The organism is Mycobacterium sp. NGS69 (genome assembly GCF_059812165.1).
The window spans coordinates 1-55807 of sequence record NZ_JCALCD010000012.1; the positions used below are offsets into that span (position 1 = coordinate 1).

The window sequence follows — 55807 nt, forward strand, 5'->3', positions numbered from 1 at the left end:
AGGGGAACGCGAGAAGAAGGCGAGGGGCTACCAGCGCACCAGCGAGAAGGGGTAGGTGTTCACCCCGCCAGGCGACCCGCCGCAACCGGTGGCGAACGTCGACTCCACCTGGCCCTGCAACGTCACCGCATCCCACGAGTACACGTCATGCGAGGGAAGGAACTGCACCACGCAGCGCACGCCGTCGGGGACATCGACGGCCAACGTGTAGCGGCCGTCGGACAGAAAAGCATTCCCGTCGTAGGGCGCCGCCTGCCCGTTGGGTTGCGGAACCGCCGAAACATGAACGCATCCCGCTTGGCCGTCGACGCACTGCCGAACCGACCACATCCAGATGTGGCCGGGATCGCGGTTGGTGTCCACCTTGTAGTTGCCCAGCGTCATGCCCGCGTGGGCGCTCGGCGCCAGCGCCAACGCGGCGACGGCGAACACGACGCTTACCGTGAGTCTCTTCACCGTTCAGCTCCTTGGCGTCCACGCGACCGGCAACCTCTTGATGCCGTGGATGAATTGCGACAGCAGCATCGAGGGTTCTTCGACCGCGACGATGTCGGGGATCTCGCGGCGCAATTCGTCGAACGCGACCCTGATCTCGCGGCGGGCCAGGTTGGCGCCCAGGCAGAAATGGGCGCCGCCGCCGCCGAAACCGAGATGCGGGTTGGGGTCGCGCGCCACGTCGAACATCCACGGGTTGGCGAACTTTGACTCGTCGCGGTTGGCCGAGTTGTACCACAGCGCGGCCTTGTCGCCGGCCCTCATCGTCACGCCGCTCAGCTCGATGTCGCGGGTCAGGGTGCGCCGCATGTAGACCACCGGCGAGGCCCACCGCACGATCTCCTCGACCGCGGTGGCCGCCAGGCCGTCGTAGTCGGCCCACCACTTGTCCCGTTCGTCGGGGTAGCGCGACAGCGCCAGCACCCCGTGGCTGATCGCGTTGCGCGTCGTCTCGTTGCCCGCGACCACCAGCAGGATGAAGAACGACGCGATCTCCTGCGACGTGAGCCGCTCGCCGTCGACCTCGGCCTCCACCAGGCTCGTGGTCAGGTCGTCGTGATGGTTGACGCGGCGATCCTCGGCCAGCGCGGTGGCGTAGGCGCCGATGTCCATCGAAACCTGGGTGAATTCCTCGAAATCGGTCGACAGGTCGGGGTCGCCGAACCCGAGAATGACGTTGGTCCAATGGAATACGCGCTGATGGTCCTCCTCGGGGATGCCCATCATGTCGCAGATGATCTGCAACGGCAGGGGACCGGCGAGCTCGCTCACCAGATCGGCCTCGCCGTTGGGATGATTGGCGATCAGCCCCGCCACCAGTCGGTGCGCCCGCTCGCGCACCGACGCCTCGATGCGCGCCACCACCTTCGGGGTGAACGCCCGGCTGACGATCGAGCGCAGTCGCTGGTGTCGCGGGTCGTCCGTCACGATCATCGAGCCGAAATACTCGGCGAGCTCCGGCATCTGGTCGCCGATCGTGATGCCGCCCGCGGAGCTGAAGACGTCCGGATGACGGCTGGCGTAGTGCACGTCGTCGTGCTTGGTCAGCGCCCAATACCCGTTGCCGGCCTCGAACCCCTCGTACTCGACGGCGGGCCAAAACGAGAGCGGCGCCTCGCGGCGCAGGGTCGCGAAGGCGCCGTCGCGGTAGTCGTCGTCGAACCCCCAGAACTCGAGCGACTCGAGGTGAATGTCGGCCAGCGGAATCTCGGGCGGCGGCGCCCCATTTGCGCGAGTCGCGATACCTGTCCTAAGTGGCACGGCCGGCCGTTATCAGTGCGTACACACGGTTCGGGCCGGCGTCCCCGTCGTCGCCGTCGCGTCGCTGACCACGTTGCCGTCGAGCTTGATCTTGCACGAGATGGGGCCCGGCCCCTGGGCGCTGAGCGCGAACACCTCGCCGCCGAATCCGGTGAACTGGGTCGACCAGGGCAGTTTGACGTTCACCGCGTGCTGCTGGCCGTTGTCGGATTGGTAGGAGATGTATTCGGCGACGGCCGGGCCGCTCACCTCGTAGATGACCCTGGGGTTCTCGGGGATCGCGCTCGCTACGCCGCACCCGTTTGCGAGCGCGACGCCGATCGCCAACAGGACCGCGGGCCCGCGCAGATGACTGATCATGGTTTCCCATCGTGTCACCACAAACATCGCCTGGTCTATAGGGTGAACCGGGGGCTGATGCTCAGGAAGGTGTGTATGTCGGGACACGACCCAAAGCGCGTGGTGGTCTGGGGCACCGGATTCGTCGGCAGCATGGTGATCGCCGAGATCGTCAAGCATCCACTGTTCGAGTTGGTGGGCGTCGGGGTCAGCAACCCCAACAAGATCGGCCGCGACGTCGGCGACATCTGCGGGCTGCCCGAACCGGTGGGCATCATCGCCACCGACGACGTCGACGCGCTGATCGCGCTGCGGCCCGACGCGCTGGTGCACTACGGCCCGACGGCGATGCACGCCGACGCCAACATCGCGCTGATCACCCGGTTTCTGCGGGCCGGCATCGACGTCTGCTCGACCGCGATGACGCCGTGGGTCTGGCCGACCATGCACCTGAACCCGCCGAACTGGATCGAGCCCATCACCGAGGCGTGTGAGCTGGGCGGATCGTCGTGCTTCACCACCGGCATCGACCCGGGTTTCGCCAACGACCTGTTCCCCATGACCCTGATGGGCGTCTGCTCGGAGGTGCGCCGCGTGCGCGCGTCGGAGCTGCTGGACTACACCAACTACGAGGGCGACTACGAGGTCGAGATGGGCATCGGCCGCGAGCCCGAATACAGCCCGATGCTGGAAAACTCCAGCGTGCTGATCTTCGCGTGGGGCGCCACCGTGCCGATGATCGCGCACGCGGCGGGCATCATGCTCGACGAGATCACCACCACGTGGGACAAGTGGGTGACGCCCACCGAGCGCACCACGGTCAAGGGCGTCATCAAGCCCGGGCACGTCGCCGCCGTCCGGTTCACCATCAACGGGATCTACAAGGGCGAGACGCGCATCCAGCTCGAGCACGTCAACCGGATCGGCAACGACGCCGCGCCCGACTGGCCGTCGGGCCACGACAACGACGTCTACCGGGTCGACATCGAGGGGACGCCGAGCATCTTCCAGGAGACCGCGTTCCGGTTCACCGACGGCTCGGGCCGCGACCCGGCCACGGCCGGGTGCCTGGCCACCGGCATGCGGGCGCTCAACGCCGTGCCGGCGGTCAACGACCTGCGCCCGGGCTGGGTCACCCCGCTCGACCTCCCGCTGATCGCGGGCGCGGGCTCGATTCGCTGAGGGCACAGCGACGGCTGTGTCGTTATACAGCTCACGCATAGCATGCGCTGAGACTGGCTATAGCTTGTGGCGGCACGATGGGGGTGCTGCTGAACGTGGGGATTGGTGGATAGATGGTCGATACAGCTAGGCCCGCGCTGGGCCTGTCGATTGGGTCCACCAACCTGGCGGCCGTGACCGCGGACCAGGCGATCATCCGCAAGCCGGTCCTCACGCTGTATCGCCAACGCCCGCCCGAGGTCGGCGTGCCCTCGGAAAACCCCAGGCTCGACGAGCCCGGCCTGATCATCACCGGCTTCGTGGACCGGATCGGGGACCCGGTGGGAATCGTGGCCGCCGACGGGTCCGTGCACCGCAGCGACGCGTTGATCGCCGACGCGATGCGCTCGCTGGCCTACGCCGCGACCGGCGGGCGCCCGCTGCCCGAAAGCATCGCGGTGACCTATCCATCCCATTGGCCCGAAAAGACAGTGGAGACCACGGGGGCCGCGCTGAGTCGAGTGGTCGAATGGTCGGATCCCGGCCGACCGCTGGTGCTGGTGCCCGATGCCGCGGCGACGCTGTTCGCCGTGCGGGCGGATCCGGGCATACCGGCGCGCGGCACCGTGGCCGTGTGCGATTTCGGCGGCAGCGGCACCAGCATCACGCTGATGGACGCCGCCGGCGATTACCAGGCCCTGGCCCCGACCGTGCGGCACCGCGACTTCTCCGGCGACATGATCGACCAGGCGTTGCTGACCGCCGTCATGGCCAATATGGCGAACACGGGGTCATTCGACCCGTCCGGCACCTCGGCCATCGGCGCGCTGGGCCGGCTGCGGGCCGGGTGCCGCGTCGCCAAGGAGCAACTGTCGTCGAAGACGGTGACCACCCTGCCCGACAGCGCCATCCGACTCACCAGGATCGAACTCGAGGAGGCGATCCGCGGAGCGCTGACCAATTTCGTGGCGGCGCTGGACGAGACCTTGCGACGCAACAAGATTCGCGACCTCGTCGCGGTGGTCTCGGTGGGCGGCGGAGCGAACATCCCGGCGGTCACCACGACGCTGTCGGGACATTTCCGCGTCCCGGTCATCACGACGCCGCGCCCCCAACTGGCCGCGGCCACCGGGGCCGCCCTGCGGGCCGCGCAGCCCCCGGGGCACAACATCGCGACCGCGCTGAGCCCGGCCGCGCCGGCAACGGCGACCGCGATGGCGCCGCTGGCGCCGCCGCCTCCCCGGGTCTGGCCGACTCATGGCGCCGGCGGGACCGCGACGGCCCAGGCGCCCGCGCCGGTGATGATGCCCGCGGTGGCCTGGTCGCAGGCCGCCGGCCAGTCGCCGGTCCCGCCCGCCGGAGTCGGCGGCACGTCGGCCCGCCCGGCGCTGCAGTTCGAGGAGGCCGAGGGGCCACCCGCGGAGCGCAAGAACTCGATCATTCCCTGGCGCCGGCTGCCGCTGGTGGCGGTGATCGGCGCATTGATCGCTATCGCGCTGGTGGGCACCGCACTCGCGATCGGGCTGGGCTCCGGCGACAAGCCGGCGACGACGCCTGGCGGCAAAACGACTCCGGCGGCCCCGGCGCCGCCCCCGGCGACCCAGTCGCCGCCCCCGCCTTCGGGCGTCGACACCAACCCGCCCGCGGCGCCCCCGGCCGCGACGAACGCACCGCCGCCCGCCCAAGAACCCACCGAGGCACCGGCTCCGCCGGCCGCCCCGCCCGCGGCGGCCCCACCGCCCGAGCCGGCGGCCCCACCGCCCGCCCCGGCCCCACCTGCTGCGCCGCCGGTTCCGCCGATCCCGCAAATCCCGCAAATCCCCGCGATCCCGCCGATCCCGCGGATCCCGGGGATCAACGCGCCGATCCCCGGGTTCCCGGAAATCCCGACGCTACTCGGCGAACTCGCCTCGCACGGTCGCTGAATCAGCTTCCGGTTGGACGCTTTTCGCCCTTGTTCTCCTGGGCCGCGGCCTTCTTCAGCTCCTCGTTGAGGGCCTTGTCCTTTTCGACTTGTTCCTGGTAGGCCTCGGGGTCCTTGCCTTCGTCCTGCTGGTCCGACGGGGCGCCCTCGGGCGACTCGGATTTCGGGTTGCCGTCCTCGTCCAGCCAATCGTTGACCGCGGTGCCCGTCACCATCGCGGCGGAACCCGGCAGCACCAGGGTGGGGCGGTCCTCGTAGGCCGTCATCATCTCGGCGGCCTTTTCCTTGTGCTCCTCGTTCGGCTCCGGCTTCTCGGTTTGCTGCCGGTCGCCTTCATTGCCCGACTCCTGGTCGGTGGCCCGCTGGTCTTCTTCCTGGCCAGTCTCTTTGTCGTCCTGCACGCTCATGCACGTACCCCCTTGGAGTCGCAGCGACTATCCCCGGGGGTTACCCGCTGCGGCGGCGTGCCGAAACTCTCGTCACTGCGATCGGCCGCGCTTGACCAGCACCACCGTGGCGATCGGAATCCGCATGGCCTGCGGCGCGCTTGACAGACGTCCAGCAACGGCGCTCTCCAGCTGTTCGACGAAAGCGACCGCGCGCGGGTCGCCGGAGCCGCCGTTCAGCCCGCCCACCAGGGCCGGGAAGAGCGCGGCCCGCGCGAAGGCCGCCCATTGCGCGCCGAAAGCGTTTGCGTCGTCGTCAATTTGGAGGCGGGCCCAGAATCGGTCCTCGGCGTTGAACATCTCGAGATGCTCGATGGTCAGGCCCTCAAACCGCCCGCTCGGCGCGAACGGGGCGCGAAAGTCCTTCTCGCTGCGGGCGAATGTGGGGATGGCCATGCGGCGCCGCTCGTCCTCGTCGAGCAGGCCGTCGCGCGCCTGATCGGCCAGCGCCGCGACGATGGCGTCGAGCAGCGGCCGGAAGCCGGACGTGCCGTCGTCGTCGACGCCCGATGTCATCACCACCAGCCGCCCCTCGGGAACCAACTCGCGGCCCCGGAACGCGACGAAGTCGTTCCAGTCGACCGCGGCCTGATTCGCGTAGGCGGCGCGGGCCGCGTCGTCACTGCTGTAGCCCACGTGCACGTGATCGTGCAGCTCGCAGGGGATTCGGCTCACCCACTGGGTCGCCCACGACGTCCAGCCGAGGTTGACCGTGTTCGACGGCAGGATCTGGCCGTAGAACGACCGCCCGATCGCCGAGGCGAAACTCGTTGTGTCCGTGTGCAAATAGCTGTCCGGGTCGTCGGACAGGGTCCGAAACAGCGCGGTGAAGTCGTTGTCCGGCACGTCGGTGTGCGCCACCAGGATCGCGTGGTCGTGGCGGGTGCGCCGGCGCAGCGTCGCGATGCCGGCCGACATCGGCTTGAGCGAATTGTGCCCGTTGGCGGTGCCGTAGTCGGCGATGACGATCGGCTGGGGCGGCGCGGGGATCGGCACCTGCTCGGCGGCGCGTTCGAACAGCGCGATGCCCTGGGCCAGGCCGGCGGCCTGCAGCCGGGATGACTGGGTGTAGGTCGCGCTGTCCGTCGGCTCTGGCCGGACCACGATGCTCGACTCGGGCATTCGCCGTTCCGGCCGCATGCATCAACGATAGTCAGTTCGGCCCGGGATAGCTGACTCCGGTGAGCTGCTCGGACAGCTCCCACAGGCGCCGGCAGTCGTCCTCGTTGCGGGCGAGCTTGGGCACCCTGGCCAGAGCGACCCCGCCGCCGGCCAGCTCCTGGAACCCGCGGGGCCCGTAGAACGCGCCCCCCTCGGCGTGCGGCGCGGCGGCCGCGTACAGCGCCGGCAGGATCCCCGCGTCGATCTCCTGCCACAAGAACGGGGTGAAACGCCAGGACGCCTTGTACAGCCGCTCCATCAGCGCGGGCCGTTCGCGGCCGTGCGAGGGCCCGGCGATCTGCAGGTTGGTTTTCGTGAGGCCGGGGTGCGCGGCGTTGGACACGATGCCCCAGCCGCCCGCGCGGCTGCGCCGGTCGAGCTCGAGCGCGAACATCAGCACCGCCAGCTTCGACTGGCCGTAGGCCGACATGGCGGCGTAGGACTTCTCGAACTGCGGGTCGTCGAAGTGGATCTTGCCGCTCTGGCGGGCCGCGAGGCTGCTCAGCGAGACGACGCGGGCGCCCTTGGCGGCACGCAGCAGCGGCAGCAGGTGGCCGGTCAGCGCGAAATGCCCGAGATGGTTGCTGCCGAACTGCAATTCGAAGCCGTCGGCGGTGGTGTCGCGCTCCGGCGGCGTCATGACGCCGGCGTTGTTGATCAGGATGTCGATGGGGCGGCCCTCGGCGTTGAGCTGTTCGCCCAGGGCGGCGACCGACGCCAGGGACGACAGGTCGAGGGCCTTGATGGTCAGCTTGGCGTCGGGAACCGTGGCGCGGATTTCCTCGATCGCCTTTTCCCCTTTGGCGCGGTTGCGGATCGCCATCACGACGTCGGCGCCGGCCGCCGACAGGCGCCGGGCGAGCCCGAAGCCCAGGCCGCTGTTGGCCCCGGTGACGATTGCCAGCCTGCCCGACAGGTCGGGAACCGTGGCGACGAGATCGTTGGCCATGCGTATCACTCCTTGGTCGGTGTCAGCCCCGTCCTAGTCTGCTCTTTGTGTCGCGGTCAGCGAACCCCTGCGGCAATCTGGTCGCCGCGTTGGTGCTCGGCGCGCTGCCCGCGCTCGCCTTCCCCGCGCCGACGTGGTGGTGGCTGGCCTGGGTCGGCCTGGTTCCGCTGCTGTTGCTGGTGCGGGCGGCGCCGTCGGGATGGGCGGGCGCGGTGCGGGCCTGGTGCGGTGTCGCCGGGTTTGTGCTGGCCACCCAGTACTGGCTGGTGACGAGCATCGGCCCGGTGCTGCCGCTGCTGGCCTTCGGGGTGGGTGCGCTGTGGCTGCCGTGGGGGTGGCTGGCGCATCGGTTATTGTCGCCGCCCGTCGGCGCCGGGCGAACGGTCGCGGCCGTGGTGGTGCTGCCCAGCGCGTGGGTGTTGGCCGAAGTCGTGCGGTCCTGGCCGCCGCTCGGCGGTTCGTGGGCGCCACTCGGCGCGTCGCAGGCCGCGCAGCCCGTGGCGCTGGCGTCGGCGTCGTTGGGCGGGGTGTGGCTGCCGAGTTTCCTTGTGGCGGCGTGCAATACGGCTGTGGTGGGCGTGCTGGTGCACCGGGGCGCTTTGGGCCGTGTGCTGGCGCTGGGCTGCGCGGCGGCATGCGTCTCGCTCGGCCCTTTGTGGTATCTGCTGGGCCCCGCGCCGGCCGGCGGTGCGACCGCGCGCGTGGCGCTGGTGCAGCCCGGCGACATCGCCGACTCCGGCTCTCGCGAGGCGGCGAGCGAGGCGCTCACCGCGAGCCTCGCCGGCGCGCGGCTCGATCTGGTCGTCTGGGGTGAAAGCAGCGTGGGATCCGATCTCGGCGGCCATCCGGAGGTGCTGGCCCGGCTCACCGACCTGTCGCGGCGGGTGGGCGCCGACCTGCTGGTCAACGTCGACGCGCCCGCGCCGGGCGGCGGGATCTACAAGTCGGCCGTGCTCGTCGGGGAGCGTGGAGTGTTGGGCAGCTACCGCAAGACCCGGCTGGTGCCGTTCGGCGAATACGTCCCGCTGCGACCGCTTTTCGGCTGGATCACCCGGCACAGCCGGGCCGCCGCCGAGGACCGGCAGCGCGGGAGCGGCACCGTGGTGCTGCGCGCGGGCGACCTGCCGATCGGGCCGCTCGTCAGCTACGAGACCCTGTTCTCCGACTTGGCCCTGCGGGAGGCGCGACTGGGTGCCGGGCTGCTGGTGTATCAGAGCTCCACGTCGTCGTTCCAGGGCAGTTGGGCGCAGCCGCAGCTGGCCGCTCAGCCCGCGGTGCGCGCCGTCGAGGCGGGCCGGCCGGCGGTGCACGTCGGGTTGTCGGGCGACAGCTCGGCCTTCGACGCGCGAGGCCACCGCCTGGCCTGGTGCCCGTCGGGATTCCGGGGTGTGACCGTCGTCGCGGTGCCGTTGGGGTCGACCGTCACGCCCTACCAACGGCTGGGGGACTGGGTGCCGGTGCTGGCGTTGGTGATCCTCGTCGGCTTTGCGGCTTTTCGCTCGCATCGCCTGGCCCGCGGTGCCACACTGCCTGGATGACCAGCAGACGGCTCGCGAAGGCCTCGCTGTCCGCCGCCGTCGCGCTGATGGTCGTGTCGGTGGGCGGCTTCATCGTCGCGCTGGTGCTCAACGCGTTCTTTCTGGACAAGTACAACGCCTACGGCGAGGTGCCGATCCCGGGATCGAAAAGCCTGTACCTGCCCGCCGGCGAGGTCACCGTCAGCCTGCACACCGTCGTCGTCGGCAGCCCCAACGGCGGCCTGCCGGTACCGCCGCTCGGGGTCACGATCGCGCCGCCCGAGGGGGTGGCGCAACCGGCGGTCAACGAAAACATCGGCAGCACAACGACGGTCAACAACGACGCGCACGTGCGGGTGTGGGTGGCCCAGATTCCCGTCGCCGGCACCTACAACATCACGACCGACGGCCAGGTCAACGGATACATCAACCCGCGACTGGCCTTCGGCCACAAAAGTTCCTACGGCTTTCTAGTGTGGTTGTTCGTCGGCCTGTTCGTGGTGGGACTGGTCGATTCGATTCTGTCGGGCATGTGGCTGTCCCGCACCCGGCGCAAGGCGGTGGTGGCGGCCAACCCGTTCTACCAACCGCCGGCGCCCGTGTCCGTGCCGATAGAACCCGGCGACGAGGGGGTCCGCCTCGAGCGGCTCAAAACGTTGGCGGCGCTGCGGGATTCCGGCGCGTTGACGCCCGAGGAGTTCGAGGCCGAAAAGCGCCGGATCCTCGACGGGCACTGATGGGCCCGAACCCTAGGATGCGCGGCCCAACCGCGATACGATCCGCCCTAAGAGTTTGGCCGTGGGGTTGGAGAGGTGGCTCGTGTCAGATGTGACCGCGACGCCGCAGGTGATGGCGGCCGCGGCCGGGGACTTGGCCTCGGTGGGGTCGACGATCAACGCGGCCAATTCGACCGCAGCAGCCGGGACCGCGGGAGTGGAAGCTCCGGGTGGCGACGCGGTGTCGGCGTTCGTATCGGCGCTGTTTTCCGCGCACTCGAAGGCCTACCAGGCCGTCGGCGCCCAAGCGGCTTATTACCACGACCAGTTTGTGCAGGTCCTGCGCGCGAGCGCGGGAGCGTATGCCAGAGCCGAGGCCCTCAACGCGTCGCCGCTGCAGAAGGTGCAGGAATTCATCGGCGCGGCCAGCCAGAGTCCCGCCGGCCATCTGATCGGCAACACCGCCCACGGGGCGATCGATGCCGCGCAACACGGCGGAACCGGCGGCCCGGTGGTCGGCGGTGGCACCACCGCGCCCGTCGGCGGCACCCACGCGGGCGGCGGGGCCGCCGGAAACGGTCAGTCGGCGGCGGCCGGTGGCCCAGCGGGCGGCACTGCCGGGGGCGGCGGCGCCGTCACCGGTGATGGCGGCGGGCCCAGTGGCGGCGGTGGATCATCAGCCGCGGTCGCTGATCCGGGTGGCGCTGGGGTCGTCAGCGTCGGCGGAGCCACTGCCGCGGCGGCTGCCCCGGCCGCTTGGGCACCGGCGGGGCCGGCCGCGCCATTCGTGCCGGGCGTCGCGGCGGCGCCGGCGGCGCCCGCCGCCATGGCCCCCGCCTACCCGGTTTCGCCGATGTTCGCGGGGCTGGGCGCGGAGGGTGTCAGCGGCCACGCCGCGGCCGTCGGTGGCCTGGGTGAACCGGTGGCACCGGCGGCCTCCGCCGCGGCGCCACCGCCGGCCGCCCCGGCCATACCGACGGCACCCAAGGCGCTACATCAGGGCGGCCCGTCGCACCCCGGCGACCACCCGAGCGACTCGGACCGCGACAAACCGGCAATGCCCATTCCCGTACCGCCGCTTCGGCTACCGAGGCTGCGGGGGTTGCGCGGAAAGCTGCGGTTGGGGCTTCGGGACAGGGAAGAGTGGCGCAACGAACTTCGCGAGGCCGCGATCAGCAAGCCGTGGGGGCGCGAGGAGCTTCTGGGCGCCCTCGGCCTTCGCCCGCCCGGGAACTAATGACTCGCTGAACCGCCAGGCACTGCGGTGGCTCGCAGCAGTCCGCGTAGCCGTGGCGCGTCGGCGCTGTACGCGTAGGCGCCGAGCCAGGCGGTGAGCTTGGCCGTGAGCTCGGAAGGCATCGACGCACGCCGCTGTGCCATAGTTTGCAGCGCCGTGTCGATCGCGGCGTAGCACTCGCCCGAACCGATCGCGGCGTAAAACCGATTGCGGTCGCGGTCGGTGAGTAGAGGGCCGACCGCATCAGCCAGTTCCCACGCCAGGTCGCATTCGGCCCTATCGTCCACGCCCTCAATCTTCGTCGGCCCGAGCCGTTTCGGCGACTCAGAGCGTGACGAAGTCGGCCATCATGGCCATGTCCTCGTGCTCGAGGTTGTGGCAATGCACGAGGTACGTTCCGCGGTAGTCGGTGAATTGGACGGCGACCTCCACCGCCCCGGACGGCGCGACATCGACGGTGTCCTTCCATCCGCGGTCGTAGCGGCCGGGAGCCCTGTTGTTGCGCGAGAGCACCTGGAAGTGGTTGAGATGTAAATGGATCGGGTGCCGGATGTCTGTGATGAAGCGCCAGATTTCGACATCACCCAGGCGCGGCGTGGCCAGCGGAACCCCCGGCTTGTACGGCTTGTTGTTGATGGTCCAGATGCCGGCGCGGCCCTGTCCGAACAGGAAGGTGCGGGTGGCCACGGCGCGACCGGGCTCCAGCGAGGCGTAACTTTCGCTGAGTTTCTCGGGAATCGTCGTTTCGTCCGATCGGTCGGTGCCGACGATGTCGAAGCGCATGATCTCCGAGGCGGACTGTGTCCCAAGCGCATTGGTGAGCCGCACCCGGGTTCCCGCCGGGTAGCGGGAGAAGTCGACGACGAGGTCGAACCGTTCGGCCGGGGCGAGGTCGACCGCGTCGTGGTTGATCGGTGCGGCCAGCAGGCCGCCGTCGCTTCCTATTTGAGTGAACGCGGACCCGCCCGGCGGCGGCGGGTCGAGCTGCAGCCGGTACCGGCGCGCGTTGGAGGCGTTCAGCACCCGGAATCGGTACCGTGCGGGGTCGGTTTCGAGCACCGGCCAGGGCGCCCCGTTGACCAAGACGACGTCGCCGAGCACACCGTTCATGTAGGGGAGGGCGACGTCGCCGTCCTCTGTGGTCGGGTACTGGAACGAGCCGTCGGCGCCAAACGACCGGTCGGTGATCATCAGCGGTATGTCGCGGTGCCCTTTCGGTAGTGGCAGCGCGTCCTCTTCGTCGTCGCGCACGATGTGGAAACCGGCGAGCCCGCGCCAGACGGCCTGGCCGGTGTAGCCCATGCGGTGATCGTGATACCAGAGGGTGGCCGCGCGTTGCTGCATCGGGTAGACGTATTCACGCTGTCCGACAACGGAATCGCGCGACGTGTTGTGCATGCCCGGGTGGCCGGCCGCGGCGTGCGCCGCGTGCGGCTCGATGAGGTCGAGCGGGTACCCGTCGCTGTCCGGCGGGGTGTGACCGCCATGCAGGTGCACCGCGACCGGAACGGGCAGCGCATTGTGATGGCGGATCGCGGTTCGCCGGCCCGACCGCGACTCGATTGTGGGTCCGGGAAACGTGCCGCCGTACGTCCACGCTTGCGTGGTCAGTCCGGGCAGTATCGCCAAGTCGGCGACCCGCTGGGTGATGGTGTAATAGTCCGTCGCGCCATCGGTTTCGTCGGGGGCGAGCCGAGCCGGTATGGGCAGCGGCACCCGAAAACGTGGCGGCAGCGGCGCGCCGCTCGCCAGCAGCGCGCCCGGCTCGGCGGGCCCCAGCGCTGATTGCGCGGCCGGCAACGCGGCGCCCACGACGCCCACACCCGCGGTGAGCAGGCCCGCGCGCAGCACGGCGCGGCGGTTCATCGCGTCGCCCCGAGGTCCGCGACGCCATGCCGCGCCGGCAGGGGCATACGCCAGATCATCGTCACCAGTTGGACGATCCCGGCGACCAACAGCACACCAAGCGGGATGTGCAGGGCGGTGAGGCGCAGTTCGCCGGTCGCGAACTCGGCGACGAGCAGCAGGGTCTGCACGAGGCCCGCAAAGAAGGGGCCGCGACGGTGGGTGCTGCGCCAGACCCACGCCAGGATCAGGATCTGCACCGCGGAGGTGACGGTGATCGCTCGGGCGCCGAGCGCGTGCAGCCGCAGCGCGTCGTATTGGCCGCCGAGGAAGTTGCCCGCCAAAATCGCCTGCGTGAGCGCCCAGGCGACCATCAACGCGGTGCTGAACCGCGCCAGCAGCAATGGTGCACGCGCGGCCCGCATGTTCACAAGACCCCCGGGTGGGCGGCGATCGCGGACGTCAGGGCGACGCAGTTGAGCGCGAGCAGGAACGCGCCGAACATCATCTGGCCGGTGATGTCGTGGGCAAGCACGTGGGTGTAGACCGCGCAGACGAAGAAGATGACCAGTCCCGCCGCCGCCGCGATCCCGATGGCCGGAACCCACAGGCCGACAACGAGTCCCACGGTGCCCAGCGTCTTCAACGTGCCGATGGGAAACCTCAACCACGAGACCGGCACGCCCGCGCTTGCCATCCCCGGAAGAATCGGCGCGAAGTGAACCAGCGCCGCGACGCCGGAAAATCCATCGAAGGCGATCGCGGTGAGCGTTATGACGAGATATGCGGTGTGCACGTCGCTCTCCTATCGGAGCAATTAATCACGAATGATGATCATCATCATATGTGACAATAATGCGCGACGCCAGACCCCTTGAGGTCCGAGTGGTGGGGCGCCCGGTGATCAGGCCAAGTGCGGGTGGATTCCCGGGATGAGCCCCGCCCCGGCGGCGACCCGCTGCAAAAGTCCCCGCAGCGTGGCCCGCTCCTTGGCGGACAGCGGCGCGGCGATCTCGTCTTCGAGCTCACGGCCCTGGTCGTCCAGGGCCGGCAGCAGGCGGCGGGCCTTGGCGGTGAGCGTCACGGCCACCGCGCGTCTGTCGTCGGGATGGGTCAACCGTTTGGCCAGCCCGCGTTGCTCGAGGCCGTCGATGACCATGACCATGGCATTGCGGTGAATGCCGAGGCGCTCGGAAAGCTCGCGCTGCGACTGCCCGTCGGAACTGGCCAACGCCACCAGCACCGCATACGTGCGCGGGTCGGCTCCGATCGGCGCCAGCCGGCGCTGGAAATCGCTGCTGACATGGGCGCCCAGCTGCGAGAGCAGAAATGGGATCCGTTCGTCGAGTTCGGTGATGCCGGAGCCCTGTTCAGTCATTGGCCAAGGCTAACATCGGCCAGGATTGTCACGGGTCAGGATAATCAATACGCCACGCCGAGCGGCTGCCGGATCGTCCGTGCCGATCCCAGAGCGTCGAGCATGGCGTGCGCAACGTCCGCCCTCGAGATGGCCGAGCCGCGGGCCACGTTGGCGCCCACCACCGTGCGGTAATTGCCGGTGAGGGGTTGGTCCACGAGCCGGGGCGGACGCACGACGGTCCAGTCGGTTTCGCTTTGCTGCAGGAGGGATTCCGTCTCGGCGAGGTCGGCATAGACGTTTCCCAGGACGGTTTTCAGCACAGGGAGCAACACCCAGCGCGTCGTCAGGCGCTCGCCCTCGGCCGTCGGGCCCACCGGCAGCGCGCTGACGGCGACGAATCGCTTTGTCGAGCAGGCGTTCATCGCCGCCAGGATCGCGCGGGTGCTGCTGCTCACGACGGGGCCGTCTTTTCGTCCACGCGGGCCGAGGGCCGACAGCACGGCGTCGCTGCCGCGGATCGCGGGGACGAGGGTACCCGGATCGTCCAGCGCGGTGACGGTGACGACGTCCAGCGCTGGATCTGTCATGCCGAGCCGGCCGGCATCCCGTACGACGGCGGTCACGCCGTAACCGCGTCCCAGCCCTTGCTTTACGACCTCGCGGCCGACGCCGCCCGTCGCCCCGAACACCGTGATCTTCATGCTTCGTCTCCTCGTTGCCGACGCAAGATTATCACTAATCGTGACAATATACGAGTATGACGAAATTGACCGGTTTGATGTAAGACGCTGGACCTAGTGGCCGCGCGCCACCCACTCCTCGTAGTGCACGATCTCGTCGCCGATGGTGGTGCTGTCGCCGTGACCGGTGTGTACGACGGTGTCGCCGGGCAGCGTGCCGAGGCGCTCGGAGATGGACTGCAGGATCGTCGGGAAATCGGAGTACGAGCGGCCGGTCGCGCCGGGACCGCCGGAGAACAGGGTGTCGCCGCTGAACACGACGCCCAGGTCATGCGAATACCAACACACGGATCCGGGGGAGTGGCCCGGGGTGTGCAGCGCCCGCAGCTCCGTCCCTCCCACGCTCAGCGTCAGGCCGTCGGAAATGGAGCGGAAGTCTTTGTCCGGGTGCGTCATTCGCCACAGCACCTCGTCGGCCGGATGTAGCAGCACCGGTGCGTCGAGCGTCTCGCCGAGTTCCGGCGCGACCGTCACGTGGTCGTTGTGGCCGTGCGTGCACACCACCGCGACGACGTGGCGGCCACCCACGGCCTCGACGATCGGCGCCGCGTCGTGCGCGGCATCGAACACCACGACATTGGAATTGTCGCCGATCAGCCAGATGTTGTTGTCGACTTCCCAACTGCCGCCGTCCAATTCGAACGTGCCGTGGGTCACCACCCGATCGATGCTCACCATCAGAGCACCACCACCGAACGCAACACCTTGCCGCCATGCATCTTGTGGAACGCTTCCTCGACGCCGTCGAGCCCGATGCGCTCGGAGACGAACTTGTCCAGCGGCAGCCGGCCCTGCAGGTACAGGTCGATCAGGGTGGGGAAGTCGCGCTCGGGCAGGCAGTCGCCGTACCACGACGACTTCAGCGACCCGCCGTGGCTGAAGAAGTCCACCAGCGGCATGTCCAGGCGCATGTCCGGCGTCGGAACACCAACCAGCACAACGGTTCCCGCGAGATCGCGGGCGTAGAAGGCCTGCTGCCAGGTTTCGGGCCGGCCCACGGCGTCGATCGCCACGTTGACGCCGAAGCCGTCGGTCAGATCCTGGATCGTCTTCACCACGTCGAATTCGCGGGCGTTGATCGTGTGGGTGGCGCCGAACTTGCGGGCCAGGTCCAGTTTCGTGTTGTCGGTGTCGACGGCGATGATCCGCCGGGCCCCGACCAGCGCGGCCCCCGCGATGGCGGCGTCGCCCACACCGCCGCAACCGATCACGGCGACGGTGTCGTCACGCGTCACCGCCCCGGTGTTGATGGCGGCGCCGATCCCGGCCATTACGCCGCAGCCCAGCAGGCCGGCGACCGCGGGGTCGGCCTGCGGGTCGACCTTGGTGCACTGGCCGGAATGCACCAGCGTCTTGTCGGCGAACGCTCCGATGCCCAGCGCCGGCGTCAGTTCCGTGCCGTCGGTCAGCGTCATCCTCTGTTCGGCGTTGAACGTGTCGAAGCAATACTGCGGCCGGCCGCGCTTGCAGGCCCGGCACTGCCCGCACACGGCGCGCCAGTTCAGGATCACGAAGTCGCCCGGCTCGACGGCCGTCACGCCCGGCCCGACCGCCTCGACGCGCCCGGCGGCTTCGTGGCCCAACAGGAACGGGTACTCGTCGTTGATGCCGCCCTCGCGGTAGGTCAGGTCTGTGTGGCAGACCCCGCAGGCGATGACGTCGACCACCGCCTCGCCGGGTCCGGGGTCGGGGACGACGATGTTGACCAGCTCGACGGGTTCGCCCTTCTTGCGTGAAATGACTCCGCGCACTGTCTGACTCATGGCACCAACCTACTGACGGGGGTAATGCCTCGCGCAATTGGCCGCCCGCCCAGTGAAAAGACCCGGTGTAGCGTCGCTGGATGTGACAGCACCAGAGAAGATCTCCGAAACCACAGAGGAATTCGCAGGGCGAATGGTCGCCGCCATCGACGGCGCGAGCCTGACCCTCCTGCTGAGCATCGGGCACCAGACCGGCCTGCTGGACACGCTGGCCGGGATGCCGCCAGCCACCAGCGCACAGATCGCCGAGGCCGCCGGCCTCAACGAACGCTATGTGCGGGAGTGGCTGGCCGGCATGGTCACCGGGCACGTCGTCGAGTACGACCCGGCCACCGCCACCTACACGTTGCCCGCGCATCGGGCGGCCGCCCTCACGCGTGCCGCCGGCCCGCACAACCTTGCCCTGGTAGCCCTGTTCATCCCGCACCTCGGCGAGGTGGAGCAGAAGATCGTCGACTGCTTCCGCGCGGGCGGCGGGCTGGCGTACAGCGAATTCCCGCGCTTCCACGCGCTGATGGCCGAGCAGAGCGCCGCGGTGTTCGACATCGCGCTCGTCGACGTCGTGCTGCCGTTGGTCGACGGCCTGCCCGATCGCCTGCGCTCCGGGGCCGACGTGGCCGACTTCGGCTGCGGCAGCGGACACGCGATCAACGTGATGGCACAGGCGTTCCCGGCGAGCCGGTTCACCGGCATCGACTTCTCCGACGAGGCGATCGCGAACGGCGTCGCCGAGGCGGCTCGCCTCGGCCTGACCAACGCGACTTTCGAGGCGCACAATCTGACCGACCTGGACAAGCAAGACGCCTACGACGTGATCACCACGTTCGACGCCATCCACGACCAGGCGCAGCCGGCGCGGGTGCTCGAGAACATCTACCGCGCGCTGCGGCCCGGCGGGGTTTTCCTGATGGCCGACATCAAGGCGTCGAGCCGGCTCGAGGAGAACGTCGACATCCCGATGAGCACCTACCTCTACACCGTGTCGCTGATGCACTGCATGACGGTGTCGCTGGCGCTGGACGGCGTCGGGCTGGGCACCGCGTGGGGGACGCAGCTGGCCACCTCGATGCTCGCCGACGCCGGATTCGACGACGTCCGGGTGACCGAGGTCGAGGGCGATCCGATCAACAACTACTACATCGCCAGGAAGTGATGTCGGCCCTCGAGCGCATCGCCGACTGGCCGGTGGCGGCCGCGGCCGCCGCGGTCGTCGGGCCCGCCGGAGTGCTGGCCAGCTACGGCGACGCCGGGCGGGTCTTCGAGCTGGCCTCGGTGACCAAGCCGCTGGTGGCCCGGGCCGCGCAGATCGCCGTCGAGGAGGGGGTCGTCGAGCTGGACACCCCGGCCGGCCCGCCCGGCTCCACGGTCCGGCACCTGCTGGCGCACGCGTCGGGCCTGGCGATGCACAACGATCGGGTGCTGGCCAAGCCGGGCACCCGCCGGATGTATTCAAATCAGGGCTTCACCGTGCTGGCCCAAACCCTGGAGGCGGAGTCGGGGATCGAATTCGGCCGCTACCTCGCCGAGGCGGTATGCGAACCGCTCGGCATGGCGACGACCCGGCTGAACGGCGGCGCCGCGGCCGCTGGGTTCGGCGCGACATCCACGGTCGCCGACCTGGCCACCTTCGCCGGCGAGCTGCTGCGCCCGGCCACGGTGTCGGCGGAGCTGCACGCCGAGGCCACGAGCGTGCAATTTCCCGGCCTGGACGGCGTCCTGCCCGGTTACGGGGTGCAGCGGCCCAACGACTGGGGCCTGGGTTTCGAGATCCGGGACGCCAAATCGCCGCACTGGACGGGGTCGCGTAACTCGGCGCGGACGTACGGACATTTCGGCCAGTCAGGCGGGTTTATCTGGGCGGATCCGGAGGCGGACCTGGCACTGGTGGTGCTCACGGACCGCGATTTCGGCGACTGGGCGCTCGAGCCGTGGCCTGCGCTTTCAGACGCAGTGATATTTGACCACTCCGCACACTAGCGCAACAGGGGCATCAGAGGGCACAATAGACACGCAGGACACAAAAATTTACATGCATCCCGCTTGCACGGGTCCACCAGGTCGTTGGGGAAGACGTCCCTCGTGGAACCGAAGGAGCAGGAGATGCGTGCGTCGAATCAATTTGCCGACGTGACGACTGGCGTGGTGTACGTCCACGCCTCGCCCGCGGCGGTGTGCCCGCATGTCGAGTGGGCGTTGTCGTCGACCCTGCAGTCCAAGGCCAACCTGGTCTGGACGCCGCAGCCGGCGATGCCCGGGCAGCTGCGCGCGGTCACCAACTGGGTCGGGCCGGTGGGCACCGGCGCCCGGTTGGCCAATGCCCTGCGCTCCTGGTCGGTGCTGCGGTTCGAGGTCACCGAGGACCCGAGCCCGGGGGTCGACGGCCAGCGGTTCAGCCACACCCCGCAGCTCGGTCTGTGGAGCGGGTCGATGAGCGCCAACGGCGACGTCATGGTCGGGGAGATGCGGCTGCGGTCGATGATGGCCCAGGGCGCCGACTATCTGGCCGCCGAGCTGGATTCCGTGCTGGGGACGGCGTGGGACGAGGCGCTCGAGGTGTATCGCGACGGTGGCGACGCCGGGGAAGTGACCTGGCTCAGCCGGGGCGTCGGGTAGGCCGCAGGATCCGCGCCGCGGCGGGAACCGCGGAAATCTCGGCGGGCAGCGCGCAGGCGAAGTCGCCGTCGGCGTAGACGTTGATGCCGGGGCACTCGACGTGGATCGTCTTGGCGCGCGCGGTGGTGACCTCGTCGAGGTCGACGTGCGTGCCCTTCATGACGGTGGGGAACAGGCGGACCAACTTCGTGCGCGACGCCGAATGCGCCATGGTGATGTCGAGCAGGCCGTCGGTGGGGTCGGCGTTGGGACAGATCAACAGGCCGCCGCCGTAGCTGCGGGTATTGCCGAAGGCCGCCAGCGTGATGTCCGCGTCGATCTCCTGCGTGCCGTCGAGCACCATGCGGAACGGCAAGAGCCGCAGCTGCGACAGCTCGGCCAGCATCGCGATGTAGTAGCGCAACCGCCCGTGCGGCCAGGTCATCCGGTTGGCGCGGTCGGTCACCAGGGAGTCGAAGCCGGTGGCCGCGACGGTGCCGAACCACTTCTCGGTGTCGTCCCATTGGATCCGGCCGAGGTCGATGGTTTCGGTCCAGCCGTCGGCGACGACGTCCGCGGCGGCCTCGGGATCCTTGGTGGGAATGCGGAATTCGCGGGCGTGGTCGTTGCCGGTGCCAGCCGGGATGATGCCCAGCGGAACGTCGGTGCCGGCCAGCACCTGCAGCGCGTTGGAGACGACGCCGTCGCCGCCGGTGACCATGACCGCGTCGGTTCCCCGTTCGATTTCGGTGGCGACGAGGTGGCGCGCGTCCTCGGCGTCGTCGCCGATGATCTCGGTGACCTGCACGCCGCGCTCGTGCAGCCGGGCGATCGCGACCTGCGCGGCGCGGATCGCGGCGCCGTGACCGGAGACGGGGTTGGTCAGCGCGGTCACTTTGCCGATCTCGCGCTTGGCGTTCACGGAATCAGCTTGCCGGGGTTGAGGATTCCCGCCGGGTCGAGCGTCGCCTTGACCGCGCGCAGGACCTGCACGCCCAGCTCGCCGACCTCGTCGCGCATCCAGGGCCGGTGGTCGGCGCCGACCGAATGATGGTGGGTGATTGTTCCGCCGGCGGCGACGATCGCGTCCGAGGCGGCCTTCTTGGCGGCCCACCACTGCTCGATCGGGTTGCCGCGCTGCCCGGCGACGACGGTGAAGTAGAGCGAAGCGCCGGTGGGGTAGACGTGCGAGATGTGGCACATCACCAGCGCGGGTGTGCCGGATTCGGCCAGCGCGCTGGTAAGCGCGTCGGTGACAGCGGCTTTCAGCCTCGGAACGTTCGACCAGTCGGTGGCGGTCTCGAGGGTCTCGCACAGCGCGCCGGCGGACAGCAGCGAGTCGCGCAGGTACGGCGCGGCGAACCGCCCGCGCTCCCAGGCCTGCGCCGGCGCTTCGCCCAGTGACGTGCCGCCCGTCGTCGCCAACAGTGCGCTGGTCTCGGCGTGCCGGCTCTCGACATGCTCCTTGGTGCCCTCGAACACGGTGATGCCCAGGCAGCCGCCGGTGATCTGGCTTTCGCCGATGGCCTCGGTGGTGGCGAGGTTGACCCCGGTCTCGATCTCGTCGGAGAGCCGAATGACGGTGGGGCCGGTGGCATCCTGGGTGACGGCGCGCAGGGCCGCGGCCCCGGTTTCGAAATCGGGGAACGACCACGCCTCGTAGCGCACGGCCTCGGGGATTCGGTGCACGCGCAGGCGCACCTGGGTGATGACGCCGAACGCCCCCTCGGAGCCGAGCAGCAGCTGGCGCAGGTCGGGGCCCGCGGCCGATTCCGGTGCGCGGCCCAGGTCCATCGTGCCCACGGGCGTGACCATCCGCAGGCCGCGAACCATGTCGTTGAACCGGCCGTAGCCGGCCGAGTCCTGACCGGAGGACCGTGTCGCGGCGAATCCGCCGATGGTGGCGTACTCGAAGCTCTGCGGGAAGTGCCCGAGCGAAAACCCGTGTTCGCCGAGCAGGCGTTCGGCGTCCGGCCCGGTGACCCCGGCCCCGAAAACGGCCTGGCCGGACACCTCGTCGAGATCGATGAGCCGGTCGAGGCGGCGCAGGTCGAGCGACACCACGGCGCCGAATTCGCCGCGGCCGGGGTCGAGACCGCCGACCACGCTGGTGCCGCCGCCGAACGGGATCACGGCGATGCGATGCTCGGAGCAATAGCGCAGGACCGCGCCGACCGCGTCGTCGTCTGCAGGGAGCAACACGGCGTCGGGGGCGTCCTGAACCCCGGTGTCCTTTCGGCGCAGCAGGTCGAGCGTGGACTTGCCGCCCGCCCGCAGCAGCCGATCGCGGCCATCGGTGCGGCAGTACTCGGCGCCCACGATGCCGGCCAGCGCCTCTTTGTGGGCGGGCGACAGGGCCGAGGGGCGCAGCTTCACCTGGTCGGCATCGATGTCGGGTAGGTCCGAATCCTGCAGTCCCACAGCCTGTTTCAGCAGCGAGCGAATGCCCTCGGAGAGCGGCTTGGCAGCGGCGGGATCCCCCCACGCGTTCCATTTCATCGGCGGGAGGAGTTGCTCGGCGTGCGTCATGCGTTACAGTATTACACATGCTGTCAACCAGTAACGCTCCGCCGGATACCCGCGACCGGATCCTGTCGGCGGCGGCCAGCTGCGTCGTGGACTTCGGGGTGGACCGGGTCACCTTGGCGGAGATCGCCCGGCGGGCCGGTGTCAGCCGGCCCACCGTGTACCGCCGCTGGCCGGACACCAAGTCGATAGTCGCGGCGCTGCTGACCCAGCGCATCGTCGGCGTGATGCGCGACGCGCCGCTACAGGGCGACGACCGGGAATCGCTGGTGCGACAGATCGTTACGGTCGCCGATCTGCTGCGTCACGACGAGCTGGTGATGTCGGTGATGCATTCGGAGCTGGCGCCGATCTACATCACCGAGCGCCTCGGGGCCAGCCAGCAGATGCTGATCGACGCCCTGGCCGAGCGGCTGCGCGCGGCCCAGCGCCACGGCAGCGTCCGTGCCGGCGATCCGCTACAGATGGCCACGATGGTGTTGCTCATCGCGCAGTCGACCATCCAGTCGGAACGCATCGTCCGCCCGATCCTCGATGCCGACGCGCTGGCCGCCGAGCTCGCGTACTCGCTGAATGGATACCTGTCGTGACGGCCTTGAACGCGGCGCGGCGAGCCGCTGATCTGACTGCACTCGCCGATGGGGCGCCGCTGGACATCGTCGTGATCGGTGGCGGCATCACCGGCGTGGGGATCGCCCTGGACGCCGCGTCGCGGGGGCTGCGGGTGGCGCTGGTGGAAAAACACGACCTGGCGTTCGGCACCAGCCGGTGGAGTTCCAAGCTGGTCCACGGCGGTCTGCGCTACCTGGCGACCGGCAACGTCGGCATCGCCCGGCGCAGCGCCATCGAGCGCGGAATCCTGATGACGCGCAACGCCCCTCATCTCGTCCACGCGATGCCGCAGCTGGTGCCGTTGTTGCCCTCGCTGAGTCACACCAAGCGCGCGTTGGTGCGCGCCGGGTTCCTGGCCGGCGATGGGCTGCGGGCGCTGGCGGGCACGCCTTCGTCGGTGCTGCCCCGGTCGCGGCGGATTTCGGCGGGGCGCGCCGTGGAGATGGCGCCCACGGTCCGGCGCGACGGCCTCGACGGCGGCTTGCTGGCCTACGACGGGCAGTTGATCGACGACGCCCGGCTGGTCACGGCGGTCGCGCGGACCGCGGCGCAACACGGCGCGCGCATCCTGACCTACGTCGCGGCCTCGGAGGCGTCCGGCACCTCGGTGCGGCTGACCGATCAGCGGACGGGGCAGTCGTTCGACGTGTCGGCCCGCGCGGTCATCAACGCGGCCGGGGTGTGGGCGGCCGAGATCGACGATTCGCTGCGGCTGCGGCCCAGCCGCGGGACGCACCTCGTCTTCGACGCTGGGGTGTTCGGGAATCCGACTGCGGCCCTTACGGTTCCGATTCCCGGTGAGCTCAACCGCTTCGTGTTCGCGATGCCCGAGCAGCTGGGCCGGGTCTATCTGGGCCTCACCGACGAAGACGCGCCCGGCCCGATTCCCGACGTGCCGGAGCCGTCGGCCGAAGAGATCACGTTCCTGCTGGACACGGTGAACACGGCGTTGGGCATGGCGCTCGGCACGGCCGACGTGATCGGCGCCTACGCCGGGCTGCGCCCGCTCATCGACACTGGCGAGGGCCGCACCGCCGATGTGTCGCGCGAGCACGCCGTCCTCGAGGCGCCGTCCGGCGTCATCAGCATCATCGGCGGCAAGCTGACCGAATACCGGCACATGGCCGAGGATGTCCTGGACTTCGCCGTCGGCCGGCGGGGGCTGAGCGCGGGCGGCTGCCGGACCCGTGACCTGCCGCTGATCGGGGCGCCGGGCAATCCCGGGTCGGGCGATCGGCTTTGCGCCGGATTGCCCGCGTCGCTGGTGGCGCGGTACGGCGCGGAGGCGCCCCACGTCATCGCGAGCGCGAGCTGCGATCGACCGACCGACCCCGTCGCGGAGGGCATCGACGTGACCCGGGCGGAGTTCGAGTACGCCGTCACTCACGAGGGCGCGCTGGGCGTCGGCGACATCCTGGACCGGCGGACCCGGATCGGGCTGGTGGCGCGCGATCGCGAGCGGGCGGCGGGCGTGGCCGAGGAATTCGTAGCGCGCGTCGGCTGAGGATATCATTGAACGGAACTAGCCCGTATCGTTAGGAACGTTATGAAGCCCGAAAGCGGCCAGGCCAGCGCGTCGAGCCGGACCCGGAGCCCGGGACGCCTGGATCGATCGCTGGACGCGGCCATCCTCGACGCGACCCTGGCCGGTGTCGCCGACGTCGGCTATGACCGGTTGAGCATGGACGACGTCGCGTCGCGCGCCGGCGTCGGGAAGGCGGCGATCTATCGTCGCTGGCCGTCGAAGGAGGTGGTGGTCGCCGATGCGATCGCGCATTGGCGGCGGCGGCTGGGACCCATCGAACCGCCCGACACCGGCAGCCTTCGTGGTGACATAGACGCGCTGGCTGCGGCCACTCCTGACCTGAATGACGCTGATACACATATGATTCGCGTGGTTGTCGGGGTGGCGACGGCGGCAATGCACAACCCCGTCCTGGCGGCCGCCCTGGACGACCTGGTGTTGTCGACCCCGCGACAGGTGGTCCGCGCGGTGCTCGACCACGCGGTGGCTCGCGGGGAAATTCCGGCCGGCCGCGACCTGAGCCTGATCCCCGACGTCGCGCTGGGCCTCAACGTGCTGCGGGTGATTACCGGACGGCCGATCGACCGGGTCTATGTCCGGCGCATGCTCGAAGACGTGATCTTGCCGATGGCCGGGGGGCCGGCGCCGTAGTTGTTGCGCATTCCGCCGCGCCGTGCCACATTGGGTCTAGACGGAACTAATCCGTTCCGTCTAGATGGGAGACGAACGATGAACGTCACGCATGTCCCGGTGCTGATCGTCGGCGCGGGAGCCGCCGGGCTGGCCACCTCCGCACTGCTCGCAAAACACGGTGTTCGCTCGCTGGTGGTCGAAAGGCGCGGTGAGGTGTTCATCTACCCGAAAGCGCGCAACCTGAGCTTCCGCACCCTGGAGATCCTGCGTGGCCTCGGATTGGCCGACGAGGTCCACGCGATCGCCCACGGCGTTTCCGACATGCTGACCAAGCCGACGCTCAACAGCGCCGAACAGCGTCAGGCGCTCGACGTCAACGCGATCTTCGCGCCGTTCAAGGATCTGAGCCCGGAGCCCGGCGGCCAGTACTGCCCGCAGAGTGCCTTCGAACCGGTCCTCCTCACCCACATCCGTGGACACGGTAGCGAGGCGCGCTACAACACGCAGTTGGACTCGTTCGACCAGGACGAAAGCGGCGTCACCGCGGTCATCCGCGATCGCGAGTCGGGCGCGACCGAGACGATACGCGCTGACTATCTCGTCGCCGCCGACGGCGTACACAGCCCGATCCGGGATGCGCTGGGCGTGACGACCTCCGGCTACGGGGCACTGCCGATCTATGTCGTGTTCGTCTACTTCCGGGCGCCATGGCGACAATTCGCCCGCGACCTCGGTGCGGGCGACGGCATCCAAGTCAAAAACCCGGACGTGGAGGGCATCTTTCTGCCGGTGCGCGACGACCTCGGAATGTTCATCAACACCTACTTTCCCGCCCGCGGCGAATCCGCCGAACAGTTCACCGCGCAGCGGTGCCGCGAGATGCTGACGAAAGCGATCGGCGAGCCGATCGACGTGGAAGTCATCGACGTGGCATCCTGGCAGCCGTACGAGCGGGTCGCCGACCAATTCCGCTGCGGCCGAGTGTTTCTCGTCGGCGATTCGGCCCACACCATGCCGCCGTTCAAGGCCGGCGGGGCCAACACGGCCATCCAGAGCGCGCACAACCTGGCCTGGAAGCTGGCCGCCGTCTTGAACGGGACCGCCGACCCGGCCTTATTGGGCACCTACCATGCCGAGCGGCACCCGGTCGGGCGCTTCAACGCGCGCCAGTCGCTCACCGGGCCGTCGCTGGCCTTCTTGCGGTTGGACGACGACCGGCCGCTATTGCCGCCGGACGAAGAGGCGCCCATGTTCGCGGTGCTCATCGGATACCGATACCGTTCTGCCGCGGTGGTTTCCGACGATCCCGTTCCACCGGATGCCGACGCCGTGTCACTGGTGGAAGAATTGCGCGGGCAGCCCGGCACCCGCGTCCCGCACGCCTGGGTTACCGACGACGGGAAGCGGGTCTCGACCCTCGATCTGCTCGGGCCTGGCTTCACGCTGCTCACCGGAGACGACGATGCGGCGTGGTCGGACGCGGCGACCTGCGCGTCGAAGGCCGCCGGCGTCCCAATCACCGTGCGGCGCATCGGAACCGCGCTCGATGCCGACGGCGCGTGGGCCGCCGCGACGGGACTCGCGCCCGACGGGGCGTTGTTGGTGCGCCCCGACGACTTCGTCGCCTGGCGGGCCGACGAGCTCCCGCGTTCGCCCGGGGACGAGCTCGGCCGGGCGCTGTGCCGGATCCTCGGCCGCGCGCCATGACCGACCCGCCGCGTTTGGAAACGGTGGCCTGCCTGGGATCGAGCACCACCGCGTCGAGGGGAACGTCGGCGTCGGCTGAGATTCCACCGCGAGCAGACGCAGAATCGCACTGCGCGAGGGTCTTTTGTGCGATTCTGCGTCTGCTCGCCATCGTTAACCGGCTTTGCGTGCACGGTCCAAATGGGTGGCGATGCGCATGGCAAGTCGCTCGGGTTCGCGTCTTACATCGAGGACGACGATAGGAATGATCGTCCATCCTAGTTCCTGGATGCTGCCCGATCTTGTTTTGTCTCGGAGCATCTCGCTGCGTCCCGCATGCCACTCGATGCTTTCGTATTCAGCCGCTACGCGCATGTCCGGCCATGCAAAGTCGACTCGCCACAATTCACCGGCGCGACCAAGAATTGGGTATTGAAGTTCAGGGAGCGGGAGCCCGTGGTCGATCATCACAAGCCGGGCTTCGCTTTCCATCGCGGATTCCGCACGTCCGTCGGCAAAGGGAAGAAGTCCCCGCACGGCCACTATCCCGCGGCGGCCCCGCTGCTCGGCGACCGCACATTCGAGTTCAGCACGGCTGCAACGCATCGAACGCAATGCGGCGTCAAGTGTTGCGATTGCGCGAGGACGCGGCAACTGCCTCGCGACTTCGACAGCCGTCCAGGCAGGTCTGGTCGCGAGACGCCCTGCTATCCGTTGCAATGGGGCGCCAGTACGTTGGTGAACCATCAGGCCGACTACGGGACGCATTCGTACGCCAGGATCGAGTATGTGGATTGCGGTCGCGCCTTCCGTGTCGAAGCCGTACAAGGCGGCGGCTGTGTTCATGCACACAACGGCGTGCTGCCCCATAAAGATGTCCAACGCGGTCAGGCGACCTGAAAGATCTGGCTCCTTAGCGGCGTAAACCCCATACCAGACGCGTTTGAGGCCTCCGTTTCGAACTTGGACATCGAGCTGCTGCCGGGTCATTACCGTCAGCAACTGGGCGGTAGTGGCGAACCCGCCAGCCTGCTGTAGGACTGCGAGCGCTCCAGCATGCACCGCCAGAGCATGCGAGGAGCACGCCGAATTGGCGAGTCACCGCTGGGGATAGACGGCCGAGCAGACGCAGAATCGCACTGCGCAGCGCGCGCTTGTGCGATTCTGCGTCTGCTCGCGGTAAAAAGGCGAGCTACAGCGGGATGTTCTTGTGGCGTCCGCGGCGCGCCGGCGCCTGGGCCAACGCCTCGGTGATCTTGCTGCGGGTGTGCGCCGGGTCGATCTTCTCGTCGACCACGCCGATCTCGATGGCGCTGTCGACGCCGCCGGCGATCCGCTCGTGCTCGGCGGCCAACTCGTCGTGCAGCGCCTCGCGTTCGTGGTCGGCCGCGGCGGCCAGCTTCTTCTTGTGCAGGATGCCGACGGCCGCCTTGGCGCCCATCACGGCGACCTCGGCGTCCGGCCACGCGAACACCTTGGTCGCGTTCAGCGAGCGGGAGTTCATCGCAATGTAGGCCCCGCCGTATGTCTTTCGGGTGACCAGGGTGACCCGGGGGACGGTGGCCTCGCCGAACGCGTGCAGCAGCTTGGCGCCGCGGCGCACCACGCCGCCCCACTCCTGGTCGACGCCCGGCAGGTAACCGGGCACGTCGACCACCACGATCAGCGGAATCCCGAAGGCGTCGCACAGCCGCACGAAACGTGCCGCCTTCTCGGCGCTTTCGGAGTTCAGGCAGCCGCCGAGGCGCAGCGGGTTGTTGGCCAGCACGCCGACTGTGCGGCCGGCCAGCCGGCCCAGCCCGACCACCATGGACGGCGCCCAGTGGCCCTGGAACTCGTCGAAAGCGGTGTCCGAGTCGAGGAGCGCGGTCACGATCGGGTGCACGTCGTAGGCCCGTCGCGCCGACTCGGGCAGCAGCGCGTGGATGTCGGTGTCCCCGGCCTCGGCCTTGCTGCGGTCGAAATGCCCTTGCTGGCAGAATAATCCGACCAACCGGCGGCCCCGCTCGTAGGCGTCGAGCTCGTCGTCGGCGACGATGTGGCACACCCCGGACTTCTTGTGGTGCGTCTCCGGGCCGCCGAGCGACGCCATGTCGACGTCCTCGCCGGTGACGCTGCGCACCACGTCGGGCCCGGTGACGAACACCCGGCTCTCGGGCGCCATCACGACGACGTCCGTCAGCGCCGGTCCGTAGGCGGCGCCGCCGGCGGCGAAGCCGACGACGACCGAGACCTGCGGAATGTAGCCCGACGCGCGGATCATGGCCTCGAACACCAGCCCGACCGCGTGCAGCGCCCGGACCCCCTCGGCCAACCGCGCCCCGCCGGAGTGCCAGATGCCCACGATCGGGCTCTGTTCCTCGATGGCGGTGTCGTAGGCGTTGACGATGTGCGTGCACCCCTCGATGCCCATCGCGCCGCCCATCACCGTGCCGTCCGTGCAGAACGCGATGGTGCGCAGCCCATTCACGGTCCCCGAGGCGGCCAGCACGCCCGAGCGGTCACGCTCGTGCAGGAGCTCCACGCTGCCGTTGTCGAAGAAATTGCTCAGGCGCAGCAACGGGTCCCGGGGGTCGAGCGACTCACCAACCGACGAGGGGGCCATGATTGTCATCGCGGGTCTCCTGTTTCCGAGTGTGCCCGGGCTATAGGGCGGGGTTAGTACCGCCCGAAGGCGATCGCCACGTTGTGACCGCCGAATCCGAACGAGTTGTTGATCGCGTACTTGTAGTCGCCCGGCCGCGGCTTGCCCGCCACCACGTCCAAATCGATCTCCGGATCGAGGTTTACGAGGTTAAGTGTCGGCGGGACCACCTGATCCCGCAACGCGAGCACCGTCAAGATCGACTCCACCGCACCGACCGCACCCACCGAGTGGCCGAGCGCGGACTTGGGTGCGTACACCGCCGCCTTGTTGCTGCCCAGCGCCTTGTTGATGGCCCGAGCCTCGGCCACGTCGCCGACCTGGGTGCCCGTGGCGTGGGCGTTGATGTGGTCGATGTCGTTGGGGGTGAGGCCCGCGAGCTGGATTGCCCGGGACATCGCATGGCCGGCGCGCTCCCCATTGGGGTCCGGCGCCACCATGTGGAAGCCGTCCGAGGTGATGCTGGCCCCCATGATCCGGGCCAGGATGTTGGCGCCGCGAGCCTTTGCGGTCTCCTCGGTCTCGATCAACATGAGCGCTCCGGCCTCGCCGAACACGAACCCGTCGCGGTCCTTGTCGAATGGACGGCAGGCACCGGCGGGGTCGTCGTTGTTGGTGGACATCACGATGCGCATCTGGGCGAACCCGGCGATGGGCACCGCCTCGATCCGCGTTTCCACGCCACCGCAGATCGCGGCGTCGGCCTCACCGAGCACGATCTGCTGCCAGGCACGGGCGATGCCCTCCGAACCGGACGCACACGCCGAGATCGGCGTCATCACACCGGCTTTGGCGTGCCGTTCCAGTCCCACAGCCGCGGCGGCGCCGTTGGGCATGTACTTCTGCACCGCCAGTGGTGAGACCGCCTTCATGCCGCGAGCGCGCAGGTCGTCGTAGCTGAAGACGAGCTCCTCTGCCGAGCCCAGCCCGGTCCCGATGGAGACCGCCAACCGGTTGGTGTCGAGCTCGGGATTACCGGCGTTCTCCCACAGGCGCCGGCTCAATACGGTGGACATCTTCTGCAGGTAGCCCATCCGGCGCAGCTCGACTCGCGTGAGCTGACTGTCGAACTCCTCCAGCAGGTGCCCGCCGATCTTCACCGGCAGGTCGAACTCCTCGACGAACGGGTCGTCGAGGGTGCGGATCCCGCTTTGGCTGTCCAGCAACATCTTCCACGTGTTCTCGGCGTCCGTTGCGAGTGCGGTCGTCATGGCAACGCCGGTAACCACTACATTGGGGAGTGCTTTCCCCGTAACCAGCTCCGTCATGGCTTTAGCGAACGTTCCTTCCGTGCTGCCTAGTAGCGCCCAAACGCGAGCGCCACGTTGTGACCACCGAAGCCGAACGAGTTGTTGATTGCGTAACGGAATTCGCCGTAGCGAGGTTCGCCCGCGACCACATCAAGGTCGATCTCGGGATCCGGGGTTTCGTAATTCAACGTGGGTGGTATGACGCCGTCCCGAAGGCTCAATACCGTCAAAACGGATTCCAGCGCGCCGACCGCGCCGATCGAGTGGCCCAGCGCCGACTTCGGCGCATACACTGCGGCGTGCTCGCAACCGGCGACACGGAGCGCGTTGGCCTCCGCGGCGTCGCCGATCGGTGTCGCCGTCCCGTGCGCGTTCACGTGGTCAATGTCCTTGGCGGACAAGCCCGCCAGCTCCAACGACCGCGTCATCGCACGACCGGCACGAACACCGTCCGCGGCGGGCGCCACCATGTGGAAGGCGTCCGAGGTGATACCGGCACCCAGCAGGCGGGCCAGCGGCTTGGCGCCGCGGGCCTTGGCGTGCTCTTCCGTCTCGATGAGCATGAGCGCCCCGGCCTCGCCGAACACGAAGCCGTCGCGGTCCTTGTCGAACGGACGCGAGGCACGCTCGGGCTCGTCGTTGCGGGTCGACATGGCCCGCATCATCGAGAACGCCGCGATGGGCAGCGCCTCGATCGGCCCCTCGACGCCACCGGCGACGGCGACGTCGGCATCCCCCATGACGATCTGGCGCCACGCGTGGGCGATGGCCTCCGAACCCGACGAGCACGCCGAGACCGGGGTCATCACGCCGGCGCGGGCCCCGAGCTGCAGACCCACCACCGCGGCGGCGCCGTTGGGCATGATCATCTGAACGGCGAGCGGCGACACCTTACGGGGGCCGCCCTCGTTCATCAGGTCATAGCTCTCGATGACCCGCTCGGCGCCACCCAGGCCCGTGCCGACCACGACCGAAAACCGGTCGGGGTCGACCTCGGGACTGCCGGCGTTCTCCCAGAGCTGACCGGACAGCAGCTTGCCCATCCGCTGGACGTAGGACATGCGGCGCAGGTCGAGCCTGCCCATGTGGTTGTCGATGGGCTCCTTGAGGTGTCCACCGATCTTCACGGGCAGGTCCCACTTGGTGACGAACTCGTCTTCGAGTACGTGGATGCCGCTCTCGCCGGCCAACAAGCCCTTCCACGTGCTCTCGATGTCCGGCGCGATCGATGTCGTCGCCGTGACGGCGGTTACCACAACGCTGGGGTAACCGCCATTGGCAGTGGAAGGCTTGGTCACTTGCTGTCCGCTTCCAGCCTCGCCTTGACGTTGGCAACAGCCTCGGGGTTCTCCGACTCCAGCTTGGCGCGCAGCGCTGCGGCGGCCTCGGGGTCCTCTTCCTCGAGCTTCTGGATGTAGGCGACCACGTCACCGACGGTGCGCAGGCCGGCGAGGTCCTCGTCGGGGATCTTGACGCCGTACTTGTCCTCGGTCTGCACCGCGATCTCGACCATCGACAGCGAGTCGATGTCCAGGTCGTCGACGAACGACTTCTCCGGGGTGACCTCCGACGGCTCGATACCGGTCACCTCTTCGATGATCTCGGCGATACCGGCGATAATTTCTTCCTGAGTGACGGCCACGGCCTATTCCCTTCGTAATGTGTTGTGTGCAAATCGGATTGACGTTTGCAGTATTTATTTTTCTGGCGAAAAGCCGGCGGTTTAGAGGTCTGCCAACTCGTCCAGATCTGCGGGTGACTTCACGGCACGGGCCGTAACCCCCCGAAGTTCGCGTTTGGCGATGCCGGTGAGCGTCCCCGCCGGGGGGAACTCCACGATCGCCGAAACATCATGCGCACGCAGATACTCGGTGCACAGGTCCCAGCGCACCGGCTGGGTCAGCTGGGCAACGAGCGTGTCCATCGCGGCCGCCGCCGAGGCGACGGGCTTTCCGTCCCGATTGGACAGCAGTGTGGCGGTCGGCTCGGCGGTCGTGACGGTGGCCGCCGCGGCGGCGTAACCGTCCAGGGCCGGAGCCATGTACTTGGTGTGGAAGGCACCGGCCACGCCGAGGGCGCGCACACGCGCCTTGGCCGGCGGGTCCTCGGCGAGCTTTTCCAGCGCGGTCAGCGGGCCCGCGGCGACGATCTGCCCGGGCGCGTTGCGGTTGGCCGGGAACAGCTCGAGCTCCTCGAGGCGGCCCAGCACCTCGGCCTCGTCACCGCCGAGCACCGCGGACATGCCGGTGGGCTCGATGGCGCAGGCCTTGGCCATTTCGGCGCCGCGGGTGGCGGCCAGCGCGACGGCGTCGTCGGCGGCCAGCACGCCGGCGATCGCGTAGGCCGCGATTTCCCCGACGGAGTGCCCGGCGACGATGAATTCTTCACCGGCGAGCAGGTCGCGCCTGGTCAGCTCCTGGTGCGCGAGCAGCGTGGCCGCGACGATCAGGGGCTGGGCGACCGCGGTGTCGGTGATTTCCTCGGTCGATGCGGTGGTCCCGAGGCGAACCAGGTCCAGGCCGCTGGCCTTAGACCACAGGGCCAGCTGGTCTGCGGCGCCTGGCAGCTCCAACCACGGCGACAGCATCCCCTCCGTCTGCGAACCCTGTCCGGGCGCAAGCAATGCAATCACGTGTTTAAGAGAACACTGTGGAAACGGTTTTGGCGGGTGTAACAGATTATGAACCTCGTCTTAGGTTTTTGTATGCATCTTACAAAACCGCCCTCTAAGCTACGGTTTTGATACCGCGCCGCGATCTGTTGGCTGGATCACTATCGCTCAGACGCGCGTGCAGCGTCACTCCTGGCCGGTAGGGGGACCGGCGCCAGGGCTGTGTTGTCGATGCTGGACGGCTGCGCGGGATAGTTCAGCTGGCCCACCGTCGAGGCCACACGCAGGACGTATGCGTCGCGCGGCTGGGTGGGATCACGCCCGGTGAAGTCGGTGATGCGCTTGAGCCGGTAGCGCACCGTGTTTGGATGAACGAACAACTTTCTGGCACAAGCTTCAATCGCGCCGCCACAATCTAAGTACGCGTCGAGGGTCTCGATCAGCGTTGGCCCGGCGTCCGCCAGCGGCCCCATCACGTCGGTGTGCAGCGCCACGATCGCCGACGCGTCGCCCATCAGCGCGCGTTCGGGGAGCAGCTCCCGGGCCAGCACGGGCCGCGGCGCCCCCCGCCACCCGGCGACGGCGTTCATCCCGGAGATCGCCTCGCTGGCGCTGTGGTAGGCCGCGGTCAGCATCGGCGCCGTCGGCCCGATGACCACCGGGCCGTCCGACAACGCATTCAAAAGGTCCCCCAGGAATTTGTCGGTTAGCGATAGTTGGCCGGACACGATCGCCACCAGCCAGGTGCCGTGCACGTCGGTGAGCGCCGCGCGGCCGTGCTGCGCGGCGATGTCGCGGACGTCCTGGCTGGCCCGCTGGCTGCCGCTGTCGCCGTTCGCGCCGTCCCGGGCGGGCGCGGGGATCCCGACGACGACCGTCGCCGGGGCGGTGGTGTCCCAGTTCAGGGCCGCGGCGCGGGACAGCAGTTCGGGTCCGGTGTCGCCGCGAACGACCGCGTCGACGACGCTGGCCTCCATCCGGCTGTCCCAGGTGCCGCGCGCCTCGGCCGCGTTCGCGTAGGACGAGGCGGCGGTGAACGCCAGGTCGCGGCTGTACTTCAGGATGCCCACGGTCAGGGCGGTCAGCTGCTCCTCGGAGCGGGCCACCAGGGGCACGACCTCCTCGAAGAACTCCATGGTGACGCGGGCCAGGTCCACGGTGTCGCGCAACGCGATGCGGCGGGCCAGGTCCTGGGGCACCAGTTCGAAGGCCTGCGCGGTGTAGCTGACGTCGCTGTGCGGGTCCTGCATCCACTCGACGAAGTTGTTGATGGCCGTCTGCACCACCAGGGCCACGCTGGCCCGCTGCGACGCCTCCAGGCCGGCGAAGAACGGCAACCGATCGCCCATGACCGCCACCGCCTCGGTGGCCAGCCGGCCGGAGTACTGCTTCAGCCGGCGCAGCAGGGATTCCGGGACCGTGTCCAGCAGCTCGAGCGGTGAACGCGGGTGCTTGGCGAATGGGCCGGCGAAGGGGTTGTCGTTCACCCCTAAAACCTACGCCATTTTTTGGAAGTATTCGCCAAAGGTGTGCCCGCGTCGCGCGCTTTGGGGTGTGGTGACGGGCCGAGTGTGCGGTAGGGAGGCGGCCGGCGTCAGGCGACGCCGGGGTCGGAGGTCTGCTCCGGCGCAGCCATGACGTCGTCGATCCGGTACTGGCGGGCGGCCGCGACCGGCACGGACGGGTCGATCTCGCCGTCGCGCGCCAGCGCCTCGAGCACCGCGACGACCTGCGACTCGGCGTCGGTGTTGAAGAAGCGCCGCGCGGCGGGCCGGGTGTCGGAGAAGCCGAACCCGTCGGTGCCCAGCGTGACGAAGGTGCCCGGCACCCATTGGCGGATCTGCTCGGGCACGGCGCGCATCCAGTCCGACACCGCGATCACGGGGCCGCTGGCATCGGCGAGGGCGCGGGTCACGTAGGGAGTGCCGGCCGGCTGGTCCGGGTGGCGCAGCCGGGCCCGCTCGACGCTGACGCCGTCGCGGTTCAGCTCGCCCCAGCTGGTCACCGACCACACGTCGGCCGCGACGTCCCACTCGGCGGCCAGCATTTCGGCCGCCTGCAGCGCCGACGGCATGGCCACTCCGGAGGCCAGGATCTGCGCCTTGTTCGCCCGCTGTTCGGTGGCGACGCGATAGCGGTAGATGCCGCGCAGCACACCCTCGGGATCGAAGTTGTCCGGCTCGGGCGGCTGCGGGTATGGCTCGTTGTAGATGGTGATGTAGAAGAACACGTTCTCCGGGTTCTCCCCGAACATGCGGGCCAGCCCGCTCTCCACGATGTAGGCGATCTCGAACGCGAACGCCGGGTCGTAGGACACCGCCGCGGGATTGGTGGCGGCCAGCAGCAACGAGTGGCCGTCGGCGTGCTGGAGGCCCTCACCGGTCAGCGTGGTGCGGCCCGCGGTCGCGCCGAGCAGGAAGCCGCGCGCCATCTGGTCGGCCGCGGCCCACAGCCCGTCGCCGGTGCGCTGGAACCCGAACATCGAATAGAAGATGTAGATCGGGATCATCGGCTCGTTGTGCGTCGCGTACGACGTGCCGGCCGCGATGAACGAGCCCACCGAGCCCGCCTCGTTGATGCCCTCGTGCAGGATCTGGCCGACTTCGCTTTCCTTGTAGGCCAGCATCAGATCGGCGTCGACGGCGGTGTACAGCTGGCCGAGGCGGTTGTAGATCTTCAGCGACGGGAACCACGAGTCCATCCCGAACGTGCGCGCCTCGTCGGGAATGATCGGCACGATCCGCGGTCCAACTTCCTTGTGCCGCAACACTTCCTTGAACGTCCGCACCGTCGCCATGGTGGTGGCGACCTCTTGGTGGCCCGACCCCTTCTTCAGCGCGGCGTAGGTCTCGCGGCCGGGCAGCGAAAGCGCCTTGGCCTTGGTCCGGCGCTCGGGCAGGAAGCCGCCCAGCGCGCGGCGCCGGTCGAGCAGGTAGCGGATCTCCGGGGCGTCCGGGCCGGGGTGGTAGTAGGGCGGCAGGTAGGGATCCTCTTCGAGCTGGGCGTCGCTGATCGGGATCCGGATGGCGTCGCGGAAGTCCTTGAGGTCTTGCAGCGCAAGCTTTTTCATCTGGTGGGTGGCGTTGCGGCCCTGGAAGTGCGCGCCCAGCGAGTAGCCCTTGATGGTCTTGGCCAGGATCACCGTCGGCTGTCCCTTGTGGTCGACGGCGGCGCGGTAGGCGGCGTAGACCTTGCGGTAGTCGTGGCCGCCGCGCTTGAGGTTCCAGATCTCCGAATCGGTCATCTGCTCGACGAGCGCCTTGGTGCGGGGGTCGCGACCGAAGAAGTGGTCGCGCACGTAGGCGCCGTCGTTGGCCTTGTACGTCTGGTAGTCGCCGTCGGGCGTGGTGTTCATCAGGTTGACCAGCGCGCCGTCCTTGTCGGCGTGCAGCAGGGCGTCCCACTCGCGGCCCCAGACCACCTTGATGACGTTCCAGCCGGCGCCGCGGAAGAACGACTCCAGCTCCTGGATGATCTTGCCGTTGCCGCGCACCGGGCCGTCGAGGCGCTGCAGGTTGCAGTTGATCACGAAGGTCAGGTTGTCCAGGCCCTCGAGCGCGCCGACGTGGGCCAGGCCGCGGCTTTCGGGCTCGTCCATCTCGCCGTCGCCCAGGAAGCACCAGACGTGCTGGTCGGAGGTGTCCTTGATGCCGCGGTCGTGCAGGTAGTGGTTGAACCGCGCCTGATAGATGGCGTTGAGCGGGCCCAGGCCCATCGACACGGTCGGGAACTCCCAGAAGTCGGGCATCAGCCGCGGGTGCGGGTAGGAGGGCAGCCCGCCGCCGGCGTGGCTGTGCTCCTGGCGGAAGCCGTCGAGCCGCTCCTCGCTGAGCCGGCCCTCGAGGAAGGCGCGCGCGTAAATGCCGGGGGAGGCGTGGCCCTGGATGAAGACCTGGTCCCCGCCGCCGGGGTGCGACTTGCCGCGGAAGAAGTGGTTGAAGCCGACCTCGTAGAGCGCCGCCGACGAGGCGTAGGTCGAAATGTGGCCGCCCACGCCGATTCCCGGGCGCTGGGCGCGGTGCACCATGATCGCGGCGTTCCACCGGATCCACGCCCGGTAGCGGCGTTCGACGTCCTCGTCGCCGGGGAACCACGGCTCCAGCTCGGTCGGGATGGTGTTGACGTAGTCGGTCGACGTCAGCGACGGGAGGGCCACCCGCTGGTCGCCCGCGCGCTCGAGCAGCCGGAGCATCAGGTAGCGCGCCCGCGCCGGCCCCGAGCGCTCCAGCATTTCGTCGAAGGACTCGAGCCATTCCGACGTCTCGTCGGGGTCGATGTCGGGCAGATAGGACGCCACACCCTCGCGGATCACCCGAACGCGGTCGGGTTCGCTTGCGCTACTTGGGGTTTTCGCCAGGTCGTGGCGCGCGAACTCGGTGGTCAACTTCCGCTCCTGTAGTCGGCGGGGCAACGGCTTTCGTCGTATCCCCCTATCGTGCCGCACCGACGTTTCGGGCGGGTACCCGCGGTGAGGATCCGGACCCGGTAACGTCTCCAACCGTGCTCATCGGATGGCGTGCCGTCCCTCGCATGCACCTGGGGGAGATCCCCAAGCGAGGCGCGCTGGCGCTTGGCTGTGTCGCGGCGGTGATCCTCGGGATCGTGGGGTGTACCAGTGTCACCAAGGGGACCGCCACGCCCGATACGAATGTCGCCCCGGCCTACCGGCAGTCGGTGTCCGCGTCGGTGTCGGCGTCGTCGGCCACCTCGCGGGTCCGCGAGTCGCAGCGCCAGGCCTCGCTGACGACCAGGGCGGTGCGCACCTCCTGCGACACGCTGGCCACCTCCGCCAAGGACGCGATCGACCGGGTGAACGACTACGTCGCGTCGTTCAACGCGGGCCGCAACACCGGCCCGAACGAGGGCCCGGCGATCGGCGCGCTCAACGACAGCGCCACCACGGTCTCCAACAGCTTCAGCGATGCCCTGTCGCAGCAGCTGAAGGACGCCTTCAACGCCTACGTCGACGCGGCGCGCGGGGTGGCCAACGCTATCGGCACGCACGCGTCGATAGCCGAGTTCAACAAACGGGTCGACCAGCTCAACGACACCAAGACGAAGGCGCTGAAACTCTGCCTGGCATCCTACTGAGACGCCTGGTGAGGCACGGGTATGGACCGCGTCGCGGCTGTGCGACGATAATTCCCATCACACGGCGCGCAGATAGCTTAAGGAGGCTCCACGGTGGTCGCGGCGGATGACGCCCCGAGCTACGCTCGCAAACTCGGCATCCATCGAGACCAAGTCGTCCAGGAGTGGGGCTGGGATGAGGACACCGACGACGACATCCGCGCCGCGGTCGAGGAGGCCTGCGGCAGCGAGCTGCTCGACGAGGACAGCGACGAGGTGATCGACGTCGTGCTGCTGTGGTGGCGCGACGGCGACGGTGACCTGGTGGACACCCTGATGGACGCGATCGGCCCGCTGGCCGAGGACGGCGTGATCTGGGTGCTGACGCCCAAGACCGGCAAGCCCGGTCACGTGCTGCCCGCCGAGATCGCCGAGGCGGCCCCCACCGCGGGCCTGATGCCAACCTCGTCGGTCAACCTGGGTAACTGGAGCGCCAGCCAGCTGGTACAGCCGAAGTCGCGGACCGGGAAGCGTTGATGCTGCCCGTCGGCACCGCCGCCCCCGACTTCACATTGCGCGACCAGAACCAGCAGCCCGTCACCCTGAGCTCCTACCGCGGCGCCAAGAACGTCCTGCTGATCTTCTTCCCGCTGGCATTCACCGGGATCTGCCAGGGTGAGCTCGACCTGCTGCGCGATCACCTGCCGGAATTCGAGAACGACGACAGCGTGGCGTTGGCGATCTCGGTGGGTCCGCCGCCGACGCACAAGATCTGGGCGCTAGAGAGCGGATTCACCTTTCCGGTGCTGTCGGACTTCTGGCCGCACGGCGAGGTCAGCCAGGCCTACGGCGTGTTCAACGCCGACGCCGGCTACCCCAACCGCGGCACCTTCGTCGTCGACCGGTCCGGGATAATCCGATTCGCCGAGATGAAGGACCCCGGAGAATCCCGCGACCAGCGGCTGTGGACTCAAGCCTTGGCGGCTCTGAAGGCCTGAATTTTTGGGTGCACGGCCCGTCGGCGTGTAGCCTGCTGCGGGCATAAGGGCGCGTAGCTCAGTGGTAGAGCTCTGGTTTTACACACCAGCGGTCGGCGGTTCGATACCGTCCGCGCCCACCGATGTTATTGCAGTTCAAGGCCGTACGACGGCGGTGCGGGCCTGGAGAGAAAACCCCCGATGCGCCGAGGTTGTGCCGACGGGGTTCGCAAATGTTCGCGATGTGTCGGGGGGTCTCGGGCCGGATGGGTGAGCCGTCCTCGGTGACAGCACCAGACCGCTGTCGGGCAGATGGGCGGTTCTGCTCCAGCCTCCGCCCCCAATGCGAACAGTAGCGTTACTCTGCCCGGACCGTTTGACGACCGGCGAGTTTTCCGAGTTGACCGTGAACGGGGCGACCCTGGTGCCGGCGGGGCTGGGCCGACTGATGCCGAAGGCGTGAAAGGGCAACCGGCACAATGGCTCTCACGATGGCCGATCTCACGCCCCGCGCGCGTGAGCTGATCGAGCCGGCTTTCGACGAAAGCGGCCACGCTATCGGCGGCGTGCTTGCCGGGGGCGTGCTCTTCTCGGCGGTCGTGTCCGGTGGTCTTCGGCACGGCGATATCAGCGGATTGACCACCTTCGATTTGCTGCCGCCGGGCCGGGAGCCTGAGATGGCGTTTGCCGGCCCTTGGGCACAAGCACGGTGGCGTCACGGCCGGTGCACGACCCAGCGTGGGATGTGGGCGGCGTTGGACGATACCGGCCGTGAGGACGCCGCTGTGTTGAGCTTGGCCGGTGGCACGGCTGCGGGTGTCCGCGTCATTCCGTTGATGCAGCGGTGCCGGGGCTCGGTCGTCGAACTGGCGGCGCAGCTCTGCGGCGAAAGCAACGTCGAGCACGCCGATGTGCTCGCCGCGCTCCAATTGACGAAGCAGACCGCGCCGATCGGCCTCTCATCAATCCGATCGGGTTGTGCACCAGGTACTTTCACCGTGATACGGGCGCCCGCCGCCTAACAGTGTTGACGATGAATTGAGCCGCTCGCGATGAATGTGGGGGGGCCGATCAACTATTCAGACTTGGACTGGGGCAATCCAGTTCCCAATGCAGGTAGTCCTGTGCAAAGAACTGGTATGGGTATCCCCCAAAACCGCGTTACGATTCGGATCGGCGCGTGACCTGATGCTCGTCCAGGCGATTCCGGGTCGCGATGACGTATAAGTCAATTAGGTGGTGGGAGGTTTCCCATGTCGGTTGTGATCGCGACGCCGGAGCTGATGACGGCGGCGGCAACAGATCTGGCGAGTGTCGGCTCGTCGCTCAGCGCGGCCAACGCGGCTGCGGCCGGCCCGACGACGGGGGTGCTGGCCGCTGCTGAGGATGAGGTGTCGGCGGCGGTGGCGTCGCTGTTCTCGGCTCATGGTCAGGGGTTTCAGGCGCTCGGTGCGCAGGCGGCGGCGTTTCATGCCCAGTTTGTGCGGGCGTTGAACGCCGCCGGTGGTGCCTATATGGCCGCCGAGGCGGCCAATGCCTCGCCGTTGCAGGCCCTCCCGCAACCGTTGGAGACCCTCTGGCAAGACGTGCGGGGAGTGATTAATGCGCCCACCGAGCTGTTGTTGGGGACCCCGTTGATCGGCAAGGGCATTAACGGGGCGCCGGGGACCGGGCAGGCCGGCGGGCCGGGGGGGCTTTTGTTCGGGCCCGGCGGTGATGGCGGGTCGGGCGCACCGGGACAGCCTGGCGGCCGGGGCGGTAACGCCTGGTTGTTCGGCAGCGGCGGCCACGGCGGGGCCGGTGGGGCTGGCACGGGCGGCCACGGCGGCAACGGCGGGGCCGGCGGCAACGGCGGGCTGATCCTGGGCAACGGGGGTGCCGGCGGCGACGGCGGCGCCGGCGGCGCCATCAACACCACCGGCAACGTCACCGTGACCGGCGGCAACGGCGGCAACGGCGGGCCCGGCGGCAACGGCACCAACGGCGGCCCCGGCGGCAACGGCGGCCCCGGCGGTGGCGGCGTCCTGACCGCCGGCACCACTTCCGCCATCGGTGGTGGTGGTGGTGGCAGCGGCGGCGCAGGCGGTAACAGCACCGGCCTCGGCGTCGGTGGTGTCGGCGGTGCCGGCGGCGCCGGCGGTTCGGTCACACTGGGCGGGATCCCCGGCGGTGCCGGCGGCGGCGGCGATGGCGGCCAAGGTGGCGGCGCAGCCGGCACCACTGGCGGTACCGGTGGTGGTGGCGGAGGAGGCGGCGCCGCCAGCTTCGGTATCGCTACGGTTACCGGCGGCAACGGCCACGGTGCCGCCGGCGGCGGCGGCGGTGGTGCCGGCGCCTCCGCCAGCGGCACCAGCGGCACGCCTATCGTCGCCGCCGGTGGCGGCGGCGGTGGCGGCGGTGGTATCACCGGCGGCATCGGCGGCGCCGGTGGTGCGGGCGGCCAAGTCGCCGGCAGCATTCCGGGCGGTCTCGGCGGCGCCCCTGGCAACGGCGGCAGCGGCGGTGGCCTTGTCTTTGGCCCGAGCGTCGCAGCGGGAAGCGTCGTCTCCACCAGTGCCGGTGCCGCCGGCATCGGCGGTGGTGGTGGCGGCGGCGCCGCGACTGTCGTGACCGGCGGCGGCTCCGGGACTGGCGGTAAGGGCGGCAACGGCGGGTAGCACTGGCTAACACCGGCGGCGGGCCGACCAGGCCCGCCCGGTTACGAACGCGGAATTCGCCGAATTCGTCTCCGCCACAGGGCATGTCACCGTCGCCGAGCGGGCGCTCGGCACCGCGGACTACCCCGGCGCACCGAAAGAGAACCTGCAGCCCGGATCGATGGTGTTCACCCGGACCAGCGGACCGGTCGACCTGCGCCATCTGAGCCAGTGGTGGACCTGGACGCCCAGGGCGTCGTGGCGTCATCCGGTGGGGCCGCACTCGTCGATCGCCAAGCGCGCCGACCATCCCGTCGTGCACGTCGCCTATGACGACGCAAAGGCGTACGCGGCCTGGGCGGACGCGCGCTGCCGACCGAGGCGGAATGGGAGTCCGCGGCCCGCGGCGGTCTTGACCACGCGGCGTATGCGTGGGACAGCGAACCTGAGGAGCCCGGGCCATCGGGGCAGCGCCTGGCCAACTACTGGCACGGCGACTTCCCCTGGCGCCCCGACGCCGGCTACGGGCGCACCACGCCGGAATACCACCGCAGGTGCGATCTCGGCGGACGCCCTGGTCGATCCATCGGAACGGCGGCGCGATGTTGTCCGCGGAGTCTGCGCCGGGAGGCGCCAATCCGGCCAGGTCAACGCCACGCCAAGAATTTAGGCAAGGCTAGCTTTACTAGCTCTAGTGTGTGTAGCCTACCCTTACTTCGGGCAGCTTAATGGTGGAAGGACGACTACATATGAGTTTTCTGGTGTTGCCGCCAGAGATTAATTCGGCGCGGATGTACACGGGTCCGGGTGCGGGCCCGATGCTTGCCGCCGCCGCGGCCTGGGATGGGTTGGCCGCCGAGCTGGACTCGGCGGCAGGCTCGTTCGGATCGGTGACCTCCGGCCTGGCCGCGGAGGCGTGGCAGGGCGCCGCGGCGCAGGCGATGGCCGGTGCGGCCGCACCCTACGCGGCGTGGTTGGCCGAGGCCGCGGCTCGCGCGCAGACGGTAGCCGGTCAGGCCAACTCCGCGGCCGCGGTGTTTGAGGCCGCCCGGGCGGCGGCGGTGCATCCAGGGCTGGTCTCGGCCAACCGGTCCCAATTGGTGTCGCTGGTCAACTCGAACCTGTTGGGCCTCAACGCGCCGGCGATCGCAGCCGCCGAGTCCGAATACGAGCAGATGTGGGCCCAGGATGTGGTCGCGATGGTGAGTTACCACGGCGGGGCGTCGGCGGCCGTCGCGGCGCTGACACCGTGGGAGCATGCGTTGCAAAGCCTGCCGAGCCTGCAAGGTTTGAACCTGGGTCTCGGCAACATCGGCATCTTGAACCTGGGCAGCGGGAACTATGGGTCGTATAACTTCGGCGGGGGAAACAGCGGCCCCGGCACGACCGGCGGGGGCAACTTCAACTTCGGCTTCGGCAACTACGGATCCTTCAACTTCGGTGCGGGCAACGGTAACTCGCTCTTCAGCGAGGCGACGTCCTACTACAACGTGGGATTCGCCAACATAGGTCAATTCAACTTCGGCGTCGGCAACATCGGTGGCGGCAACATCGGCATCGGCAACGGCAGCGCCTATTCGCACGACAACCCGGCCCCCGGCTATCTCAACGTCGGTATTGGCAACCTCGGCAACGGCAACTGGGGCATCGGGAACCTGGGTAACAACAACATCGGCTTGGGAAACCTCGGCAACAACGACATCGGCATCGGGCTCACCGGCAACAACCAAATCGGGTTCGGCGGGCTCAACGCCAATGGTGCCGGTTGGAACATCGGCCTGGGTAACAACGGCAGCTTCAACTTCGGCTTCGGCAACACCGGCAACAACAACTTCGGCCTGGCCAACACCGGCAACCACGACATCGGCATCGGACTCACCGGCGACAACCAAATGGGCTTCGGCGGCTGGAACTCGGGCAGTGGCAACACCGGCCTGTTCAACTCGGGCACCGGCAACACCGGAATCTTCAACTCGGGGACCGGCAACTGGGGCATCGGCAATACCGGCAGCCATAACTGGGGGCTGGTCAACTCCGGCACGTTCGACACCGGTGTCGGCAACACGGGTAGCACCGAAACCGGTTTCTGGAACGCCGGCAGCAGGAGCACCGGTTTGTTCAACGCAGGCTCCAACAACTTCGGCGTTCTGGATGCAGGTACCAGGAACGTCGGTTTCTTCGATGCGGGAACCGCCAACGTGGGCAGCTTCGATTCGGGCCTCAGCAACGTCGGCTTTGGTAACTCGGGCTTTGCCAATGTGGGCTCGTTCAACGCCGGAAGCTGCAACACGGGAGCCTTCAACTCCGGGGGCACCATTGACGGGGCCGGAAACACCGGCTTCTTCAACGCGGGCAACACCAACACGGGCTTCTTCAACTCGGGCAACACCAACACCGGTTTCTGGAACTCGGGCAATGTGAATACGGGCTTCTTCGGTACGGGCAGCTACAGCGGCAACTCGGGCTTCGGCAACACCGGCACGGGCAACTCCGGCTTTTTCAACACCGGCGGTGACTACAACTCCGGATTCCACAATTCGGCCGCCGGCGGGTACAGCTCGGGATTCTGGAACTCCGGCGGCGGCACAGAAATGGGCTTCTTCAACTCGGGTGACAACGGATACAACGTCGGTCTCTTCAACTCGGGCCACGGGGGTAGCAACATCGGCATCGGCAACTCGGGTACCGGCGGCGGCAACGTCGGCCTTTTCAACACCGACTCGAATCCCACCGAGGGCGAAAGCACCGGCATCCTCAATTCCGGCGCCGGCCACAACGTCGGCTTCTACGACTCGGGCGACCACGACTCCGGTGTCGGCAACTCGGGCAGCAGAAGTTCGGGTGGCTTCAACACCGGCAACTATCAGTCAGGGTTCTTCAGCGGCAGATAGGCAGCGCCTGGCGGGCAGGCGAGGCGGTGTGGCAGCCTCAGGGCGTGAACGAGCAACCCGTAAAGCCGTTTCGAATCGACGTGCCCGACGACGTCCTCGACGACCTGCGCTCGCGCCTGGCGCGCACCCGCTGGCCGGAGGCCGAATGCGTCGACGACTGGAGCCAGGGCATTCCGCTGACGTACACGCGCGAGCTGGCCGAATACTGGGCGAACGAATACGACTGGCGGTCCCGGGAGGCCGCGCTCAACCGCTTCGATCAGTTCATCACCGAAATCGACGGGCTGGACATTCATTTCATCCACCAGCGCTCGCCGCACGACGACGCCTTCCCGCTGCTGATCACCCACGGCTGGCCGGGCTCAATCGTGGAGTTTCACAAGGTGATCGAGCCGCTGACCAATCCGGCGTCGGGGCGCGCCGAGGACGCGTTCCACGTCGTGTGCCCATCGCTTCCGGGGTACGGGTTCTCCGGCAAGCCCACCCGCACGGGATGGGGAGTGGAAAAGATCGCCGACGCCTGGGAGACGCTTATGCTGCGCCTCGGCTACGACCGCTACGGCGCGCAGGGCGGCGACTGGGGCGCCGCGGTCACCACGCAGATGGGCCGAAACGGCGGGCATTGCGCGGCAATTCACCTGAACATGCCGATCGGGCGGCCCACCAAGGAGGCGCTGGCCGACCCGACCCCGGAGGAGCAACGCGCACTGGCGTCGATGGCCGAGCACCGCAAATGGGGCACCGGCTATTCCAAGCAGCAGTCCACCCGGCCGCAAACGCTGGGCTACGGGCTGGTCGATTCGCCGGTGGGGCAGCTGGCGTGGATCGTCGAGAAGTTTTGGGCGTGGGCCGATTGCGACGGGCACCCAGAGAACGTGTTCGGCCGCGACGAGCTGCTGGACAACGTGATGATGTACTGGGTGACCGCCACCGGCGCGTCGTCGGCCCGGTTGTACTGGGAGAGTTTCCGGGTCTTCGGCCAGATGGACCGGGTCGAATTGCCAACTGGCGTCAGCGCTTTCCCGGGCGAGCTGCTGAAGGCGCCGCGGAGCTGGTGCGAGCCGGTGTACAACATCACGCACTGGACGGACATGCCGCGCGGGGGGCACTTCGCCGCGTTCGAACAACCGGAGCTGTTCGTGGACGACGTTCGCGCGTTCTTCGCGACGGTGCGCTGATCCGCCTTCGCCCAGCGTGCATTTCACGACGCGATACGCCGTGGGAGCGTCGCCATTTGCACGCTCGAACGGCAAGGGGCGCGCTAAACGATGCGCCAACCCCGGCGTGCCCGAATGCGCATGTCCCACAGGTAAAGCTGATAGCCGAAGACCCACGCCCGGTGCGGGATGAGCCGGTCCGCCAGCCGCAGGCCGATCAGCAGCCATTCGAACCGGCGCTGCTGGACCTGCGACCAGTCCAGCTCCATCATCGCCCGGAACTCCGGGGCCAAGAATCCCGTCGTCGCGAACCGGTTGAACGGCCCACCCAGCGCCCGCAGCGGCAGCGGCAGAAACGCCATCGAGGCCACCCCGTGCAGGTGCTCGCGCACCGGCGGGTCGATGCGCAGCTCGTCGAGGGAGCGCTTCCAGTACTCGTCGAACGCGGCGAGGTCCGGCGGCCACATCCGCTCGGGCACCTGCAGCGTGGTCCCCAGCCGTTTGGCGTCGCGATAGACCGATTCGGCGGTGGCGTCGTCCAGCGGACCGTGCAAGAACTCGTGCTGATCGACGAAATAGCGGTACAGGCAGGCGGCCACCCAAAGCTGCAGCTTGGGGTCGAAAGCGTTGTAGGACACCGGGCTTGACGACGTCGAGCGAACCTGCCGGTGCGCGACGTCCACGGCGTCGCGGATCAACGCCCGGTCGGACTCGGTCCCGATGGCCGCGACGGCCAGGTAGGTCCCGGTGGTGCGGGCCCGCTTGAACGGATGCTTGTAGACGTTGCCGCTGTCCACCGGGCTTTCCAGCACGCCGTAACCGACGCCGGGCAGGGACAGCTGCATGATCACGTTCGCGGCGGGCAGCAACATCGCCGCCGGGTTCAGCAAATCCGCGATCCGGGTTGCGGGCCGCTTCATCGCGGATTACCCCTCATGGAGTCGAGTACACCACGGCAAACCGTTATATCCGCGGAAAAACGGGCAGACCTGCACCATGAGTACCCAACCTGGTAACCCCATCCGGCCGCTGCCGCGCGCGCCCAACCTGGCACCGACGGCCGACCCCGACGCATTGCTGTGGTGGGTGGTGGGCCTGCTGATCGCCGTGGTGGTCGTGGCGGCGATTTTGGCCATCTAGCGTGGCCGACCCCCGGTCGCCGCGGGTATGAGACGCTGCCCGGGTGCGTGCGACCCGGGCCCGAGCCGCCGGCGTGCTGGCCGGCTACGTCGCCGACCTCGCACTGGGGGACCCCAAACGCGGCCACCCGGTCGCGCTGTTCGGCAGGGCGGCCGCGGCGGTGGAGCGCGGCACCTACCGCGACGCCCGGGGCGCCGGCGCGCTGCACGTGGGCCTGCTGGTCGGCGCGGTGACGCTGCTGGGTGCGGCCGCCTCGCGTCGGGGCGGGCCGCTGGCCACCGCCGCGGCGACGTGGGCCTGTCTGGGCGGAACGTCGTTGGGCCGCACCGGCCTGGAAATGTCGCGGCTGCTGGAGCGCGGCGACGTCGACGCCGCCCGGCGGCTGCTGCCGTCGTTGTGCGGGCGCGACCCGGCCCGGCTGGACGCCGCGGGCCTGACGCGCGCGGCGCTCGAATCGGTCGCGGAGAACACCTCGGACGCCGAGGTAGCGCCGCTGCTGTGGGCGGCGGCGGGCGGGGCGCCCGCGGTGCTGGCCTACCGCGGCATCAACACGCTGGATTCGATGATCGGCCACCGCACCCCGCGTTACCTCCGATTCGGTTGGGCCGCAGCGAGATTGGACGACGCGGCCAACTACGTCCCCGCGCGGTTGACCGCGGCGCTGGTGGTGCTGTGCGCACCGCTGGTCTCGGGTTCGCCGTCGGGGGCGTTGCGGGCCTGGCGCGCTGACGCGGCGCGGCATCCCAGCCCCAACGCCGGGGTGGTCGAGGCGGCGTTCGCGGGGGCGCTGGGCGTTCGCCTGGGCGGGCCGACGCAGTATCGCCACGAGCTGCAGATCCGGCCCACGCTGGGGGACGGGCGGGCTCCCGAGGTGGCCGACCTGCGCCGCGCGGTGGCGCTGTCGCGGGTTGTCCAGGCGGCCGCGGCCTTGGTGGCGTGTGCGCTCACGGCTTTGGGTGTGAGCGCAAGGCGGGAGAATCGCGTTCTCCGCGCCTTCAGCGCACACTGAAAACCCTCAACGCACACCAAAAGTGCCTACCGCCGGCGGCCGTAGCGGTCGGCGAGCTTCTCCTCGACGGTCGCCGGCGCGGCGGCGGTTTGTTGCTTTTCCCGGCGGCGCACCCGCAGCTCGGAGTAGACGAAGTAGCCCAACCCGATGGGCGCGAGGATGCCGAACGAGATCCACTGGATGCCATAGGACAGGAACGGTCCGGCGTCGAGGTGCGGCACACCGATCACGCCCAGTCCGCCGGGCTGGTTGTCGACCAGTTGCAGATACGACGCGGCCAGCGGCACCTTCGTCAACGCCGAGACCTGTTCGGTGTTGATCGAATACACCTGCTGCACACCGTCTCTGACGAAGGGATCCTTGCCCGCCACGGCGGGTTCGGAGTCCCGCAGCCGCGCGGTGAGGGTCACCGTCTCCGCCGGCGGGCGGGAGATCGGGGGGACATGGGATCCCGGCTCGGGGCGCACGTAGCCCCGGTCGACCAGCACCGTGGGGCCGTCGTCGACGATGAAGGGCGCCAGCACCTCGAACGCCTGATCGCCCTCGACCACCCGCAGGCGGGCCAGCACCTGCACGTCGGGCAGGTAGTGCCCGGTCGCCGTCACCCGGCGCCACTGCGCGCCCGGCGCCGACGAATCCTGCTGGGGCAGCAGGGTTTTCAGCGGAACGGGTGGGGTGTTGAGGGAGTACTCGATCTGGTGGTTCTCCCGCGACGTCCTGGTGTTCTTTCCCAGCTGCCACGGGGCGAGCACCATGAAGCACAGGTAGGTGAAGGCGATCACCACCACCGCCAGGGCTATCCAGCCCGGCCGCAGCAGAAACGCCATGCGTCGCATCTAGGCGCGCCCGTTTTCCGCGAGCCGTTCGTCGACCCAGGCGTGCAGGCCGGGCAGGGCGGCCTCGATGACCGTGAAGACGTCCTCGAAGTCGTCGTGGTCGCCGTAATAGGGGTCCTCGACGTCGAGCGCGTGCCTACCCGAGCGCGGGTCGAACGACCGCAGCATCCGGATCCGGTCGTCCTCGACGCCCAGCTGACGCAGCATGCGAACGTGGTTGCGGCCCAGGGCGACCACCAGGTCGGCGGCGAGGTGGTCGTCGTTCAGCTGCGCGGCGCAGTGGGCGGTGGGATAGCCGTGGGCATGCAGCACGCGGGTGGCCCGGTCGTCGGCGCAACTGCCGATATGCCAGTTCCCGGTGCCCGCGCTGGTCACCCGGACCGCGTCGCCGAGGCCGCGCCGCTGCAGTTGGTCGGCGAACATCTTCTCGGCCATCGGGGAGCGGCAGATGTTGCCGGTGCAGACGAAGGTGACGTGCAGGCGCTCAGACACCGAGGGCACCCCGCAACTCCTGCACGGTCGAGGCGTGCGTCACGCCTGCGAGGCTGAAGCCCTCGTGAAAGTCGTCGCGCCCGTAGCCCCAGCCGACCACCACGGTGTCGATGCCGTGCGCGGCCGCGCCGTGCACGTCGTGGCTGCGGTCGCCGACCATCAGCACCCGTTCGGGCAGTGGCTGGAGCTGTTCGAGGGCGTGGGCCAGCACCTCCTCCTTGCTCTTGCGCGACCCGTCGGGGGCCGCGCCGGCGATCACCTCGAAGTACCCGTCGAGCCCGAAATGGGCGAGGATGCGCCGCGCCGTCGGCTCCAGCTTGGAGGTTGCGACGGCGAGTCGGACGTCGGCGGCGCGCAAGTCGGCCAGCAGCGGCTCGATGCCGTCGAACAGCGTGTTCATCGCCCAGCCGCGGGCGCCGTACTCGGCCCGGAAGGCCGTGATCGCGTCCTCGGCGGAGTCGCCGAACATCGTGCGGAGGGTGTCGTCCATGGGCGGCCCGACGATCTGCGCGGCCAGGTCGCCCTCGGGCACGGCGGCCCCGACGTGCTCGAGCGCGTGCAGGAAGCTGGCCACGATCCCGTCCGCCGAGTCGGTCAGCGTGCCGTCGAGATCGAAGATCACCAGCTGCGGTGCGCCCGTCGAGACTGTGCCTGTCACCTCACCATTGTCCTAGATGCCCGCGCGCGCTCAGCGGGGCCCACTAGTGTTTCTCGGATGGCGACTCTGAACCCGAGCCCGCCAGCGGCGGCCCGCTATCACGGCGATCAGGCCGTGGCGCCCGGGATGCTCGATTTCGCCGTCAACGTCCGGCACGCGCAGCCGCCGGAGTGGCTGATGCGCCGGCTGGCCGCGCGGCTGCCCGACCTGGCGCGCTACCCGGGCCTGGCGGACGTGCACCGGGCGCAGGACGCGGCCGCCGGGCGGCACGGCCGCACCCGCGACGAGGTGCTGCCGCTGGCCGGCGCGGCCGAGGGCTTCGCGTTGCTGCCCAACCTGCGCCCGGCGCGGGCGGCGATCGTGGCGCCGTCGTTCACCGAGCCGGCAGTGGCGCTGGGCGCGGCCGGGGTGCCGGTGCGGCACGTCGTCCTGGAGCCCCCGTTCCGGCTGGACGGCGCGCGGGTGCCCGACGACGCCGACCTCGTCGTGGTGGGCAACCCGACGAACCCCACCTCGGTGCTGCACACCCGCGAGCAGCTGCTCGCGCTGCGCCGGCCGGGCCGGACCCTGGTGGTCGACGAGGCCTTCGCCGATTCCATTCCCGGCGAGCCGGAGTCGCTGGCCGGCGCCTCGTTGCCCGACGTGCTGGTGCTGCGCAGCCTGACCAAGACCTGGGCGCTGGCCGGGTTGCGGGTGGGCTACGCCCTGGGCGCGCCGGAGCTGTTGGCGCGGCTGACGACGCGGCGCGCGCACTGGCCGGTGGGGACCCTGCAGCTGACGGCCATCGCGGAGTGCTGCGACCCGCGGGCCGTCGCCGAGGCGGCGGCCGGCGCGCTCCGACTGGCGCAGCTGCGCGACGAGATGGTCGCGGGCCTGGGCTCGGTGGGCGCCGACGCGGTCGACGGCCGGGGCCCGTTCGTCCTGTTCCGCCTGCCCGACGCCGACCGCATACGAAACAGGTTGGAGCGCAAGGGAATTGCCGTGCGACGGTGTGACACCTTCGTCGGCCTGGACGACCGGTACCTGCGGGCGGCGGTGCGACGGGACTGGCCATTGCTGGTCCAGGCCATCGCGGAGGTGGCCCGGTGAGCGTGCGGCTGGCCGACGTGATCGAGGTGCTCGACGAGGCGTACCCGCCGCAGCTCGCCCAGTCGTGGGATTCCGTGGGCCTGGTGTGCGGCGACCCCGACGACGCGCTGGACTCGGTGACCGTCGCCGTCGACGCGACACCGGCCGTCGTCGACGAGGTTCCCGACGGCGGGCTGCTGCTGGCCCATCACCCGTTGCTGCTGCGCGGGGTCGACACCGTGGCGGCCAGCACGCCCAAGGGCGCGCTGGTGCACCGCCTGATCCGCACCGGGCGTTCGCTGTTCACCGCGCACACCAACGCCGACTCCGCCTCCCCGGGGGTGTCCGACGCGCTGGCCGACGCCCTCGGCCTGACCGTGGAGGCCGTGCTCGAACCGCTCACGGCGGCGGGCGATCTCGACAAGTGGGTCGTCTACGTGCCGCGCGAAAACGCCGAGGCGGTGCAGCAGGCCGTGTTCGAGGCCGGCGCCGGCCACATCGGCGACTATTCGCACTGCAGCTGGAGCGTGAGCGGCATCGGGCAGTTCCTGCCGCACGAGGGCGCTTCGCCGGCGATCGGCAGCGTCGGCAGCGTCGAACGGGTGCCCGAGGACCGGTTCGAGGTCGTCGCCCCGGTGCGCGCCCGTGGTGCGGTGCTGGCGGCGATGCGCGGCGCGCATCCGTACGAGGAGCCCGCGTTCGACATCTTCGCGCTGGTGCCCCCGCCCGGCGACGCCGGGTTGGGCCGCATCGGCACGCTCGCCCGACCGGAACCGCTGCGCAGCTTCGTCTCTCGCGTCGGCGCCGCGCTGCCGCCGACCTCGTGGGGCGTGCGCGCGTCCGGGGACCCCGACGCGCCGGTGTCGCGGGTCGCCGTGTGCGGCGGCGCCGGGGATTCGCTGCTGGCCGCCGCGGCCCGCGCGGACGTGCAGGCCTATGTCACCGCCGACCTGCGGCACCATCCGGCCGACGAGCACCGCCGGGCCTCGAACGTGGCCCTGGTCGACGTGGCGCACTGGGCGAGCGAATTCCCCTGGTGCGAGCAGGCCGCCGGCATACTGCGGTCCCGATTCGGGGAGGCGCTGCCCGTTCGGGTGTGCACCGTTCGCACCGACCCATGGGACCTTGGCACCAACAGCGGGGAGAAAAGACATGAAAGCTGAGGTCGCGCAGCAAATTTCACTACTCGAATTGTCGAAGCTGGATGCGGAGCTGTCCCGCATCGCGCACCAGGCCTCCCATCTGCCCCAGCAGGAGGCCGTCGAGCGGATCCGGGCCGACCACAGCGCCGCCGCCGACCGGCTGGGCGCGCTGCGAATCGCGCTGGAAGACTTGGACGCCCAGGTGTCGCGGTTCGAGTCGGAGATCGAGGCGGTGCGGCAACGCGAAGACCGGGACCGCTCGATGCTCACGTCCGGTGCGACGGACGCCAAACAACTGTCGGATCTCCAGCACGAGCTCGAGACCCTGCTCCGGCGTCAAACCAACCTCGAGGATTCGCTGCTGGAGGTGATGGAGCGGCGCGAGGAGTTGCAGGCCCAGCTGGACGGCGAGCAGCGGGCCGTCGAGGCGTTGGAGTCCGAACTCGCCGTCGCCCAGGAGGCCCTCGACGCTGCGGTCGCCGAAATCGACGAGGCGCGCCAGGTTCGTTCGTCGCGACGCGACACCCTGTCGGCGGGGCTGGATCCCGACCTGTCCGCCATGTACGAGCGGCAGCGCGCCAGGGGCGGGCCGGGGGCCGGGCCGCTGCTCGGTCATCGGTGCGGCGCCTGCCGGATCGAGATCGGCCGCACCGAACTGTCCCGCATCTCGGCCGCCCCCGAGGATGAGCTGGTGCGCTGCCCGGAATGCGGCGCGATCCTGTTGCGGGTCAAGGGGTTCGACCAGTGAAAGTCGTCGTCGAAGCCGACGGCGGGTCGCGCGGCAACCCGGGACCGGCCGGTTACGGCGCGGTGGTCCGCACCGCGGACCGCGCAACGGTGCTGGCCGAGACCAAGCAGGCCATCGGCGTGGCGACCAACAACGTCGCCGAATATCGCGGGCTGATAGCCGGTTTAGACGACGCCCTGCAAATGGGCGCCACCGAGGTCGAGGCCTTCTTGGACTCCAAGCTGGTGGTCGAACAAATGACCGGGCGCTGGAAGGTCAAGCATCCCGACCTGATCGAGCTGCATGCGCAGGCCCGAAAGCTGGCGTCGCGGTTCGACCGGATCTCTTACGCCTGGGTGCCCCGGGCCCAGAACTCGCACGCCGACCGGTTGGCCAACGAGGCGATGGACGCCGCGGCGGACATCGACGAGCCGTCGGAGCCCACGAAAAGCGTTGCGGCCGAGGCCCGGACGTCGCCCGGCTGGACGGGGGCGCGGGGCACGCCGACCCGGCTGCTGTTGCTGCGGCACGGGCAGACGGACCTTTCGGCGGAACGCCGCTACTCGGGGCGCGGCAATCCGGCGCTGACGGGTGTCGGGCGCCGGCAGGCCGGGGCCGCGGCGCGATACATCGCGGAGCGCGGCGGGATCGCCGCGGTGATCTCCTCGCCGTTGCAGCGGGCCTACGACACCGCCGCGGCGGCGGCCAAGGCGCTCGGTCTGGACGTCACGGTGGACGACGACTTGATCGAGACGGATTTCGGCGCGTGGGAGGGGCTGACGTTCGTCGAAGCGGCCGAACGTGATCCGGAGCTGCACCGGCGGTGGCTGCGCGACACGAGCACGACGCCGCCGGGCGGTGAAAGTTTCGACGCCGTGCTCGACCGGGTGCTTCGGGTTCGCGAACGGATCATCGAGTCGCACGCGGGCGCGACGGTGCTGGTGGTCTCCCACGTGACGCCGATCAAGATGCTGCTGCGGCTGGCGCTGGACGCCGGGCCTGGCATCCTGTACCGGTTGCATCTTGACCTGGCGTCGCTGAGCATCGCAGAGTTCTACTCGGATGGGGCGTCGTCGGTACGGCTGGTAAACCAGACGGGCTATCTGTAGCCGGGCTATAAAGGGGGACATCGATGCAGGCGTCTCAACCACGCGATGAATCCGTTTCTGCCGAGGTACGTGAGCGGGTGATGGTGGCGGCGCTCGATGAGTTGACTCTCTGGGGTGTCGAGCGGTTCAGCATCGAGGCCCTGGCGGAACGTCATCACCTCGATCCCGCGATGATCCACCGTTATTGGGGCAGCCGGCAGCGACTCATCGTTGCCGCGGCCCTGGCAGACGCGGAGGCCTACAGTTCGATCGCCGACACCGGCTCACTGCGCGGGGACCTGCTGACGTTGGCCCGCAAGCTGGCCGATCGGATCAACAGCCAGGCGGGTCGCGCGTTTATGCGGGCGCTGGTCATGGACCGTCGTGGACCGCACGACGAGGAGACCCGAATGATGGTGTGGGAGGCCCGTTTTGCCGTGGTGCGAGAGGTCGTAGACCGGGCCAGGAAGCGCGGCGATTTGCGTGACGATGTCAATACCCTGGCCGCCGTGCAGATCGTCCTGGCGCCGCTGAACGTTCGCGCCCTCTACTCCGACATGCCCGTCGACGACCGCTACTGCGAGGCGGTCGCGGAGATGGCGTGGCACGCGCTGGGGCGAAAATAGGCGTGGCTAGGTCTGTGGTCACGAGGCTTTGACTGTCTCGGTGTCGCGCCCGGACCGCAGCACGGTGCCGGGCAGGGCGCCGGTGGCGGCGCCGTCGCGGCACACCTCGACACCACCGACCAGCACCGAGGTGATCCCGTACGCGTCGGCGACCAGCCGCGCCGCGCCGGCGGGCAGGTCGTAGCGGGTGCGCTCGGGCCCGTGGTCGACGGTGGCCGGGTCGAACAGCACCAGGTCGGCGTGCCAGCCGGGCTCGATGCGGCCGCGTTCGGTCAGCCCGTAGAACCGGGCCGGCACGTCGGTGATCAGCCGGACGGCCTCCTCGAGCGTGACGACCTGATGCTCGCGGACGCCGCGGCCGAGCAGCGCCGTCGTGTAGATGGCGCCGCACATCATGTCGAGGTGGGCGCCCGCGTCGGAGCCGCCGATCACCGCGCCCGGGTGGTGCCACACCTCGGCGCGCGCCCGCCAGTCGGCCGCGCCGTCGCCGGTGAGCGGCGGGGACAGGCCGGTGCGCAGCTCGTCGGCGATCACGATGTCCAGCAGCGTGTCGAAGGGCTCGCCGCCCCGGGCGGCGGCGATCTCGCCGACGCTGCGGCCGGTCGCGTCGGCGTTCTCCGGTGCGAACGTCTCGACGATGACGAGCCGGTCCCACTGCGCGAGGCCGCGCAGCATGCCGGCCTCCTTGGAGGCGGCGCCCTCGGCGAGGCGGCGGCGCACCGCCGGATCGGCAAGCGCGACAAGGCGTTCGGGCACCGGCAGGTGCATCGTGTCACGCCAGCCGGGCAGCCCGTCGAGCACGAAGCCGGACAGGAACGACAGCCGGATCTTCATGGCTTGCGGCAGGGTCAGTGCCACCACCCGGCCGCCGCGTCGGGCCGCGGCGGCGTAGGCGCGTAACTGCTTTTCGTGCCCGGTCGGGTTGGCCGCCGAGACGCCGAGCAGGTTCCAGTTCAGCGGGCGGTCCGCGGCCGCCGACATGTCGGTGAGCAGCGCGATGTCGTCGTCGGTGAAGCCCGACAGGCAGCCGGGGATGATGGCCTCGAGCGTGGTGCCGGGGTGGTCGCGGAGCGCGGCTGCCAGGGTCACCAGTTCCTCTGGAGACGCGCTGCGCGACGGCACCGGCTGGCCGGCGCCGTCGTTGTGGGTGGGCGACTGCGAGGTCGACAGCCCGAGCGCGCCGGCGGCCAGCGCGTCATGCAGCACCGCGACCATCTTTTCGATGTGTTCCGGTGTCGCCTCGCCGCCGACGCCGTCGGCGCCCATCGCGGCCAGCCGCAGCGCCGAATGACCCACCA

55 protein-coding genes, 1 tRNA gene and 1 pseudogene (1 of these 57 cut by a window edge) are annotated in these 55807 nt (G+C 69.3%); 28 read left to right on the forward strand and 29 right to left on the reverse strand.

Annotation, left to right across the window (positions count from 1 at the left end; all coding sequences use genetic code 11):
* Positions 1–27 precede the first annotated feature (27 nt).
* Genes AC5Y2S_RS26350 through AC5Y2S_RS26360 form a run of 3 tightly spaced genes read right to left on the reverse strand, consistent with a single transcriptional unit; the run spans position 28 to position 2115 of the window.
* On the reverse strand, positions 28–456 hold the full coding sequence (locus tag AC5Y2S_RS26350) for a hypothetical protein (RefSeq protein WP_499959388.1): 429 nt from the start codon (positions 454–456) through the stop codon (positions 28–30).
* Between the two features lie 3 nt (positions 457–459).
* Complete coding sequence (locus tag AC5Y2S_RS26355; RefSeq protein WP_499959389.1) at positions 460–1755, reverse strand: cytochrome P450; 1296 nt, start codon at positions 1753–1755, stop codon at positions 460–462.
* Between the two features lie 12 nt (positions 1756–1767).
* The gene (locus tag AC5Y2S_RS26360; protein WP_499959390.1) at positions 1768–2115 is read right to left on the reverse strand and encodes an MmpS family transport accessory protein; all 348 of its coding nucleotides are present in this window, start codon (positions 2113–2115) and stop codon (positions 1768–1770) included.
* A 75-nt stretch (positions 2116–2190) separates the two neighbouring features.
* Between AC5Y2S_RS26360 and AC5Y2S_RS26365 the strand changes: the two genes are divergently transcribed.
* Positions 2191–3276 (forward strand): NAD(P)H-dependent amine dehydrogenase family protein, encoded by a 1086-nt coding sequence (locus AC5Y2S_RS26365; protein ID WP_499959391.1) that lies wholly within the window; start codon positions 2191–2193, stop codon positions 3274–3276.
* A gap of 113 nt (positions 3277–3389) precedes the next feature.
* Positions 3390–5180: a DUF7159 family protein gene (locus AC5Y2S_RS26370; RefSeq protein WP_499959392.1), complete on the forward strand. Its 1791-nt coding sequence runs from the start codon at positions 3390–3392 to the stop codon at positions 5178–5180.
* A gap of 1 nt (position 5181) precedes the next feature.
* On the opposite strand, the gene AC5Y2S_RS26375 is transcribed toward AC5Y2S_RS26370, so the two are convergent.
* From AC5Y2S_RS26375 to AC5Y2S_RS26385, 3 genes are all read right to left on the reverse strand, one after another.
* Positions 5182–5586 (reverse strand): hypothetical protein, encoded by a 405-nt coding sequence (locus AC5Y2S_RS26375; RefSeq protein WP_499959393.1) that lies wholly within the window; start codon positions 5584–5586, stop codon positions 5182–5184.
* Positions 5587–5658: 72 nt separating this feature from the next.
* Positions 5659–6765, reverse strand: a complete 1107-nt coding sequence (locus AC5Y2S_RS26380) for a class I SAM-dependent methyltransferase (protein ID WP_499959394.1) — start codon at positions 6763–6765, stop codon at positions 5659–5661.
* A 13-nt stretch (positions 6766–6778) separates the two neighbouring features.
* Positions 6779–7735, reverse strand: a complete 957-nt coding sequence (locus AC5Y2S_RS26385) for an SDR family oxidoreductase (protein WP_499959395.1) — start codon at positions 7733–7735, stop codon at positions 6779–6781.
* An 89-nt stretch (positions 7736–7824) separates the two neighbouring features.
* Between AC5Y2S_RS26385 and lnt the strand changes: the two genes are divergently transcribed.
* From lnt to AC5Y2S_RS26400, 3 genes are all read left to right on the forward strand, one after another.
* On the forward strand, positions 7825–9273 hold the full coding sequence (lnt, locus tag AC5Y2S_RS26390) for an apolipoprotein N-acyltransferase (RefSeq protein ID WP_499959514.1): 1449 nt from the start codon (positions 7825–7827) through the stop codon (positions 9271–9273).
* Positions 9270–9989: an SHOCT domain-containing protein gene (locus AC5Y2S_RS26395; protein ID WP_499959396.1), complete on the forward strand. Its 720-nt coding sequence runs from the start codon at positions 9270–9272 to the stop codon at positions 9987–9989. Before lnt ends, AC5Y2S_RS26395 begins: the two co-directional genes overlap by 4 nt.
* Positions 9990–10071: 82 nt before the next feature.
* The gene (locus AC5Y2S_RS26400) at positions 10072–11205 is read left to right on the forward strand and encodes a PE family protein (protein ID WP_499959397.1); all 1134 of its coding nucleotides are present in this window, start codon (positions 10072–10074) and stop codon (positions 11203–11205) included.
* Here the strand turns inward: AC5Y2S_RS26400 and AC5Y2S_RS26405 are convergent.
* From AC5Y2S_RS26405 to AC5Y2S_RS26440, 8 genes are all read right to left on the reverse strand, one after another.
* Positions 11202–11492, reverse strand: a complete 291-nt coding sequence (locus tag AC5Y2S_RS26405) for a hypothetical protein (RefSeq protein WP_499959399.1) — start codon at positions 11490–11492, stop codon at positions 11202–11204. The two genes, AC5Y2S_RS26400 and AC5Y2S_RS26405, sit on opposite strands and share 4 nt — an antisense overlap.
* A gap of 37 nt (positions 11493–11529) precedes the next feature.
* Complete coding sequence (locus AC5Y2S_RS26410) at positions 11530–13071, reverse strand: multicopper oxidase family protein (RefSeq protein ID WP_499959400.1); 1542 nt, start codon at positions 13069–13071, stop codon at positions 11530–11532.
* Positions 13068–13475 carry a hypothetical protein gene (locus tag AC5Y2S_RS26415; RefSeq protein WP_499959401.1) on the reverse strand — a complete coding sequence of 136 codons (408 nt, stop codon included), beginning with the start codon at positions 13473–13475 and terminating at the stop codon, positions 13068–13070. Before AC5Y2S_RS26415 ends, AC5Y2S_RS26410 begins: the two co-directional genes overlap by 4 nt.
* Positions 13476–13477: 2 nt before the next feature.
* Positions 13478–13846, reverse strand: a complete 369-nt coding sequence (locus AC5Y2S_RS26420) for a DoxX family protein (RefSeq protein ID WP_499959402.1) — start codon at positions 13844–13846, stop codon at positions 13478–13480.
* 108 nt (positions 13847–13954) lie between these two features.
* Positions 13955–14428: a MarR family winged helix-turn-helix transcriptional regulator gene (locus AC5Y2S_RS26425; RefSeq protein ID WP_499907576.1), complete on the reverse strand. Its 474-nt coding sequence runs from the start codon at positions 14426–14428 to the stop codon at positions 13955–13957.
* A 44-nt stretch (positions 14429–14472) separates the two neighbouring features.
* Positions 14473–15111: an NAD(P)-dependent oxidoreductase gene (locus AC5Y2S_RS26430; RefSeq protein WP_499959404.1), complete on the reverse strand. Its 639-nt coding sequence runs from the start codon at positions 15109–15111 to the stop codon at positions 14473–14475.
* Between the two features lie 93 nt (positions 15112–15204).
* Positions 15205–15828 carry an MBL fold metallo-hydrolase gene (locus tag AC5Y2S_RS26435; RefSeq protein ID WP_499959406.1) on the reverse strand — a complete coding sequence of 208 codons (624 nt, stop codon included), beginning with the start codon at positions 15826–15828 and terminating at the stop codon, positions 15205–15207.
* Complete coding sequence (locus AC5Y2S_RS26440; protein WP_499959407.1) at positions 15828–16913, reverse strand: S-(hydroxymethyl)mycothiol dehydrogenase; 1086 nt, start codon at positions 16911–16913, stop codon at positions 15828–15830. The genes AC5Y2S_RS26435 and AC5Y2S_RS26440 overlap by 1 nt, the downstream gene beginning before the upstream one ends.
* Positions 16914–17046: 133 nt before the next feature.
* On the opposite strand from AC5Y2S_RS26440, the gene AC5Y2S_RS26445 reads away from it, so the two are divergent.
* The 3 genes from AC5Y2S_RS26445 (at position 17047) to AC5Y2S_RS26455 (ending at position 19526) form a co-directional block, all read left to right on the forward strand.
* Positions 17047–18066, forward strand: coding sequence for a methyltransferase domain-containing protein (locus tag AC5Y2S_RS26445; RefSeq protein WP_499959516.1), 1020 nt, complete (start codon positions 17047–17049; stop codon positions 18064–18066).
* Complete coding sequence (locus AC5Y2S_RS26450) at positions 18066–18890, forward strand: serine hydrolase domain-containing protein (RefSeq protein WP_499959408.1); 825 nt, start codon at positions 18066–18068, stop codon at positions 18888–18890. Before AC5Y2S_RS26445 ends, AC5Y2S_RS26450 begins: the two co-directional genes overlap by 1 nt.
* A gap of 123 nt (positions 18891–19013) precedes the next feature.
* Positions 19014–19526: a DUF3145 domain-containing protein gene (locus AC5Y2S_RS26455; RefSeq protein WP_067160110.1), complete on the forward strand. Its 513-nt coding sequence runs from the start codon at positions 19014–19016 to the stop codon at positions 19524–19526.
* Here the strand turns inward: AC5Y2S_RS26455 and AC5Y2S_RS26460 are convergent.
* Positions 19507–20427, reverse strand: a complete 921-nt coding sequence (locus AC5Y2S_RS26460; RefSeq protein WP_499959410.1) for a diacylglycerol kinase — start codon at positions 20425–20427, stop codon at positions 19507–19509. The two genes, AC5Y2S_RS26455 and AC5Y2S_RS26460, sit on opposite strands and share 20 nt — an antisense overlap.
* Positions 20424–22004, reverse strand: a complete 1581-nt coding sequence (locus tag AC5Y2S_RS26465) for an FAD-binding oxidoreductase (RefSeq protein ID WP_499959519.1) — start codon at positions 22002–22004, stop codon at positions 20424–20426. The genes AC5Y2S_RS26460 and AC5Y2S_RS26465 overlap by 4 nt, the downstream gene beginning before the upstream one ends.
* Positions 22005–22051: 47 nt before the next feature.
* Here AC5Y2S_RS26465 and AC5Y2S_RS26470 point away from each other — a divergent pair, with 47 nt between their 5' ends.
* From AC5Y2S_RS26470 to AC5Y2S_RS26485, 4 genes are all read left to right on the forward strand, one after another.
* Positions 22052–22621 (forward strand): TetR/AcrR family transcriptional regulator, encoded by a 570-nt coding sequence (locus tag AC5Y2S_RS26470; protein ID WP_499907590.1) that lies wholly within the window; start codon positions 22052–22054, stop codon positions 22619–22621.
* Positions 22609–24147, forward strand: a complete 1539-nt coding sequence (locus AC5Y2S_RS26475) for a glycerol-3-phosphate dehydrogenase/oxidase (protein ID WP_499959521.1) — start codon at positions 22609–22611, stop codon at positions 24145–24147. Before AC5Y2S_RS26470 ends, AC5Y2S_RS26475 begins: the two co-directional genes overlap by 13 nt.
* Before the next feature lie 42 nt (positions 24148–24189).
* Positions 24190–24819, forward strand: a complete 630-nt coding sequence (locus AC5Y2S_RS26480; RefSeq protein WP_499907592.1) for a TetR/AcrR family transcriptional regulator — start codon at positions 24190–24192, stop codon at positions 24817–24819.
* A 78-nt stretch (positions 24820–24897) separates the two neighbouring features.
* Positions 24898–26508, forward strand: coding sequence for an FAD-dependent monooxygenase (locus AC5Y2S_RS26485; protein ID WP_499959412.1), 1611 nt, complete (start codon positions 24898–24900; stop codon positions 26506–26508).
* Positions 26509–26661: 153 nt separating this feature from the next.
* Here the strand turns inward: AC5Y2S_RS26485 and AC5Y2S_RS26490 are convergent, their stop codons facing one another.
* The 8 genes from AC5Y2S_RS26490 to aceE all read right to left on the reverse strand — a co-directional run bounded on the left by AC5Y2S_RS26490 (position 26662) and on the right by aceE (position 37376).
* Complete coding sequence (locus AC5Y2S_RS26490) at positions 26662–27549, reverse strand: type IV toxin-antitoxin system AbiEi family antitoxin (RefSeq protein WP_499959413.1); 888 nt, start codon at positions 27547–27549, stop codon at positions 26662–26664.
* 130 nt (positions 27550–27679) lie between these two features.
* Positions 27680–29101, reverse strand: coding sequence for an acyl-CoA carboxylase subunit beta (locus tag AC5Y2S_RS26495; RefSeq protein ID WP_499907207.1), 1422 nt, complete (start codon positions 29099–29101; stop codon positions 27680–27682).
* Between the two features lie 44 nt (positions 29102–29145).
* Complete coding sequence (gene kasB / locus AC5Y2S_RS26500) at positions 29146–30399, reverse strand: 3-oxoacyl-ACP synthase KasB (RefSeq protein WP_499959415.1); 1254 nt, start codon at positions 30397–30399, stop codon at positions 29146–29148.
* A 29-nt stretch (positions 30400–30428) separates the two neighbouring features.
* Positions 30429–31679, reverse strand: coding sequence for a 3-oxoacyl-ACP synthase KasA (kasA, locus tag AC5Y2S_RS26505; protein ID WP_499959416.1), 1251 nt, complete (start codon positions 31677–31679; stop codon positions 30429–30431).
* Positions 31676–32023, reverse strand: coding sequence for a meromycolate extension acyl carrier protein AcpM (acpM, locus tag AC5Y2S_RS26510; RefSeq protein WP_499907201.1), 348 nt, complete (start codon positions 32021–32023; stop codon positions 31676–31678). Before acpM ends, kasA begins: the two co-directional genes overlap by 4 nt.
* 81 nt (positions 32024–32104) lie before the next feature.
* The gene (locus AC5Y2S_RS26515) at positions 32105–33013 is read right to left on the reverse strand and encodes an ACP S-malonyltransferase (protein WP_499959418.1); all 909 of its coding nucleotides are present in this window, start codon (positions 33011–33013) and stop codon (positions 32105–32107) included.
* Between the two features lie 140 nt (positions 33014–33153).
* Positions 33154–34479: a PucR family transcriptional regulator gene (locus tag AC5Y2S_RS26520; RefSeq protein ID WP_499959420.1), complete on the reverse strand. Its 1326-nt coding sequence runs from the start codon at positions 34477–34479 to the stop codon at positions 33154–33156.
* Between the two features lie 107 nt (positions 34480–34586).
* The gene (gene aceE / locus AC5Y2S_RS26525; protein WP_499959421.1) at positions 34587–37376 is read right to left on the reverse strand and encodes a pyruvate dehydrogenase (acetyl-transferring), homodimeric type; all 2790 of its coding nucleotides are present in this window, start codon (positions 37374–37376) and stop codon (positions 34587–34589) included.
* A 116-nt stretch (positions 37377–37492) separates the two neighbouring features.
* On the opposite strand from aceE, the gene AC5Y2S_RS26530 reads away from it, so the two are divergent.
* The 9 genes and pseudogenes from AC5Y2S_RS26530 to AC5Y2S_RS26570 all read left to right on the forward strand — a co-directional run bounded on the left by AC5Y2S_RS26530 (position 37493) and on the right by AC5Y2S_RS26570 (position 45744).
* On the forward strand, positions 37493–38083 hold the full coding sequence (locus AC5Y2S_RS26530; RefSeq protein WP_499959422.1) for an Rv2240c family protein: 591 nt from the start codon (positions 37493–37495) through the stop codon (positions 38081–38083).
* A gap of 93 nt (positions 38084–38176) precedes the next feature.
* Positions 38177–38599, forward strand: coding sequence for a DUF3052 domain-containing protein (locus tag AC5Y2S_RS26535; RefSeq protein WP_499959424.1), 423 nt, complete (start codon positions 38177–38179; stop codon positions 38597–38599).
* Complete coding sequence (locus AC5Y2S_RS26540) at positions 38599–39060, forward strand: peroxiredoxin (protein ID WP_499959426.1); 462 nt, start codon at positions 38599–38601, stop codon at positions 39058–39060. The genes AC5Y2S_RS26535 and AC5Y2S_RS26540 overlap by 1 nt, the downstream gene beginning before the upstream one ends.
* A 47-nt stretch (positions 39061–39107) precedes the next feature.
* Positions 39108–39179 (forward strand) — tRNA-Val (locus tag AC5Y2S_RS26545).
* Between the two features lie 351 nt (positions 39180–39530).
* Positions 39531–40061, forward strand: a complete 531-nt coding sequence (locus AC5Y2S_RS26550) for a hypothetical protein (RefSeq protein WP_499959428.1) — start codon at positions 39531–39533, stop codon at positions 40059–40061.
* A gap of 231 nt (positions 40062–40292) precedes the next feature.
* Positions 40293–41696: a PE family protein gene (locus AC5Y2S_RS26555; protein WP_499959429.1), complete on the forward strand. Its 1404-nt coding sequence runs from the start codon at positions 40293–40295 to the stop codon at positions 41694–41696.
* 28 nt (positions 41697–41724) lie between these two features.
* Positions 41725–42212 (forward strand): annotated as a pseudogene (locus tag AC5Y2S_RS26560) (SUMF1/EgtB/PvdO family nonheme iron enzyme); the annotation flags it as partial.
* Between the two features lie 212 nt (positions 42213–42424).
* Positions 42425–44566, forward strand: a complete 2142-nt coding sequence (locus tag AC5Y2S_RS26565) for a PPE domain-containing protein (protein ID WP_499959431.1) — start codon at positions 42425–42427, stop codon at positions 44564–44566.
* A 44-nt stretch (positions 44567–44610) separates the two neighbouring features.
* Entirely contained in the window at positions 44611–45744 is a 1134-nt protein-coding gene (locus tag AC5Y2S_RS26570) for an epoxide hydrolase family protein (RefSeq protein ID WP_499959432.1), read from the forward strand.
* 83 nt (positions 45745–45827) lie between these two features.
* Here the strand turns inward: AC5Y2S_RS26570 and AC5Y2S_RS26575 are convergent, their stop codons facing one another.
* Positions 45828–46643 carry an oxygenase MpaB family protein gene (locus AC5Y2S_RS26575; RefSeq protein ID WP_499959433.1) on the reverse strand — a complete coding sequence of 272 codons (816 nt, stop codon included), beginning with the start codon at positions 46641–46643 and terminating at the stop codon, positions 45828–45830.
* Between the two features lie 76 nt (positions 46644–46719).
* On the opposite strand from AC5Y2S_RS26575, the gene AC5Y2S_RS26580 reads away from it, so the two are divergent.
* On the forward strand, positions 46720–46863 hold the full coding sequence (locus AC5Y2S_RS26580; protein WP_499959435.1) for a hypothetical protein: 144 nt from the start codon (positions 46720–46722) through the stop codon (positions 46861–46863).
* A 43-nt stretch (positions 46864–46906) separates the two neighbouring features.
* Complete coding sequence (locus AC5Y2S_RS26585; protein WP_499959436.1) at positions 46907–47872, forward strand: cobalamin biosynthesis protein; 966 nt, start codon at positions 46907–46909, stop codon at positions 47870–47872.
* Positions 47873–47898: 26 nt separating this feature from the next.
* On the opposite strand, the gene AC5Y2S_RS26590 is transcribed toward AC5Y2S_RS26585, so the two are convergent.
* From AC5Y2S_RS26590 to AC5Y2S_RS26600, 3 genes are read right to left on the reverse strand one after another with little or no spacing between them, the layout of a single operon-like run.
* Complete coding sequence (locus tag AC5Y2S_RS26590) at positions 47899–48708, reverse strand: SURF1 family cytochrome oxidase biogenesis protein (protein ID WP_499959437.1); 810 nt, start codon at positions 48706–48708, stop codon at positions 47899–47901.
* Complete coding sequence (locus tag AC5Y2S_RS26595; RefSeq protein WP_499959438.1) at positions 48709–49200, reverse strand: low molecular weight protein-tyrosine-phosphatase; 492 nt, start codon at positions 49198–49200, stop codon at positions 48709–48711.
* On the reverse strand, positions 49193–49858 hold the full coding sequence (locus tag AC5Y2S_RS26600; RefSeq protein WP_499959439.1) for an HAD-IA family hydrolase: 666 nt from the start codon (positions 49856–49858) through the stop codon (positions 49193–49195). The genes AC5Y2S_RS26595 and AC5Y2S_RS26600 overlap by 8 nt, the downstream gene beginning before the upstream one ends.
* Positions 49859–49915: 57 nt before the next feature.
* Between AC5Y2S_RS26600 and cobC the strand changes: the two genes are divergently transcribed.
* Genes cobC through AC5Y2S_RS26625 form a run of 5 tightly spaced genes read left to right on the forward strand, consistent with a single transcriptional unit; the run spans position 49916 to position 54509 of the window.
* The gene (gene cobC, locus AC5Y2S_RS26605) at positions 49916–50947 is read left to right on the forward strand and encodes an Rv2231c family histidinol phosphate aminotransferase CobC (RefSeq protein WP_499959440.1); all 1032 of its coding nucleotides are present in this window, start codon (positions 49916–49918) and stop codon (positions 50945–50947) included.
* Positions 50944–52089, forward strand: a complete 1146-nt coding sequence (locus tag AC5Y2S_RS26610) for a Nif3-like dinuclear metal center hexameric protein (protein WP_499959441.1) — start codon at positions 50944–50946, stop codon at positions 52087–52089. Before cobC ends, AC5Y2S_RS26610 begins: the two co-directional genes overlap by 4 nt.
* Entirely contained in the window at positions 52079–52816 is a 738-nt protein-coding gene (locus tag AC5Y2S_RS26615; protein WP_499959443.1) for a zinc ribbon domain-containing protein, read from the forward strand. The genes AC5Y2S_RS26610 and AC5Y2S_RS26615 overlap by 11 nt, the downstream gene beginning before the upstream one ends.
* Positions 52813–53904, forward strand: a complete 1092-nt coding sequence (locus tag AC5Y2S_RS26620) for a bifunctional RNase H/acid phosphatase (RefSeq protein WP_499959445.1) — start codon at positions 52813–52815, stop codon at positions 53902–53904. Before AC5Y2S_RS26615 ends, AC5Y2S_RS26620 begins: the two co-directional genes overlap by 4 nt.
* Before the next feature lie 23 nt (positions 53905–53927).
* Positions 53928–54509: a TetR-like C-terminal domain-containing protein gene (locus AC5Y2S_RS26625; RefSeq protein WP_499959447.1), complete on the forward strand. Its 582-nt coding sequence runs from the start codon at positions 53928–53930 to the stop codon at positions 54507–54509.
* 18 nt (positions 54510–54527) lie between these two features.
* On the opposite strand, the gene AC5Y2S_RS26630 is transcribed toward AC5Y2S_RS26625, so the two are convergent.
* A protein-coding gene (locus tag AC5Y2S_RS26630; RefSeq protein ID WP_499959448.1) for an N-acyl-D-amino-acid deacylase family protein crosses the window boundary here: on the reverse strand, positions 54528–55807 show its 3' portion. Its footprint extends 442 nt past the window's final position; the window shows 1280 of its 1722 coding nt (coding positions 443–1722); its start codon lies off the right edge, out of view; its stop codon occupies positions 54528–54530.

Coding starts and splice junctions, on each gene's coding strand:
- AC5Y2S_RS26360 (WP_499959390.1), bottom strand. CDS start 2,115: ATGATCAGTCATCTGCGCGGGCCCGCGGTCCTGTTGGCGATCGGCGTC.
- AC5Y2S_RS26365 (WP_499959391.1), top strand. CDS start 2,191: ATGTCGGGACACGACCCAAAGCGCGTGGTGGTCTGGGGCACCGGATTC.
- AC5Y2S_RS26370 (WP_499959392.1), top strand. CDS start 3,390: ATGGTCGATACAGCTAGGCCCGCGCTGGGCCTGTCGATTGGGTCCACC.
- AC5Y2S_RS26375 (WP_499959393.1), bottom strand. CDS start 5,586: ATGAGCGTGCAGGACGACAAAGAGACTGGCCAGGAAGAAGACCAGCGG.
- AC5Y2S_RS26380 (WP_499959394.1), bottom strand. CDS start 6,765: ATGCGGCCGGAACGGCGAATGCCCGAGTCGAGCATCGTGGTCCGGCCA.
- AC5Y2S_RS26385 (WP_499959395.1), bottom strand. CDS start 7,735: ATGGCCAACGATCTCGTCGCCACGGTTCCCGACCTGTCGGGCAGGCTG.
- AC5Y2S_RS26395 (WP_499959396.1), top strand. CDS start 9,270: ATGACCAGCAGACGGCTCGCGAAGGCCTCGCTGTCCGCCGCCGTCGCG.
- AC5Y2S_RS26410 (WP_499959400.1), bottom strand. CDS start 13,071: ATGAACCGCCGCGCCGTGCTGCGCGCGGGCCTGCTCACCGCGGGTGTG.
- AC5Y2S_RS26415 (WP_499959401.1), bottom strand. CDS start 13,475: ATGCGGGCCGCGCGTGCACCATTGCTGCTGGCGCGGTTCAGCACCGCG.
- AC5Y2S_RS26425 (WP_499907576.1), bottom strand. CDS start 14,428: ATGACTGAACAGGGCTCCGGCATCACCGAACTCGACGAACGGATCCCA.
- AC5Y2S_RS26430 (WP_499959404.1), bottom strand. CDS start 15,111: ATGAAGATCACGGTGTTCGGGGCGACGGGCGGCGTCGGCCGCGAGGTC.
- AC5Y2S_RS26435 (WP_499959406.1), bottom strand. CDS start 15,828: ATGGTGAGCATCGATCGGGTGGTGACCCACGGCACGTTCGAATTGGAC.
- AC5Y2S_RS26440 (WP_499959407.1), bottom strand. CDS start 16,913: ATGAGTCAGACAGTGCGCGGAGTCATTTCACGCAAGAAGGGCGAACCC.
- AC5Y2S_RS26445 (WP_499959516.1), top strand. CDS start 17,047: ATGGTCGCCGCCATCGACGGCGCGAGCCTGACCCTCCTGCTGAGCATC.
- AC5Y2S_RS26450 (WP_499959408.1), top strand. CDS start 18,066: ATGTCGGCCCTCGAGCGCATCGCCGACTGGCCGGTGGCGGCCGCGGCC.
- AC5Y2S_RS26455 (WP_067160110.1), top strand. CDS start 19,014: ATGCGTGCGTCGAATCAATTTGCCGACGTGACGACTGGCGTGGTGTAC.
- AC5Y2S_RS26465 (WP_499959519.1), bottom strand. CDS start 22,004: ATGAAATGGAACGCGTGGGGGGATCCCGCCGCTGCCAAGCCGCTCTCC.
- AC5Y2S_RS26470 (WP_499907590.1), top strand. CDS start 22,052: ATGCTGTCAACCAGTAACGCTCCGCCGGATACCCGCGACCGGATCCTG.
- AC5Y2S_RS26480 (WP_499907592.1), top strand. CDS start 24,190: ATGAAGCCCGAAAGCGGCCAGGCCAGCGCGTCGAGCCGGACCCGGAGC.
- AC5Y2S_RS26485 (WP_499959412.1), top strand. CDS start 24,898: ATGAACGTCACGCATGTCCCGGTGCTGATCGTCGGCGCGGGAGCCGCC.
- AC5Y2S_RS26495 (WP_499907207.1), bottom strand. CDS start 29,101: ATGACAATCATGGCCCCCTCGTCGGTTGGTGAGTCGCTCGACCCCCGG.
- kasB (WP_499959415.1), bottom strand. CDS start 30,399: ATGACGGAGCTGGTTACGGGGAAAGCACTCCCCAATGTAGTGGTTACC.
- AC5Y2S_RS26540 (WP_499959426.1), top strand. CDS start 38,599: ATGCTGCCCGTCGGCACCGCCGCCCCCGACTTCACATTGCGCGACCAG.
- AC5Y2S_RS26550 (WP_499959428.1), top strand. CDS start 39,531: ATGGCCGATCTCACGCCCCGCGCGCGTGAGCTGATCGAGCCGGCTTTC.
- AC5Y2S_RS26555 (WP_499959429.1), top strand. CDS start 40,293: ATGTCGGTTGTGATCGCGACGCCGGAGCTGATGACGGCGGCGGCAACA.
- AC5Y2S_RS26565 (WP_499959431.1), top strand. CDS start 42,425: ATGAGTTTTCTGGTGTTGCCGCCAGAGATTAATTCGGCGCGGATGTAC.
- AC5Y2S_RS26575 (WP_499959433.1), bottom strand. CDS start 46,643: ATGAAGCGGCCCGCAACCCGGATCGCGGATTTGCTGAACCCGGCGGCG.
- AC5Y2S_RS26580 (WP_499959435.1), top strand. CDS start 46,720: ATGAGTACCCAACCTGGTAACCCCATCCGGCCGCTGCCGCGCGCGCCC.
- AC5Y2S_RS26590 (WP_499959437.1), bottom strand. CDS start 48,708: ATGCGACGCATGGCGTTTCTGCTGCGGCCGGGCTGGATAGCCCTGGCG.
- cobC (WP_499959440.1), top strand. CDS start 49,916: ATGGCGACTCTGAACCCGAGCCCGCCAGCGGCGGCCCGCTATCACGGC.
- AC5Y2S_RS26615 (WP_499959443.1), top strand. CDS start 52,079: ATGAAAGCTGAGGTCGCGCAGCAAATTTCACTACTCGAATTGTCGAAG.
- AC5Y2S_RS26625 (WP_499959447.1), top strand. CDS start 53,928: ATGCAGGCGTCTCAACCACGCGATGAATCCGTTTCTGCCGAGGTACGT.